This window comes from Paenibacillus sp. FSL H7-0737 (genome assembly GCF_000758545.1).
Taxonomy (GTDB): Bacteria; Bacillota; Bacilli; order Paenibacillales; family Paenibacillaceae; genus Paenibacillus_AQ.
In genome coordinates, this window is sequence record NZ_CP009279.1 from 4,902,078 (window position 1) to 4,959,748 (window position 57,671).

The window sequence follows — 57,671 nt, forward strand, 5'->3', positions numbered from 1 at the left end:
CAGCTCCTTTTTATTCCATATATCTATAATCAGTACACAAAAACGTATTCTCTTCATCACAGTCAATTACGATTTCCCTACACTGTAATAATTTCCAATTGATTATCACTATTTCTGAAGATTTATAAATTTATAAATCTTCACAACAAAAAACCGACCCCAAAGGGGCCGGTTTTTGCATTAGACTATTCCGCTTTAATCGTATCAAAGAATTTCTCTTGCACTGTTTTAGCTGCTGCTTCTAGCTGGCTCTTGGAATCCGTTCCTTTTTTGGAAAACAGCTCTTGAATAACATTGGACATGGTTGCGTAATAGTCCTGTGTGTTGTATTGAGCTTCAGGTTTACCATCCAAAAGTCCCATAATGTCAGGGCTATATTGGTATACATTTGTGTACTTGTCATAAACCGCTTTGGTCTTCTTACCAAACTCAGAATCAGCTGAGTAGTAGTCTAAGAGCGGCGGGATAAAGTATTTGCCATCGGTTGTACGTTGTTGAAGAATTGCATCCAGTGCTTCCAAACCTTTGTCAGAGAAATAATCAAAAGTAATGTAGCGGAATGCCATTTCTTGTTCATCTGGCGTAGCATTTGGATTAATTACTAGATAGTCACCACCAAGTACCCCTGTGTGTTTTCCGCCTTTTTCCATAGCTGGCATAGGATACGTAAGCACATCCTCAGGTTTCAGTCCACCTTGGTTCAACGCTTGCTCGATAACACCATCAGATCCGGCCATTACCATTGCTGTACGACTTTGTTGGAACGCACCTACAGCATCGCCCCAACCAAGTGCCCAGTCCTGTGGAATCGCGTTAGCTTCCCATCTAAGTTTCTTGTAGAAATCCAGTGCTTTAACGCCAGCATCGGAATTAAATGTAGCTATAACCTTACCGTCTTCAATTTTTTGAATCTCTCCGCCAGCTTCAAACAGGAAGTTGGTCCAGTTCCAACCTGATTCGTTCCCCTTACCCATTGGAGCAATACCGGAAATCCCTTTTTTGGCATCGGCTACACCTTTAGCCGTATTCAGCATATCATCCCAAGTCCAATCCATAGGTGGAATGGCTACGCCTTTTTCATCCAGCATTTTTTTGTTGATCATAGTGGTTGTTACATAACCTTTTTGTGTTACTCCGAAAACTTTGCCGTCGATAATAAATTGATTTTGAAGCACGGTGTTAATTTGATCTTTAAATTCATATTTGTTCCACAGATCTGTGATGTCAGCAACCCAGCCCTTTTCAACCAGGAATTTAGCTTCTGTAGCAAAAGTATTAAAGAAGGTTGGTGCTTCATTCGCAGCCATTTTGATTCCTATTTCACTTACATTGTACTGCCAGTCGTCTTTAACGATTTCTACGTTCGGATATACCTCTTGGAAACGTTTGATTTTGTCGTCTTCCTGTGCTCTTATTTCAGTCAGGTCAGGTGTTGGATAGTGAATCTTGATCGTCACTTTTCTTTGAGTAATGTCATCCACTGGCGCATCCGTAGCGGTTGCTGTATTATCCGTTACCGCATTTGTTGGCGCAGCAGATGCTTCCCCGCCTTTGTTCCCCGCTGTGTTTCCGTTATTGTTGCCGCTGCAAGCAGATAGCAACGATCCGGCTACAAGTACGCTTAGTAGAACGCTAGAGTACTTACGCATTGAAACTCCCCTTTTCAATTCATAATTATCTTACATATCGATCATAAATTAGAAACCGTTTACAAACGAGGTGCATTTATATTCCTTTCATGTGCATGTTTACGATCCGTGGATAAATCCGTCGATAATTGCTTATCCTTTCACTGCCGACAAAGCAACCCCACGCATAATGAATTTCTGGAAAATCAAGAAGACAATGATTGGAGGCAAGGATACTATAAACAGGATTGCAAATTTAATATTAGTATTGAGTGCCTTCACATTAATAACGTATTTATAAATGGCTGTCGCAAGCGTATATTTCTCTTCACTGTGCATAACCAGAGATGGCCAGAACCAGTCATTCCATGCAGTAGAAAAGATAAAGATCGCTAATGTAGCAAAAATCGGAATGGATAGTGGCACGGCAATGGAGAAAAAGCTTCTCGGCTCAGAGGCCCCATCAATTCGTGCTGCTTCAAAGATTTCTGGATGAATCCCGTCAAAAAAGTTCTTTAACAATAGAAAGTAGAACGTGTTCGCTCCCGCTGGCAACCAGAAGGCCGCGTACTGATTTAGCAATCCAAGCTCCTTCAAATTGACAAAGTTCGGGATCATGTAACTGGTCGCCGGAATAAACAATGTCATCAGGAAGAAGAAGTAAATAGCTCTTTTGTAAGGAACATTCATACGAGAAATACTAAAAGCTGACATTCCCAAAACTACAAGAGTCACGACCATATTCCCTAAAAAGATATAAATGGTGTTTCTAAGGAACATGGGTAGATCAATATAGTTCATCGCGTCTTTAAGATTACTGAAGTGCCATTCCTGAGGGAAAAAATGAGGCGGGAATGAATTCACCTCTTGATTCGACTTCAACCCGTTGAATAACGTCATACAAATCGGGTACAACATGCTAAAAACCATAACCAAAATAACTACGCACATCAAACCATAAACGATTTTATTACTTGTTTTTTTCAAATCGTGTTCTGAAAGAATTCCTCTATCTGCGCTCTTCATCTTAGTAGTCCTCCTTGTTAAGCTTGAACTGTAAAATGCCCAAACCACCTAGGACAATGAACATTAACATGCCAAGCGCAGTAGCTGTTCCATAATCGAGTCTTGTAAATGCATATTTCACGATCAACAGCGCATAGGTAAGCGTAGTATTATTTGGACCGCCATCAAGCAGCGCCATCTGTGACTGATACCCTTGTGAAGTACCAATAATTTGCAGGATCAGCATCAAAAAGATTAAATTACGCAGTGAAGGCAATGTGATGTACTTTATACGTGCCCATATACCTGCTCCATCAATCTCAGCGGCTTCATACCAATCTCTTGGAATGCTGAGTACAGCAGCTAAGTATATTAGCATCCCTGATCCGAACTGCTGCCATGTTTCCATAAACACAAGGGAAATCATCGACCATCTTGTATCTGTTAAGAAGGCAACCTGATCCACACCCATTGTGCCTAGTAACGCATTAATCGGGCCCACCGGATCATAAAGCCATCTCCACAGTCCATAGAGAACCACACCAGGCATTACGAAAGGAAGGTAAGCCGCTACACGTACAAAGCCCCCAAACTTTCTCAGCTCCGAGATCATGATGGCAAAAGCAATCGGAACCCAAAAACCGATAATAAGACATAGAAACATGTAATACCCAGTGTTCTTTAATGCGGTCAAAACATCTGGATCACTAAGTGCTCTACTGTAGTTCTCAAAGCCTACAAAGCTATTACCTTTCACAAAATCAACATGGTAGAAGCTGTACAGTAAGCCTTTAAAAATTGGAACCCACAAGAACATAATAAAAATAATTACGGCAGGTACGAGGAACATATATCCCCAAAAGTTTTTCTTCCAGCGGTTTTGCTTGTACGGTGTCCCCTTCAGCGTCGCCGGGTTTTCGGTTACTACTGCGGTTTGATTCATCAGGCTCCCTCATTCCATTGTTCTATCAGCATTTTTCGCAAAATGCTTCCTACCTTAAATTGTAGGAAATGAGGGTTGTACTGAACATGTCTATATCTACCGAAGTCATGAGTGTTTTTACTTCTTCAATTCACTGGGGCTAATCCCATAATATTTTTTGAAAATTTTACTAAAATGCTCGGGCGATTCATAACCCACACGTTCCGCAATTTCGTATCTGCGAAGATCGGTATTCAAAATCATCTCCCGACTTTCTTCCATCCGGAGCTTAATTACATATTCCCACAGGTTATAACCTGTATTTTTCTTAAATAGGTAGCTCAAATAATTGGGGCTAACATGATTCTTCTTAGCCACATCGTGAATAGTAAGTCCTTTTTGCGCATAGTTCTCGTCAATATATTCTTTTGCTTTTTGTACGATCAGATTGCTATGCGTATGAAGTTCTTCTACAGAAGGATCACTCGTGTAACTGTTCCAGTTGAAATCCCCATAATAGAACACGTAATGGTCACTATGCTCATTATTCCAGAGAATTGCATTAGAGGCCTGACGGTTCAACACGGCCATAAACGAAAGCCCCTTTAAAATCTGGCTAATGCCAATGACCACATTCAGATGTAAATATTTATGGATATTAAAATGTAGACTACGACCAAGTATATCTAGCCTGTTGATTTGGCCGGCAGAAGAATCCTCATAGCTTTTTTCATCCCATTGAATAATGATCGTAATTTCTCCATCTGGCGCATAAAAGGCTATCGAGTTCCATTCCTGATCCATTAATTCTTTGGCAATGTTCAGCGCAGCATAACAAAGAAGCCGTCTGTCCCGAATAGTATACTGCTTCTCCTGGTTTACTCCAGTCAGTGGTACCTTAAGTTTTAAGACGGAAAAATACGGCCCTTGTAGCTTCAGGTTATCCAGCTTCAGCAGGTTATCTCCTTCAGCTAGTACAACTCCAGGGTCAATGAGCAATTCGTTCAAGAGCTTGCTATATTCCGGCAGCGGCTCTTCCAGTCGAAAGCTTTCGTTAATTCCAGACATGAAGACATCTAGTTCTGGTGAGGGCTTCCCCATCTTAAGGAGTACATTTCGGACCGAATCCAAAAACTGCTCACTATTCAAAGGCTTGATTAAATAATCCTTTGCCCCGAGCCTAACAGCCATTTGAGCATATTGAAACGTCTCATGAGCAGAAATCACGATGGTCTGTACCCATGGTTTGGCTAGTTTGGCATGCTGCATCAAATCAATTCCACTCATCGCACCCATCTGTATGTCCGTAACGAGCAGATCAATTTCCTCCATACGTATACAGTCTAGTGCTTCAAATCCGCTATTAGCTGTATAGATATTAGAAATATCCAGCCCGGATGAAGCTAATAAATTGCTCAATCCTTTACAAATCAATGGTTCGTCATCCACAACCAATATATTGAACATATCTGCATGCTCCCCTTCCTTAGTCCTGATTCTCCGATTTCGGAAGCTTAACTGTTACTAGCGTTCCGCCTTCTGTACGAGGGGTATAGCTGATGCCATAATCAGAGCCAAAATGTAAATGAATACGCTGGTTAATATTGCGGATACCATAACCGCTAGTGGGATTGGGGCTTTCATCATTCAATACAGCTTCTATGGCTTCATAGTCAACAGACTTATAGCCGTTATCTTCAATAGAGATCCTAACGGTTTCATCCTCACACACTGCTGTGATGGTGATCTCACCATCCTCGCCCATATTTTTAACCCCATGAATAATAGCATTTTCTATTAATGGCTGCAGCGTGATTTTTGGAATTAGGTTGCTTTTCGTATCCGGGTGAATATTCATCACAACTTGAAATACATAATCATAACGGTGCTGCTGTAGCTTGATATAGGCCGTTGCATGCTCCAGCTCTTCTTCAAGGCTGATCAGCTCCCTTCCCCGACTAAGACTGATCTTCATTAGTTTGGACAATTCCTTGATCATCTCGGCGGATTCGACATTTCCTTCTAAAGAGCTTTTCCAATAAATGCTCTCTAGGGTGTTGTAAAGCAAATGAGGGTTGATTTGTTGATATAGAAGTTGAAGCTGGGATTCCTTCTGTTTAAGCTCCATCTGATATTTGTATGTGATTAATCCGTTCAGCCTTCGGGCCATATCATAAGTAGAAGCAATCAGCACACTGACCTCATCGTTACTCCCCCTCCGTGGTGTCTCTGGAACTCGATTACCCGGCTCGTATTTTCGCACGAAAAAAGCCAGCTTTTGCAAAGGAGTCATTAATGAACGCCAGAAGTACGTAATCATAATTAGTCCAAATACTGCATAAGCCACGGTGATATATTGAATAACACTTTTCATTTCGTTCTGTTGCTGCAGTAGCGCCTTCACCGGAACTTTGTAGACCAGTTTTTGTCCAAGCGCATGGTTATTGTTAACCACATAGATAAAATCGGAGGTAATCACATCCACTGTACCTTCCAGATCCTCGGCAACAACCGTCTCCGGCAGCTCAATCACTTCTCCAGTATTATTCGTAGTGGAGGCGAGAACACGATTGTTTAAATCTGTTAAATAAATTTCGCCGTCAGGCAAAGAGATGGATTTGAGAGATTCTCCAATTTTAGAGTCCATTTTGGTGATGACCAAAACCCCTATAGTCTCCGCTTTTCTGGAAATGTTGTTTACAGCTCTCATGTAAGTAAGTGTCTTTAAATTCTCCGCTTGAGCGCTTAGCCTCTCCGTGAACTTCAGTGAGCCGCGTCCTTTCTTCTGAACAACCTCCTCAAACCAGTAAGGCTCTTCGGCTTTAGAAAAGAAATAAACTCCCGCCTTCTTAACCTGTGGAAAATTGGGAGCGAAAAAGTAATAATCATTCGGATCGTATATATAAAGGGAGTAATAGATGCCATCACCACGTTCAGCCCCCTGAGAGTAACTGACCAACAGCTTCTCTATTGTCTCATATCGTTTGACCCGCTCCAGTATGGTATCCGAGCCAGTCATATTCATTTGCTGAATCAGAGGATTTTGAATCACGGTGGTAGTGATTTTATTAACTGTATCGATATCCCGATTAATGATCGTAAAGTTCTGCTTGTTCAATTCCACATATGCATTCGTAACATGGCGCTTCAGTATTTGCTCTGCCTTCAAATTCCCATATATGTTCAAAAAGAAGATCGGAGAAATCATAATCAGAAATAGCAGGATGAGCTGCTGCTTGACGTTCAGCTTTCGAATCAATCTAATCAGCCTAGACAACACTATAGTCACACCTCCGGGTTCAATAACTATATCAAAGGGACAAACGCTTACATATGTTCATTTTAAAGTTTTTTATGGTCATTTGTATGTAGTTTTTTTCTGTTGTGCGGATTTAAATGAGAGGGAATCATGGTGTCATTACGAGGAAACTTTGGACTTACGGCCGCTGTTGTCTCCAGATTTTCTGATTTATACCGCTACTGGCTGATAAAATCCGGAGACAAAGGCGGACGCTTTCGCTCCTCCAGTTCCAAAATTCCTCTCCATGACCTTCTTCCCTCTCAAAAAACCGAAAACAGAAAAAAGGGAGGGCGGGCAGGGACCACTGCGTGGGGCTTTGGGGGACACTTATAACTGGTCATTTCTAGGAAGGATTATGAGGGTACGGTGATATGTACGTCACTACGTGGAGCTTTTAGGCTTACGATCGCTGTTATCCACGAATTTCCTGATTTTATACCGCTTGGCGGTAGAAATCCGAGGATAAAGGCGACCACTTCGTTTCTCCAGCTCCAAACCTCCACTCCATGACTGCATCCTACTAAAATTCCCAACGTCTTTTGAAAGAGTACAATTCGAATAGTCCAGCCTCTTGATACGAATAATTAATGCAGTATTTTCAAATCCTAGGTTTTACCGACCCTGGTATTTAATAAGAACACTGAGGTACGGTTTACCAATAAGGAGGGCTTGAATTGCAACTAATATCAGACGTTTCTTTTGCAAATGGAGTTCAAACACGGTGTGATTGTAATCCCCAAAATGGTTTTATCAAAATCTTAGCAACAGGGGAATTGGCTGCTCAAGGACAAGATAGACGTTTGCTCATTCGAATAAACGGTGCGAATACTTCGTACAAAAGCTTCGTTCTTATGAACGGCGATTCAAGCGCGGGAGAATGGGATGAAACTGGGATTTACGTTGGTCGAAATGGTTGGGGACTAGATGCAACATTCTCATTAGATTTTACACTCGGCATTTTTTCTAATGCTCAGAAAATCACTGGTACGGGCTCTGCCGTTTTCGCTCACGGTGATAATAGAATTTTAGGTTATGAATGCCATGGATTTTTCGTTTCAAATGATTCCGTAAGGTCAATTGATGTAATATTTACAGGTGGTACTGTCAACGGACATACTCGCATTTACCAATTATAATTGCGAATTCATTTTAAAGGGGTATCAAGAGGTCATTTCTGTCCTTTTGATACCCCCTTTTTTTGCGATAGAATATTGGCTAGGTCGCTTTTTGCAATCAAAGATTTTATTTAATTTCTGTAAGTTAGTTTCAAGTCGCATCTATTTATATTGGCATGTTTTTTTGTTTATCAAAGTTTCCTTACGCTGTAAGGCTGGAATTAAATAAAGACCGGCTTATAAGTAGTATCTACTTTTAAGCCAGTCTCATCTCAATCTAGAATTGTTTTCATCTATAGTTAATTAGTTAAATCTATTGGCTTCATTACACTAGCTCAGAGCCTTAGTCTGTCAATAACTCATACAATCCTTTTACAACCATATCGGCTTCCTTCAGCACTTCCGGCTTACCTATGCCTACTACCTTCATACCTGCAGCCTTACCTGCTTGAACGCCCGCTTCCGCATCCTCAAACACGACACATTCGTCCGGCTGTAAGCCTAGCTCCTGACCAGCGATCAAGAATACCTCCGGGTCCGGTTTGGCAAGTGACACTTTGTTACCGTCAACTACGGCATCGAACAGATCCGTAATGTTCAGCTTATTCAAAATAAACTCTGCATTCTTACTAGCTGAACCTAACGCAATTCCAATCCCGCGCGTTCTCAGTCCTGTTAAGTATTCTTTGACCCCAGGAAGCAGTTCCGACTCCTCAAGCTTAGAGATGTACTCTACATATAGGCGATTCTTCTTCTCCGCCATCGCAAGCTTCTCCGCTTCTTCAAATTGTAGGCCACCAACTTCCAGAAGAATATCGAGCGATCTCATCCGGCTCACGCCCTTAAGACGTTCGTTATCCTCCTCTGTAAATGTAAAGCCTAGCTCGTCAGCAAGACTCGCCCAAGCCAAATAATGATATTTGGCCGTATCTACAATAACACCGTCCAGATCGAAAATGGCGCCTTTCATATTTTGCAACATGGATTTACTTCCTCTCCGTTGTTAGTTAATGACTATACTGTTGTTTCGGCCAAGGTTAGACGCAAGCTCTCACCTGCACCACAGGACTTTCCTTCTCCCCCTTGTACCGAGAACACCAGAGTCCCGCTGTAGTCGGCTGCTGTGGTAACTGTAACTTCATCCTTGCTGATCCGCAACTTAAAGGTATTCCCCCGAAGCGTAACCGGAAGCTCAACAGACTGCCAATGTTTAGGCAGTGAAGGTTTGATATGGACAGTTCCCCCATCATAATCCAACCCTGCAAAACCAAGCACCGCAGCCATCCAAGCACCACCGTTAGCGGCTGGGTGGGTACCACCGATATAAAGATCGCCTACGTACTGCTTAGATTCTCCCGTGAGATCAACAGTAGCCGTGCGCATAAAATATGGATATCCCCAATCCGGCGAACCAATATCGGCAGCTACCAAAGCGTAGATACAAGGACTAAGACTTGACCCATGCTCGGTGCGCGGTTCGTAGAATTCCCAGTTCGCTTGTTTCACTTCCTTGGTGAAGGAATGTTTGAATAGATTTAACATCAATACGACATCCGCTTGCTTCAGTATTGTTGTGATTGTGGCTAATCCATTACCGCCACCCAAATACTCATTTTTGTTAAGTACACGGGATTTCAAATCTGGCAGCCTAACATCTTCTAAGGTGAAGTAACGGTCGAATTGTTCGATGACAAGACTGGCAGGGTCTGGCTGCGGAACATAGAAGCTATCCAGCATAGCTTTGAACTCTGTCAGAAACGGACCTTCACTAAACTCTGTAGACAGTTGGTTGTACACTTCCGGATACTTATCTTGCAGCAATTCTGCTGTGCGCAAGGCAATCTCCAGTGTCTCCTTAACCAAAGCATTCGTAAAAGCATTATTGTTCACACGCTCATGATATTCGTCTGGACCTGTTACATCTAGAATCTCGAAGCGTTCTTTTACTGAATTATAGTAAGCATAAGAGTAGAAGAACCGGGCACATTCCCAGATCACTTCCGCCCCTCCGCTAGTCAGCAGACTCTCGTCACCTGTAAATTGAACGTATTTCCAGATCCCATGTACAACATCCCCACTGATATGAACCTGCTTATCACGGAAATAAGTCCGCATTGGTCGACCGGTAAATACATCATTCACATTAAACAGTGTACAAGCATCGTCTCCTGTATCCTGACTTTCCCAAGCATAGAATGCTCCCAAAAAACCATATTCCGCGGCCTTCCGGCGAGCTCCGTCCAAGGTATGAATCCGGTACATCATCAGGTTGCGAGCAACCGTTGGATCAGTATGCAGGAAGAAAGGCAGCATAAACATCTCCGTATCCCAGAATACGGCCCCTTTATAGACCTGACCCGATAAACCTCGAGCCGGGATAGAAACCTTTTCCGAAACTGTAGGTGCAATAATTAACAGCTGATAAATACTGTATCTTAGAGCAAACTGAGCATCCTCATCGCCTTCGATAATGACATCGCTAAGCGACCATCTTTCTTCCCATTGCTGGCGATGAGCCTGTAATAACTCGTCATAACCGAGCGTTTCAGCAGCTAGAACAGACTTTACTGCTTCTGACTCCGGTACACTAACATCAAGTCCAGTATATACCGCAACGTACTTAAACCATTCATAGGTCTCACCCGCACGCGCTTCAAAAGAAATCCGGCGAATACTAGCGCCCTCATCCAGTTGCTGATCTCCGAAATTAAATACGGCTCTCTCCGCCACAACTACCGGAATGTTCAATTCTCCACTAGTGGAGGAAGAGACTAGTACCTCACCCTGTGACTGTACTTTTTGACCATAGAGGTGGGGACCATTGATATCCCATACATCTACGTCAATCCCGGTCTCAATCACAATTTGGCAGTCCTGTGTACTATGGATAGAGTATTTACTAACGAGCAGGTGAAGATTGTCCTGGCTTACGAAACGATCTGCTGTAAATGTCAACATCCCACCATCAGATAGACTATAGCCAGTGCTCCGATGATGAATGGCACTACGAATATTCAGCTCCTGAACATGAGAGCTCGGTTCTTGCTCTAGCACACTTAAAGGTTGACCGTTGCAGACAATCTTGGTCCATAATCCATTAGGAGCATTGACAGGTTCTCTCCACTTATCTCCCGCTTTGTCATATAGACCAGCTAAAGTTACGGCAACTAACTCAGTTTTACCGAATTCCTCAAGTGTCCCGCGATATCCCATATAGCCATTGCCTAACATATATTTGTTCCCGTTCGTCGTCACAAGTTGCTTGTCAAAACAGCTATCCCTAACCGCCCAGCTCATCGAGCCAACATCCCTTCACCTAGCGGAAGCGTCGTCCCGGATGCGTCCACCGTAATTGACTGCCCATACACTGTAATATCAGTACTACCCCCATTAATTGCGGTGAGCGTTACTGAAGTCTTGTTGACCAAAATACGTAGTAATACCCCTTCATACATCACTTGGAAGCTATACTCGTTCCAGCGCTCCGGCAATGAAGGCTGGAAGGACAAACGATCCCCATCTGAACGCATACCTCCAAAGCCATACACAATATTCATCCAAGCGGCTGCAATCGAAGTCGTGTGCAATCCTTCGCGTGTGTTACGGTTGTAATTGTCTAAATCCAGTCTTGTCGCAAATTCAAAGAACGAATAGGCTTCTTCTGGCTTACCGATTTCGCTTGCCAGTATGGAATGGATCGAAGGTGAAAGTGAAGACTCATGAATACATCTAGACTCGTAATATTCATAGTTAGCAAGCTTCGCTTCTTTAGAGAATTGTCCATTATATAAGAACATAAACATGAGAACATCCGGTTGCTTAATCATGTCATAACGATACAATCGATCATACGACCAGTTCGAGTAGAGCGGAAACTCTGTTACAGGAATGGAATGAATATCAATATGTGGCATATCGAAGAATCCATCATGCTCCTCAAATACTCCTGTCACTTCGTCAACCGGAATCTTCATATTGTCTGCTTTATTTTTCCAATCGGTAAGCTCTTCGTCACGGAGTCCCGTCTTTTCCGCAACCATTGCAAAAGCCTCTGGTGCCTGTTCTTTCATTTCACTCAGGGTGTCTAAGGTGTATTCAAATGATTTTTGGGCCATCAAATTAATATAGCAGTTATTATTCACCATCAATTGGAACTCATCAGGACCCATTACGCCAAAATATCCATATTTCCCACTCTGTTGACCCCATTGACCGCGTGTAGCATAGAATCTACTGATCTGGATCAGCATTTCAGCGCCTTTACTGTGCAAGAATTCTTTATCCCCAGTATTTTTGACATAATGCCAGATACCATAGGAAATAGCAGTCCCTACATGAAGCTGAAGATTCGAATGCTGCCAGAGATCACAGCTTTCTGTTCCGTCTATTGTAGCAATAGGGTAGCAAGCGCCATCGCAATCAACATCTTTAGCACGTTGCATAGCCTGAGGTAATGTCTTATATCTAAAGTCCAGTAAACTCCGTGCAGCCTTAGGATTATTAAACATATAGAATGGTAAGCAATACGACTCTGTATCCCAGAACGCCAAACCACGATACACTTCTCCAGTCAATCCTTTAGCGCCGATGTTGAACCCTGGATGATCACCATGATAAGTCTGATAAAGCTGGAAAATGCAAAAACGAATGCCCTGCTGATTCTCAGGATCGCCCTCAATCCGAATATCACTTGTCTCCCAGATACCATTCCAATATGCCGTCTGATCCGCGAATATTTGAGTATCGCTCAGTTGATTTGCACTTTCAGCAAGAGCTAGCCCTTTGCTCCACAGCTCTTCAGCTGTATGGGCAGATTCACTATCCGAATAGTTGATAACCAGCTTTGTAAAATGGGTCGCTTTTCCCTGAGCAAGATCCATAGTAAAGCTTTGTCCAATAAATTTCTCATGTTCAACTCGCGTAAGCTGAAGCGGCTGTGAAGATTGTAAAGAAAAGCTAGAGAATAGCTTGTTAGCTGTATTCACTGTTCTCGCCATAATAGCTGTGGTAGATCCTTGTTCTCCACTGCGGAGACTACTCCACATACATTCACCGCGTTCCTCATGAATAATGCTGAAATCAAGACCTGCACAAATGTCCACGCTGCCCGAGAAATTAAGGGGCTCAAATTCCACCCGCTGTAGTCCCAGATGAGACATCGTCATACTTACCAAGCGTGTAAAGACAACTTTTAAGATTTTTCCATCATCTAGGTGCCAGATTAGCTCACGCCGATAGGTCCCACTACGAAGATCCAGTTTGCGCACATAATCCGATATTTTACTTTTTGCCAGATCAAGCTGTTCACCATTCACAGTGATCCGCGTATACAGCCAGTCCACCGCATTTACCATATATCTCAGCGAGCGAATAATCCCCTTATAATGATTGCCAATGTCCAATTGTTCATTTAGCCCGTTGAAATAACTGCCTTGCAGGGAATCCCCAGAGTAACCTTCCTCAGCATACCCCCGCACACCCATATACTCATTTCCTAGTGAAAAAATAGATTCCGAGGTCCGATTTCGTTCTGGATCAAAGCCCTCTTCAATAATTGCCCAAGGATCTACCTTAAGATATTTGTCCGCCACTTTAGCCATGTATGATTTCCCCTTCTCCTGGTTTTTGCTCCATTCTCAGGATATCGTTCCATACCCGTTGCGCCAATGTCTGACCTTAATGAAGATGTGTGCGTTTATACGGAGTTGAAATCGAACGGATTTCTATATCATGAATTTTTGCAGTATAATATGTAGAATCTAATAAGAACAAAAAAACAGCGACAGACCCATTATTTAAGAATAATGGATTGCCACTGCTGATATATAAAGAACATATACTTCTTACTCCTTTTTAGTTAAAAATCATATTACATCTAGCACTTTTGAAGTGAAAATAATCACAATGTTGAAAATTCGACACTTTTAAATGGTTTTTCTTACCCAAATTGAAGATTAAAGAGGTATAATTAATTTAAAATTTACTGAAAAACTGAGGGAATAAAGGGGATGTCGATTATGCTAAAAGAACATTACAATGTCATCGAAGCCCACGGAAATACAAACTGTTTCTCCGAACAGAATTTCAACAGACTTCTTGTTACTATGAAAGAGCGCGTTGTTCCAGAGGGTTCACATCTTTTCTGGGAAGGCGACTACTCGGATAAATTGTTTTATATCAAACGTGGACGTGTGAAATTAACTAAATCAACGGATGAAGGTAAAGAACTTATTCTTTATATGTACCAAGCTGGCGATATGGTAGGTCAAGCGGACCCATTCTTCAGCACCAAGCACAGCTTTACTGCAGAAGTGATTGAAGAAAGTGAAGTTGGCGTCATCGAGCAAAAGGATTTAGAAATTCTCATTTGCCAACATTGTGATTTTGCCATCGACTTTATGAAATGGATGGGCATTCATCACCGTCTAACTCAAACGAAATTCCGTGATCTGATGATGTATGGCAAACCAGGCGCACTTTGCTCCACTCTCATTCGACTTGGTAATACTTATGGTGAGAAGAGCAGCGATGGTGAGAACATCCTCATCAACAAAAAAATTACGCATACAGATCTGTCCAACATGATCGGCGCTACTCGTGAGAGTGTGAACCGGATGTTGAGCGACTTGCGTAAAAAAGACGCGGTTGAGTACGAGAACGGTATGATTGTCATCAAGGATCTTGGCATGCTGCAGGAAATTTGCCACTGCGAAATGTGTCCAAACGAGATCTGCCGCATCTAATTTCCGTTTATAATATACCCTCTATTCTCCTCAATGAAACACATATGACCCAATTATTCTGCACATTATAAAATAGAGTGGTCAAAGGCGCCTAACATAGGCGTCTTTTTTTATACCACAAGAAGAAAAAGAGCTGAACCCGAAATTGGGTCAGCCCTATAACTATATATACTCTTAACGCTTGGTCTGAGTACCCCGCACGGGAGAGATCATCCAGTAGGCCATACCGACGAATACGCCACCGCCAATTATATTTCCTAAGGTAACAGGAATCATATTGTGGATCCATCCGGCAATTGTAACGGTGTCAGGGTGATTCGGGAGCAACACAGCAACACTCAGCAGCGTCATATTAGCCACACTGTGCTCATATCCACTCGCAATAAAGGCAAATAAACACCACCAGATTAGAACCAGCTTGGCAGTTTCACTTTTGGCGCGTGAGGCCATCCATAGCGCTAGACAGACCAGCCAGTTACATAGAATCCCACGGAAAAATAGCTCTGAAAACGGAAGGCTCATTTTCTTGGCTGCAGCCGCAAAGATCAGATGCTCTGGGGGAGCCGCACTGAATAGCCCAGTTCCTCGAATCAAAAGTGCTAAAATCACTGCCCCTATCACATTCCCTACAAACACAAGCACCCAGTTCTTGACAGTATCCCAGATACTTGTTCTACCAGCAAGTGTACTAACCGTAAAGAACATATTATTTCCGGTAAACAGCTCTGAGCCTGCAAACACAACAAGAGTCAAGGCAATACCGAAGGATGCACCCATAATGAGGGGTTGGAAAGGCGATTTGGCAGCCGCTAGAGGCGCTCCCAGCGAGAAAATAAGGATAATCCCAATGCCTACATATGCCCCTGCCAAAAGGGCTGCTAGAAAATATCTTGGTAAACTTTCATTCATTTGGTCTCGCTTGCTGACTGCCGCCTCGACAATGTTCTCCACACTTTGAGTAAACATAATACTCCACCCCACCGTTTTCTATTTCATCCTTTACTACAAGCTTCGGTGTCTACAAGCTCACTGTCACAATGTCTCCGACAAGGGAGACTGGATAAGTCATAACGATACCTTGATCCGGTGCCTGAACTTCACCCGTGCGAAGATCTATTTTCCAATCATACAGTGGATCATAAAGAAAGTGACCCGAAACGATCCCTTCCGCAAGCGGCCCCCCTTTTGGATGAGGGCTCCGATTCTCAAGTGCATAGATCGCTCCGTCAGAGGTACGAAATACAGCCAGCTCCACATTTCCAGCAATCACCACACGGCCAATCTGCAGCAGGAAATCCTGTACTGATCCTATTGGATACGTTTGTGTTGTCTTATTCATTGGTCTCTCCCCTTCTGTGTGCGTTATATCCGCTAGACTCTTGTTTCTTCAAAAAGCGCAGCACGAGTGCTGCTGTCATTGAGCATTTTTTTCCAAGGATCCGTAACCTGAGTCAGAGCAAAGTCAATCCGTGCGGCCAGCTCTTTGCGATTATCTTCATTATTCAAAATAACCATTTGAATCCGCTCAAGTCCCATACGCTCAACCCACTCGGATGTTCGCTCCAAATAATTGCCGGTCTCACGGTAATATTGCATCACAGCGGAGCACACTTCGATTAACTCTTCATCGGTCTTAATTTTGCAGAAGGAGTCTGCGATCCGTGGCTTGATCCCACCGTTACCACCGATAAACACTTCCCAACCACCATCATTTCCAACGATGCCAATATCCTTCGTGCAGGATTCCGCACAGTTACGTGGACAGCCGTTGACAGCTATTTTAAACTTGGCAGGAAAATCAAGACGTTCATACTTACGTTCTATGAGCGCGCCCATTCCCAGCGAATCTTGTGTGCCAAAGCGGCAGAACTGGGAGCCCACACAAGTCTTAACCGTACGCAGGGATTTGGCATAACCGTAGCCTGAAGGCATATCCAGCTCTTCCCATACCTTAGGCAAATCTTCCTTCTTCACACCGATTAGATCCAGGCGTTGCCCTCCAGTTACCTTCACAACTTTCACGTCATATTTAAGGGAGACGTCGGCGATTTTCTTCAAATCCTCCGGCGTAGTTACCCCACCATACATGCGTGGTATCACGGTGTAGGTTCCATCTTTTTGAATATTGGCACCCATTCTTTCATTTACAAATCGGGATTCTTTCTCATCTTGATAGGTATCAGGGTTCATCATCCCTAGATAATAGTTAATCGCCGGACGACACTTGGAGCAGCCTTCCTCTTGTTTCCAACCGAGTACATTCATGACCTCTTTTGTTGTTTTAAGACCTTTAGCTGTAATTTCAGCAACAATTTCATCACGGCTAAGCGTTGTGCACCCACAAATACCTTGCTTAGCAGCTTGCTGGAAACTGTCACCTAAGACAAATTGCAGGATTTGTTCTACTACGGGTTTACAACCACCACAAGAGCGAGTAGCGCCAGTGCATGCTTTGATCTCATCCACAGTAGTAAAACCATGTTCAGTGACAGCATCTACGATCGCTTTTTTAGTTACACCATTACAGCCGCAGACAATTTCTTCGTCCGCCATAGCTTCTACGGATGTGCTCTTCTTAGCTCCGCCACCGCAGCAGCCTGTTCCCATAACCTCCGTATAAATCTCATCGGTCATTACCGCGCCTTGTTTTACTAGCTTTTGCAAATTCGCGGACTCCGTTACATCACCGAACAAAACCGCACCGACAATCACATTATTTTTGAGCAAAATTTTCTTATAAGTTCTCTTCCATTCATCTTTGCTTGAAATCACAGTGTGTTCAGGAGAATCCAAAAACTCACCTGCAGAAAATACATCCACCCCAGAAATTTTAAGCTTCGTGGAAACAATCGAACCTTCATAAGGCTTGGTATCGCTACCACATAAATGTTTAGCTAGAACCATGCCTTGTTCAAATAGTGGAGCCACCAGTCCGTAACACATACCGCGATGCTCAGCACATTCGCCGATGGAATATATATTCTGCATGGAAGTTTGCAAATAATCATCCACCACGATCCCACGATTTACGGAGATTCCGCTATCTTTTGCCAATGTCACGTTCGGTTTGATTCCAACAGCCATTACCACAAAATCTGCAGCAAGCGTACTGCCATCACTAAAACACAATCCACTTACTCTCTGTTCCCCGCTCAATTCTACCGTTTGTTTGCCCATAGAAAATTTCACGCCTTGACGCTCCAGCTCAGCTTGCAGCATCGAGGAGGCATTCCGATCAAGCTGACGCTCCATCAGATCTTCCATCAAATGAACTACGGTAACATCCATGCCAAGGTTCACAAGACCTTTTGCCGCTTCCAACCCAAGCAAACCCCCGCCGATGACAGCTGCTTTGTTGTATTGTTTGGCCGCTGCCAGCATCGCATCACAGTCTGAAATATCCCGGAATCCTACAACGCCCTCTTTATCACTGCCAGGTACAGGTAAAATAAACGAATTCGAGCCTGTCGCAATAATTACCTTGTCGTAGGGGACTAGCATCCCACTATCCGTAACAACTTGCTTCGAGCCTTCATCAATTCGTGTCACCATTGTTCCCGTGTGTAGAGTTATATTATTGTCTTCATACCAATTCCAGTCGTTTAGGATGATATCATTAAGGGTCTTACTTCCTTCAAGAACATAAGACAACATGATCCGATTGTAATTGGGATGAGGTTCACTTCCAAAAACCGTGATGTCATAAGCTCCACCCAGCTTCAATATCTGCTCAATCGTACCTATGCCTGCCATACCGTTGCCGACTAATACTAGTTTTTCTCTTATCGTTGTCATGGTTAGGTGCCTCCTCAAGCTTATGAATACCTGATCAATTTCTCTTCTACATATTGGAATTATACGGTTCAAATTCAAGTCGTCATTGTGATTGCAGTCACTTCAATTGTGAATATTTTCACACTTTAGTGTACTGATAATTGTTAGATATCTTTTCCACATAAAAAGCCAGATTAACGATTCTGAACAACCGTTTCTCTGGCTTAATGTACGATTTTTTAGCGTAAAGTCAATAAAATCTCCAATTCATCTTGAGCCCTGAGCTTCATATCCATTCCATCATCGAGTAGTTGTTTTCCGTTCACCTTCAGCTTCCATTCTTCATTACTAAGAGGAGTATAATCGTCGACGGAAAGCACCTTTTTATTGTCATCGGCCAACTGTACGCTACTACAGCTTTTAAGCAAATCTCTTACAGTTAAATCCTCTTCAAATAACATAATATACGTATGATGCAAGTCTACTTCAACACTTCCACCGTTCAAGGTCAGCCTTACAGTTTGAAGTGGTGCTTGATGGTCCTTCGACTTCGCGGTGAAGACTAGCTGTGAATCATACCCTACAGTATTATTCCAATCCGCATTCCCAATGATTTGACCGCCCATCTGAAGCTCCCAAACCATTCCCGCCTCTAGCGAAAAATCCTTTACCGAAACAATGCTTGAGTTATCCTCAGCAAATGTGGCAACATTACTACCTTTCAGTAGCTCCATGATCGATATTCCATTTCTATAACTCCCACTAAGTAACCTATCCGATGGTTTAGTAAGCAGTTCATTATCTCCAACCCTTATTGATATTGTCGGTCCCTCTGATCCTGCCACACCATTATTAGCATTACTATTGCCGTCATTGTTAGTAGAGCATCCACCTATTATGAATACAATGACTAATCCTAGCATCAATTTCCACAAAGATCGCATGGGCATCCTGGCACCGCCTTGTCCCGCCTAATGACCATATAGCGTCTCAGGCTTGTAAAGTTATGTATTCTGTCTTTTTAAGGATAACTTAAACAAGCCATGTTCTCAAATAAGTAATAACAAGCTTACTTCTAAAATTGACAAAAACTTTTTAAAAAGCTAACCTCTATCCCCCTCTTTCTGCTCATCCGGCGCCATTTCACATATTCTGGGGGATTTATCCCCCTCTTTCTGCTCATCCGGCTTCATTTCGCATATACTGGGGGATTTATCCCCTTCTTTCTGCTCATTCGGCGTCATTTCGCATATTCTGGGGGATTTATCCCCCTCTTTTTGCTCGTTCAGCCCTATCTCGTAGTCCGCTTTTAAGCAATCCTTCCACCTGCCTGCCTGCCTGCCATCCATCTATCCATCAATCGATCTTACCCATATTTTTTACGATCATTTCTTCTACCTTTTTCAACGGAGTTATCCGCATTTCTTTACATTCTATAATTTCCTATAAAAAAAGCCCCCTAAGGGACTCTTTAGAACACTATTCATCTTCACTGAAACCTAGGGAACAATATATTATTCTCCAAATGAACGTGTTCAAAAGTCATACTCTCCAGCTCTTCCAGCCGGGCATATGTCAATCGATAGGTAGTGCAAGCATGCGCCGGTGGAGTGAAATCATCTGTTATACTACGTATTTTTCTCAAAATATCGCCCGCACCATCATGCTCACTCTCCAGCTCAGACAATGACTCACGAAGCGATGTCAGGCCTTCTTGACTAGGATTAGCAGCGTATGTCAACAGCTTAGGAAACTCATCTTCTTCTTCTTTAGCCGTATGCTCAAGTAAATCTTCCTTAAGTGTGTTGAACAAGTTATATAACTCCACCAAATGGGGAGAATCCCCGCCATGCACTCGATACACCTTAGTTACATTTTGGCTAATGAGGGGTAGCTCTTCACGAAGATAACGGTGGTGTTTGTTAATAATATGGTCAATTAACTCTTCTGAAGGTGCAGTATTCCAAGCGATTTCCTCTTGGGGTACTGGATACTCTTCGAACAGCTTGTTTAGATCGCCGATGATTATCTCGTGATCCAGACCACGCTCAGCAGCTGCTTCAGCAAGAGGTTTAGCTCCACCGCAACAAAAATCAATCCGGTTTGCTTTGAAATAATCTACCGCTTTAGGGAACTGCAATACAATATCCCTCACTAGTGCATCTGGGGTAAACCCAGCCTGTATCGGTTGTGCTTGCTTCGAATCCGAAATACTATCATTAAGTTGTTTAGTTTCCATTATAGCTCCTCCTTGGGTTATGGGATTAGGTTCTGAATAAATCTTATCCACTTGTTCACCTTAACCCTGAAAGGAACTTTGACTTGTGATTGTACGCACGGAAATTGTATCTTATTTTTGAACGAAATTGGAGATTGTTGTACATGCAACGTAAACGCAAAAAAGCACCTTTGCCTACAAAGGTGCTTTTTCAACTCAATTTATTGCACATAAGCCTGCATATACGTCCGCTGTCCCTTTGAATCCTTCAAATAAGGTCCTAATCCGGCAAAACGGGAGTGATCCATATAAACACCGGTCATCCATCTGCCTTCCGTCAAGCCACCATTCCATTTAAGGACAAGATCAGGTGCGGAAATCCATTCCTGAAAGACTCGTATATCCTGATCTTTGTATTCTTTACATGGCTTAGACCGCTCAATAAGGTGGAATTCATTAAGATAAGTTGGAACGAAATAAGAGGATATCGTATGCAAATCATCATCGTCAAAAAAAGGCTCGTCGCCTAAAAAGGGTTTGAATAATACGGTATTCTCGTACATGGACCAAATTAAGGCTTGAAGCACCATACTCTGGCGAATGCCGTTATGAAACTTATATTGTCGCCCATGATTCGCCACATTTACATCTTGTGGAGGTTCCGTGGACTCCAGACAGTGCCGTTCACAACCAATACACTTCCAACCTGTCGGACTTTGAATCCATTTTTGAAAAATAGTCCCACTATCATTATTTCCTTTGTAGAGTGAAGAGATAATGCTGTAAGGCACGCCAATCCACGCATCCCATAAGGAATCAGGAAGATGGCTATGCAGCATGAACAACGTCTTGTCATAGATGAGCTGTACTTTGATAGAAGCGTTCTCTAGCTCAGCAACATCCTTTTTTCCATACGTTATTTCCCGGGAAAACAGGGTCGTCTTCGTCTTCATCTCCCTCGCCTCCTAATAGTTTTGCTATGCCTGTACTCCAGCTGAGTAGATTTGAGCAAAAACCAATACGCGAGCGCTTCCATTCAAGGATCATACAATGTTTTTCTATTATATTACAATTATTTTTAAACTGTGCAAGTTTTTTTCAAGCATAAAGGATTGGAACAAAACTGTCACTGTCTAATATTTAGAAATTGAAAAGCCCCTTTTCCACCATTCCGGAAAAAGGGCCACAACATCACTGTGAATTTTAGTCTACCCAGCTCTCAGCCCAAGACTGAATCTGCTGCATAACAGGCTGCAATGCACGGCCTTTGTCTGTTAATTCGTACTCAATACGTACGGGTGTTTCTGGGTATACATGCCTAACCAGGATACCCTCACCTTCCAAATCCTTCATCCGCTCGGACAGCATCTTATCGCTCATTGAAGGAATGAGGCCGGAGATATCTTTAAACCGCTTCGGTCCACTCATCAATGTCTGAATAATAAGTCCATTCCAACGTTTGCCTAAGAAAGAGAAGGCTGTCTCAAATCTGGGACACATCGCAAATTGATGTTCTTCCATTGTTCTCACCTCTCACTAGCGAAACTTACTATTAGTTAGTATATATAATATTAACACATTTTAACCATGATGAACATCGTTTACCGAAAAAAGTTCATCTGACTCTATTATTATATCCCCAATGTCAATCCCCCATTGGTCCTTTAGATCCCCTTAGAGCAATCGCTTCAGTTACGATTTGTGCCAAGTCATCATTTCCAAAAAGCGAAAGTACACCCAAAACGGTGTCATCAGAAATGTCCCCCGCTTCCTCTGCGGAAACCGTGAGGGCAAGTGCCTGACGCAAGGCTTCATTCCCTTCCTGCTGCGGATAAGCCTGCAAGTATAGAGCATGTGGATCGAGTCCATTATTTACACACCACTGAGCGAATACAAGAATCATCATCTCTTCTTCGCGCTTATAACTTTCGATGATCTGTTCCTCCACTAATTTACGGTTATCCTCCATATATTCTTCTCCTTTCTCAGAGACCTCATTCAGCAAGCTGTGCCGCCAGCATATGACTAGGCAGTACCGCTGAAGCAGCAATGCTGCAAAGCTCTGGTGTATTTATGTTGCTAAGAAAATTATTGACCACTCCACTAAAACCTCTTCTATCGAGTATAGTATCCCAGCTTCCAAAGCCTTGAATATGCGGTAAGGCATCCTTTTCATAAAGAATGGCCTTGTCCAGATCCATTACTTCCACCGATCTGCCATTTCCGTGCAGCTCAAGCTTCTCCAGATTCACTCCAGCTTGACGAACCATGCTGTACATCCCTACTGCGCTATGATTCCAGCCCAACATTCCAGATGCCTGCAGCAGACGACCTTCTCCACTAGAGTGAAGATGACTACGAAGCAGTTCATAATGATCTCCGCACAACCACAACAGCAGGTCAAGCAGATGGATCAGATCATCATGCACGGTTTCGCGGCTGCTGCCTGTTTGTAGCTTCGTTCGATGTTTAATCGCATTGCAATGACTAATTCCGCCAACTTCTTCAAGCCATTGCTTGGCGGTGACATACATTGGGGCAAAACGGCGATTAAAGCCCACTCCTAGCAAAAGCCCCTTATCTTGTGCTAGCTCTGCCATCCTTCTGGACTCTTCTAGATCATAGGAAAGTGGTTTATCTACATATACCGAAATCCCACGTTCGAGACATTTTGTTACTATATCATAATGAGTAGTTGTTGGGCTATGTACAAATACTGCATCCAGATCCCAAGATAACAGCTCTTCCAGATTAGTCGTCCCTTTAGGAAAACGGTAGGTATGAACGGCCTGCTCCACCGTTGTCGGTGAATGACTAAGAACACCAACTACCTCGGCATAATCATGCTGAGAGAGCAGTGGTAAATATACTTTGCCGGCTATATTGCCGATTCCTATTATGGCGACTCTTTTACGTTCAGGTACAATCACTGATCCATCCCCCTCTTAACACTTCAATATATCGTTCTTTTCTCTTTGTTCTCTACAAATGCTATTATACCTGCTTCTCATTCTCTGACAATTGATCTTTGCTTCAATATTTACTTCATATCCCGTATGATGAGATGAATGAGTGGAAGAAGGGGCATATTATCTATGAAGAAATGGTTCTCGATTGTTCTTTATGTTTCGGGTACAATCCTTGCGTTTATCTACAGATATGACATCCTAATCTGGATGAAAGAGGATCATAATCTTTTCAGTTCTATAGGGATTGCAACTTTACTGGCCCTGTTTCCAGTTGTCCCTTATAAAGCTGTCATCGGATTCTTCGGTTATGCATACGGAGGTTTAGTGGGAGCCTTGATTTGCTGGCTAGCTACTAATTTGGCTGCCGCAATCCTTTTTGGTGTTGTGAAGTACTTGTTTCAAAGCCAAGCGAGAGCTTATTTAGCCTCCATTCCCGCACTCGAAAAGTTCACAGTAGGCATTGAGCGGCGACCTTTCGCTTCGATTGTCCTAGCACGACTCATGCCAATCATTCCCCAAACAGCGGTTAACATCTACGCTGGAGCTGCCGGTCTACCTTTTTGGAGCTATATTGCTGCTTCCGGCATAGGAAAAATACCGGGAATTGCATTATACGCTTTCCTTGGGGATCATCTGTTTCAGGACCTTGTAAGTGCGGTTATTGCCATCATCGCCTATGCCGCTGTGCTAATTATCGCTGGACTGAGCTTGCGCCCGCGCTCTCAAGAAGCGAAGAACAGCCGATAGCGAAAGAACTTATCGGTTACAAACTGGCAGGCAGTTAGTATTTGCTTTATAATTAAATTGTGATCTATTTAATTGCATTATGTGAATGGAGGGATATCAATGAGTGAACATCAGACTAACCATATAAATACCAAGACAGAAAAAGCAACCTTTGCAGGTGGATGCTTCTGGTGCATGGTCTCGCCGTTCGAAGAATTGCCAGGTATCATTAGTGTCGTCTCTGGCTATACCGGCGGTCATACAGTGAACCCAACCTATGAAGAAGTTTGTTCTGAAACGACAGGACATGTTGAAGCTGTACAAATTACGTTCAATCCAGATATTTTCCCTTATAGCAAGTTACTTGAGCTGTTCTGGCAGCAAATTGACCCTACCGACGCAGGTGGACAATTCCATGATCGCGGGACTTCTTACGGAACAGCAATCTTTACCCATTCGGAGGAACAAAAAGAACAAGCAGAAGCTTCCAAGGCAGCTCTGCAAGCAAGCGGTCGGTTCTCTAGTCCGATCGTAACCCCGATTCTCCCGGCAGCCACCTTCTATCCTGCCGAAGAATATCATCAAGGTTACCATCATAAGAATCCAGGCCACTACAAACGTTATCGCAAAGGTTCTGGCCGAGAGGATTTTATCGAAACCCACTGGACACATAAAGAGGACAAACAAAGTTTGAAAGAACGTTTAACCCCTCTTCAATATGAAGTCACTCAGAACAGTGCAACAGAATCTCCTTTCCGGAATGATTTTTGGGATCACCATGGAGATGGTATTTATGTAGACATCGTATCTGGCGAACCGTTATTCAGCTCGCAGGATAAATACGATTCCGGTTGCGGCTGGCCAAGCTTCACTCGTCCGATCCGGGACTACGCTGTGAAGGAAAAGACGGATCTCAGCCATTTGATGGTCCGCACTGAGGTGCGCAGCAAAGTAGCGGATTCCCATCTAGGCCATGTCTTTGACGATGGTCCCGGAGAAAACGGTTTACGCTACTGCATAAATTCGGCGGCGCTACGATTTGTACCGAAAGAGGATTTGGAGAAGGAAGGATACGGGGAGTATCGCATACTCTTCCAGCCTGCCTAAACATCAATCCTCAGCACATAAAAAACGGTTGTCGTCCTTTTAGGATGACAACCGTTTTTTTCTCTTAAAATATAAGAATAATGTATAAGTTTCACATTATACATTATTCTTATATTTCTCGCATAAACGCTTACCGTCTTTATAAAGACGGTAAGCGTTTATGCTTGTAGGGCTATTCTTTCTTTGAGTCCTCTGAGTCCTTATTAGCCTTCGAATTATCCTCTGAAACCGCCTCCTTAGGCTCTGTTGCCGCAGGGATGGCTTGCTCTCTGTTCAGCTCCTTATTTCGCTGACGAATTCTCTCGGTCTGCTGCTCCCGACGCTCGCGAATATTTTTACGGGAAACTAATACAATAGCTAAAATAATGGCAGCCCCGATAAGTATCGGTAACGCTCCTGCAAGGATAACGACAATCCACTGAAACATCACAGATAGTGCATTTAAGCTTCCGTTTAGAGCATCTGAAGCACGTTCCAGTAACGGCCCTTGCTCCTTCTTCTCTTTGACAGCAATACTTTCATCCGTCTGATACACTCTCAATTCTACCGTAGAAAAGGATACATTCTGATTGATATAACGCATTCTACCTTTAATCTGCTCAATGCTTTCTTGAATCGAACCAAGCTCGTTCGCGAAGGCGACCAGATCAGTGGATTTCGTCGCTTTTTTCATAAACTCTGTATATTGTGCTTCCATTAGCTGTTTTGCCTTCAAACGTGACTCCAGATCAACATACTCTTCTGAGACATCCTGACCTTGAATGCTGCGCTGTAGAGATTCGTGTTTTACTTGTTCTAATTTATTCAGAAAAGGTGAGAATCCGGAGGCAGGCACCTTAAGGATAAACGTCCCACCTTGCTCGTACTGCGACATATTTTCATTAAACTCAATAATATATCCATTGGCCATGGTTACTAAATTACGTATTTCAGTCTGTGCTTTTCCATAGTCTTCTACTTCCATGTTAAGATTCGCTTTATAGATCAGCTTCTTGTTCAAGCCCGCTACTACATCGCTACCAGTAAATCCTGCACTTGCTTGATCTGTATTTTCTGATGTGGAGCCCTTTACAGCCATATTCTCGCTGCCAGTTGCTTCTGCCTCAGGAGCTGCCGAAGTGCTTTGATCCGCTGTTGAGGCCATCGAGCTTTGCGATTGTACCTCTACTGCTGCGTCGTTACTCGTACTACCATTTTCTTTTGCCAAACTATCAGCCGCTGAATTTCTATCCGCTGAGCCACAACCCGCCAAGACTACCGTAAGAATTAATAAACATAAGTAATGCAGACCCCATTTGCGCATTCTCATTCCTCCAAAAATGTAATAGATACCGCTTGCACGGATCATAATATCGTTACGGAATGTCTTGTTCTAAGCAGATCTCTTCCGTCACTCTTTACTAAGACGTTCCAAAACTTGGAAGGTTGCACTGAAAAATGGAATTGTGTACAGTTTCTTATGAATTATGTTCTCTAAATAAAAAAAAGAGTCGCATTTCTGCAACTCTTTTAGTTTAAGCTGTTATTTTTCAAGCAAAAATCAACCTGGGTTAGAAGCGCTTTGTTTAATGGCATATACGCCATCTGGTAACGAACCGCTTAATAATCTCGCCATGTAAATATCAACATCATAACTAGTAGTGCCTACAAGAACTGAAGAACCCTGAACATTGGCATAGGTCTTCTCCGTAATCACACCAAATGAGTTATTCATAATCGGCGTGTATTCCATCCAAGCATAATTGTAAGGATTCACTGATGCAGTTGTCGTGTTACTGCCACCATAAGTATTAGACCATGATGAGCCACCAGTAATACCAGTACTTACAGCTGTTTGTTTTGCGGTTACACCAAAGCTTGTATTCGCGATATAGCCTTGAGATACTGAATAGCTAATGTTTAACAACGAATTTGCAGAAGCACTATTATATACAGGCTGAGAGATTCTTCTAGTTAAACCACTTCTAGTAACATATGAGACATAACCATTTTGTTGGTAGGAGTATATCGTTGTTTGATAAGCATCTCTAGGTGCAATTACAGAAGCGTCATCAAAGGAAGAGTCCGTTATGAACAGGGGTATACTTGGTATCAGCCCCTCTTTAGCAGCTTCTAAAGCTTGACCTTGTGCAAGAATTTCATTGTACTCCTCTACTGAAATTTCTGACAATCCCGTAGCTGAGGCTTTGTAGACTTTTATGATTTCTGATTCACTTATTTGAGGAGCTTGGTCATTATGTACACCTTCTGCACCTGCATAAATAGGTAAGCACAAGATGAGCATTAAGGCAAAAGGGAATAGTAATAACTTTTTCAACATCTTCATCCTCCAATATTTCAGATTAGGAGCGGCCGTTCCCTATCGAAAATATTACCATATAATTCTTGTAATAATATAGATATTTAGAATTATTTTCTATTTTTAGGCATGTAAGTAATAAGTATCTTTTGTGCTTTTTTATAATTTTTTGTATAACTTTGTCACATTTCTGTTATCGAATAACCCATTTGCTTACACACACTTTATTTGGTACAATTACCACGTCTAAACACGTAAAAAAATACCAAAAAACCCTCTATTCATAATGAATGAGGGCAGAACACGGTTCTGTTCGGACAAGCTCCACCTTGTTGAACAGAGAAGTTTTTTAATAATGCTGTCTATTACTAAAAGGGGAGGTGAACCCTCATGGCAAAAGACGTAATTTGCGAAGTTAACTCCTGCACCCACTGGGCAGAAGAGAACAAATGCAGTGCTGATTCTATCTTTGTAGCTTTCCACAGCTCCCAAGAACCTACACGTGCAGAAGAAACAGATTGCAAGACTTTCGAAAGCAAATAAGGTGATGATTTGAAGGGACCCTCCACGGTTCCTTCTTTTCTTTTCTCATTCTATCAAGAATGAGAATTATTATCAAGTGGCTGAAATAAAAAGCCAGGGAGAAATTCCCCGGCTATGTTTTATTGTATACCTCTTATGTTATTTGGAAGCACTAACTCCTGCATTTTCTCTTGCAATAGCGGCAGCCTTTACCATGTTACGAAGTGCATCTTCTGTCTCCTGCCAGCCACGTGTCTTAAGACCGCAATCCGGATTAATCCAGAACTGTTCAGGATCAAGCACCCGCAGCGCACGATCAATATTAGCTGTCATCTCTTCTACTGTAGGAACCCGTGGACTATGGATATCATATACACCAAGACCAATTCCTTTATCATACGCCTGCTCCTCAAAGCTAACGATCAGTTCCCCATGGCTACGTGAAGTCTCAATAGAGATAACATCTGCATCCATCGCTGAAATGGAGTCTATCATGTCATTAAATTCGCTATAGCACATGTGGGTATGAATTTGTGTCGTAGCCTTCACATGATTCGTCGCGATACGGAACGACTTCACCGCCCAATTCAAGTATGCCTCATGATCTTCAGCCTTCAAAGGGAGTCCTTCACGGATAGCCGGTTCATCTACTTGAATCATCTCTATGCCTGCATCCTCCAAAGCTTTAACTTCATGACGGAGCGCTAAGGCAATTTGATTCGCTACTGCTTCCCGACTAAGATCATCACGTACGAAAGACCAATTGAGAATCGTAACAGGACCAGTCAACATGCCTTTAACAGGAAGGGAAGTTAACGACTGAGCATAGACGCTTTCTTTTACAGTCATAGGCTGGATAAAAGCTATATCCGCATAAATAACTGGTGGCTTAACGCAGCGTGATCCGTAGGATTGAACCCAGCCATTACTAGTAAATAAGTAACCATCCAACTTCTCCCCGAAAAACTCCACCATATCGGTTCTTTCGAACTCACCATGCACGAGTACATCCAGACCCAGCTTTTCTTGGAAAGTGATTGCATCTGCAATCTGCTCACGAACGAACCCGTCGTAACGCTCTTGATTCCATACGCCTTTACGCCATTTCAACCTTGCCTGGCGCACTTCTACAGTCTGTGGAAAGCTTCCGATTGTTGTCGTTGGCAGAAGTGGCAGCTGCCACTTCTGCTGCTGCACCTTCAGGCGCTCAGCAAAAGGTAGGCTACGTTGGTCTGGTAAATCTGTAAGTCCCAGAACTTGCTCAGCCACATCCTTACGACCGCGTTCAGGAAGTGCACGGAAGGCAGTAAGGGCTTCGCGACTGGCTGTCAACGCAGCAGCAGCTTCTGCTGTACCCTCTAAGGCTGCAGCAAGCAGGCCAAGCTCTCTAAGCTTCTCATCAGCAAAAGCTAAAGCAGCCTTAACGGTGGCCTTCAGCTTCACCTCACCCTGAACAGTAACCGGAACATGCAGCAAACTGCAAGAAGGTTGTATAATAAGACGATCAAGTGATACATGTACACTCAGCTTCTCGATTAGCTGCAGTTTAGCATCCAGATCTGAGCGCCAGATGTTGCGTCCGTCAATAATACCCGCTCCCAGCCACTTATCCTCAGGCCAGCCAAGACGTTCAATCGATGCCAGGTTCGTCCCGCCATCATGGACAAAATCAAGACCTAAACCTTGTACCGGAAGCTTGAACAGTGCCTCCAGCGGTTCAGCAGCTTCAAAGTAAGTCTGCAGAATAATATTTAATCCAGGCACGGATTCAGCAATTTCTGTGTAAATCGAGTGAAGTAAGGATAATTCTGATTCATTAATTCCTGTAACAATCGCTGGTTCATCAATTTGTACCCAGCTTACTCCTTCTTGCTTCAGTTCCTGCAACAGCTGAACGTAAACCGGAAGAAACCGAGCAGCAATCTTCGAAATATCCGCAGATGCAAATCCTTTTGACAACTTAAGGAATGTATAAAGGCCTAAAACCACAGGTTTACCCTCAATTCCCGCTTGGGACTTGGCAAAACGATAAGCTGCCAGTGGTTTGTTCTCGGTCAGACGCGGCGTTTGTGCACCGATCTCTGGAACGATGTAATGATAGTTCGTATTGAACCATTTAGTCATCTCGCAAGCGGTAGCCTCAGCATTTCCTCTAGCCATCGCAAAATAAAGATCAAGCCCAATGTCGCCACCATCATACGCATAACGTGGAGGTACGATCCCGAACATCACAGCTGTATCTAGCACATGATCGTAGAACGTAAAATCATTTACCGGAATTAAATCAATTCCTGCCTCCTGCTGAGTCTTCAAATGCTGAAGCTGAATTCCTGTCATTTCAGTACGGAACGCTTCCTCATTTATTTTTCCCGCCCAGAAGGCTTCCAACGTTTTCTTCCACTCGCGGTTTTTTCCGATTCTTGGATAGCCAAGATTGCTTACTTTTACTTTGTTCGTCACTTTGCAGCTCCCCTTCTCCATCTTCTTATTTTGGACTCGATATCACTTGCATTCCTTTAAAAAAGAGCGCCCTTCCCTAAAAAAGTCAAAGGGAAAGACGCCCATAATATACCTATGGTTAACGTCTAACACCTTCCTATCCTCCGTAGGTGAAGCAGTGCTGTTGAAACAGGCAGGTCTCCTGGCTAGCGGTGTCAGCATCCTTAGCAGTCTTCCCAGCAGTAGTAAATTGCCAGTGACATATGTTGCTATGGACTCTTCCGTTACAGTGGCGGGACCGCATCGGCTTCAAACCGAATTTCCCTATTAAGCCTACCGAATTACTAATTTCCGGCAAGCACCTGTCTCCGATATTGTCAAGCCAAAACGCCTTCGGTGTCCTTATACGGACGGTAGGCGTTTATGCGAGAATTATAAGAAAGTATTTCGTGATACTTATACTTTCTTATCATCCATAAGCTAAAACGCCTTCAGCGTCCTTTTAAGGACGGTAAGCGTTTATGCGAGAATTATAAGGATAAAGTGAGTGTCTTAAATCTGATGTCATCATACGTGAAAGCCCCCGTCATCTGCAATAGATTACGGGGGCTTTTGTTATATCGATTCCTTATAACGGATTTAGAAAAACACGAAATATACTACTGCAGCAAGTACTATGCGATATATAGCAAATGGTAAAAGCTTAATCCGGTTGATCAATTTCAAGAAGAAACGCATCGATAATAGTGCAAATACAAAGGCACTGATAAAGCCTGCAATGAAGAACGGCAGGGCATCGATGGTGAAATATTGCCAGTTCTTCATCAGTGAGAGTAAACTGGCGCCTGCCATGATTGGAACAGCCATAATAAACGTGAAATCAGCAGCAGCGCGATGACTCATACCCAGAAGAACACCACCAGAAATCGTCGACCCGGAACGGGAAAATCCCGGCCACAAGGAGAAGCACTGGACCAGACCAACACCTAGCGCCTGCTTATATGTAATCTGATCGACACTCTCCGTTTGAATCTTCTTTGGTCCGAATAGATCCGCAATAATCATTAATACAGCACCGACTACTAGACCGATTAACACGGTGGATGTAGAGAATAAATGCTCGTCAATATAATCATTAAACAGAACCCCCAGCACGCCTGCTGGCACTAAACCTACAAGCACCTGTGTAAGCTTCAGGTGGCCGCCTTTTTCAAGCTGTGGTTGTTGCTCGGTTACAGGATCCAACTGCTTGCGGCTGAAGCGCTTTAAGCCCAGCAATTCAATGAACCTATTTCTAAAAATAACTACAACTGCTAATATTGACCCCAGCTGTATAACCACTTTGAACGTATTGGCCGTATATTGCCCAAATAACTCTGTCGATTTTAACCACATATCATCAACAATAATCATATGACCTGTGGAGGATACCGGAGCAAATTCAGTCAATCCTTCAACAATTCCCAAAATAATAGCTTTAATAATCGTTAATAGCTCCATTTGTTCTCCTCCTTTTAATCATAACTTTTATCTATAAGTCCTTCTCGGCTCAACCTTCGGTGTTCATTTTCCGGCTGCGCTTGCGGAAGAACAAATACCCAAGGATCACTACTCCACCTGCAAGAAGCACGTACACTACGTTGGAGTACATATCCATATACATGGCGATGTCTTCCCACGACTCACCCAATGCCGCACCAATAAGCACCAGCAATAGGTTCCATCCCAGCGTACCAATCGTTGTGAAGATCATAAACACTCCAAATTTCATGCCCGACATCCCTGCAGGGATCGAAATCAAACTACGCACTAGTGGAACCATCCGACAAAATAATACGGTCCAATAGCCATATTTGTCAAACCAAGCGTCAGCCTTGTGGATGTCCTTTTTGCTAATCCGGAGTAGGCCGCCCCAGCGTTCAACGATCTTTTCCAAGCGATTTACATCCAACAAACGACCGATATAATAGAGAATTACTGCACCCAGCAGTGAGCCAAGCGTAGCAGCAATAATTACACCAGGAATGGTCAAATTCGTTGTGGTTGTCATGAATCCGCCAAAAGGAAGGATCACTTCGGAAGGAATCGGTGGAAATATATTTTCAAAAGCGAGCATCAGGAAAATACCAAAGTAACCAAACTGCTCCATAAAATCTGTAATCCATGCTTGCATTTCGTAACCCCCATTATTCAGATCAAGTTCTTCTTCAAGTTGCGTAAATAACGGCTGCGAATAAAAAAGAAGTAAAGTCCCTGGACAGCCAAATATCCCAATAACACCGCCCCGGTCTCCACAGCAATAGATAAGTAAAACAACCGCTGAAGCGCAATAAAGGCAAACACACTATGCAAAATGGCTACCCCAACCGGAACAAAAAACAACAACGACAATTGTATCGTTACAATTCGGTTTAGCTCTTGATCTGTAAGTCCCATTTTGGACAATGTAGAATATTGATGACGATCATGATCTAGATCTGTATACAGCCGGAAGTAAAGGAAGCTGCCTGCTGCAATGAAAAAGACAGTACCCACCAGTAAAGAAGCGAATAGCATCGTGTTGTACAATGTTCTTTGTATTTCAAACAGCGTGCCGCTAACAACAATCGCGTATGGCGAGTTACTTTCATAGGACCGTTTCCCTTTATGAGCAAGATCCGCCGCTATACCTACTGTTCGCGGGAAGTCATCCATGTAAAATCCTGTATACAAATCGGTCTGTACGGGATGAATAGCCTTGTAAAGCTCATCGCTAATCACAACACCACTGAAATCTCCCCCATCCCTTCCATCCAGCTCCGGCAATAGATATTCAGCAATCGGAACATTTTGGGTATAACCCATTTCTCGAATGGACAGACCTTGCTTCAAGGTATATACCGGCTTTACTCTACCCGCTTGCAGACTTCGGTCTCGTTGCGAACCGATCATCACCAGTCCTTCATCTCCACTTAGAGGCTGCTCATCCGTCGTAAACCCTGCACGAAGCAGAGCAAGCTTATAATCACTGTAAGCAATCAAGGGAAGCCTTAACGTGCGATCTGGCCCGGTCTGAGATTCCACCTCTGCGTATTTAATCGGAATACTAAGTGTCTCATAGGGTAAACCGAGCGTTGTAAGCTCTTCCTGAATTTCGTCCAAATGCTGATCAAAAGGATCCTGCAATTGATTGCCTTTGGCTACATAACCAACTGCTGCGGGATAGTCCAATTTCAACTCTCTGGAAAGCGTATGGATCGATGCGAATACTCCAACTGAAGTAAAAGATACTGCGGAAACAATCGTCACCATAAAGAACATTCGGGCATTCTCTTTCCAGCGGTAAGACAAGCCCGATAAAGTAATGATATTCGTGTGGTTCCAATACAGGCGCCGGATCGTCTTAAGTAGTTTAACAGTGTAAATACTGAGCTGAGTATAAAAGAGATAGGTACCCGCAACCGTAATTATAACGACCGGGAACATCACCTTTTCAACCGAAGCCGCTTGTGCTGTAGCTGCCATAAAATAGCCCGTCAACAGCAATAAAGCAGACAGTAAAGATAACACCAAGGAAACTTTAGGTTCCTCTTCTGCTTTTCGTTCTCCCTGAAACAGCCGCATCAGTGATTCATTCCCAATAAAGAAGAACGTGCTTAGCGAGATTAGAATAAATAACAGCGCAAAGCTACATATCGTTAGTACAAGCGCCTGCCATGGAAGATGAAACGTTAAAAGAGGTATCCCTAGAAAAGTAGATCCGATCATCAAAAACAACTTACCTAGAATTAACCCAAGTAAAGTACCTGTCAGGATGGCAGAGGTGCCGATCATCATATTTTCCAAAAATACCATCATGTTCAGCTGTCGCTTCGTCATTCCATGCATCAATAAAATCCCAAACTCCATCTTACGTGACTGCAGGAACGATCCGACCGATACAAGAACGAACAAGGAGCAAAACACATAAATAATGGCTTCTGCCGCCATCATTGTATGAGCAGCTGTACTATAAACCAAGCTCTTAGAAATATCCGGATGGTAAATAAACAATGCGCACACAAAAAAGATCATCACTGAAAAAGCACTGACGACAAAATAAGCCGCATATTTACGCTTGTTACGTGTAACATTCCTATAAGCGAATTGCCGAAAGGTCATGGCTAGTTCCCCCAAGCAGAGACAACATATCAATGATACTTTGGAAGAATGCGCCTCTGCTGCTCCCCCTGTACATTTCACTATAGAAACGTCCGTCTTTAATAAAGATGACTCGGTTACAAAAGCTCGCGGCCACTGCGTCATGTGTGACCATCAGCACGGTTGCCCCTTCTTCCTGATTCACCTCTGTCAGCATATTCATGACTTCACCTGAAGCTTTGGAATCCAGATTCCCTGTAGGCTCATCTGCTAAAATCAATGAAGGACGATGAATCATCGCCCGGGCGATGGCGGTCCGCTGCATCTGTCCACCCGAAATCTCGTATGTCCGTTTTTGCAGCAAATGCTCAATGTCCAGCATACTTGCTACTTCTTTCAGTCTGCTCTCCATTTCCGGTACACGGACACCAGCAAGCGTGAGAGGCAGCACAATATTCTCCTCTACAGTGAGCGTATCCAGCAGATTGAAATGCTGAAAGACGAAACCAAGCTCATGGCGGCGAAAGAGTGCCTTTTCTTGTCTGCTAAGCAAATTGGGATCTCGGCCGTTGATCAGAATCTGACCGGAGGTCGGCTGGTCGATGGTGGCGATCGTGTTGAGCAGTGTTGTTTTTCCACTCCCCGAAGGTCCCATAATGCCAACAAACTCCCCTTTTTCAACAGAAAAACGGATATGATTCAATGCCTGAGTGGACACTTTACCCTCATATATTTTTGATAAATTATGAACATCTAGAATGGGCAAGTGTTACCTCTCCTTCTTTCGACTGGATTGCCTTCATTATACAAAGTGTATACACAGGCTGCCATTTCTCTAACTTACAATGACCTTACATTTTTGTAAGGTAGGACTCCCTAAACACTATCCGCACGGTCGTGCCCTTACCTTCTTCTGAGCAAATGCTCACCTCGTGACCAAGTTTTCCGCAGATCTGTTTCACAAGATATAGACCCATCCCCGTGGATTCTTGAAAGGTTCGTCCATTCACACCTGTAAAATAAGGATCAAACACACGCGGCAGATCACCTGCTGGAATGCCAACCCCTTCATCTCGTATCTCCAGTACTGCTCTCTTTTCTTCTTGTATGTACCCATGGAAATATACATGTTTGCCGACTTCCGTCGTATACCGTATTGCATTCGTAATAATTTGCGTAAGCACAAAACTTAGCCATTTCTCATCTGTGGTTACGGCGATTCGTTCATCTATTTTAATAGTAGGAAATATACGGTTACGTATGAACAGACGCTTCTGCTCTGAGGTCACGCTACGTACGAGGGTTTCCAAATCCAAACGTTCCACGTAAAAATCATGCTCAAAAGTATCTAGCCGAGCCGTATAAAGTACAGTGTCCAGTCCTTTTTTCAGACGGTCCAGTTCATCACCTATCGCCGTAAAAGGCGGTCCGTCTTTATCTTGAATCATCAAATGGATGACAGACAATGGCGTCTTCATCCCATGCACCCACTGATTAATAAAGTGAATATGTTCCTCCAGCTTGTGGCGGTAGCTGTGTAAATCATTTTTGTAGAGGCGGAATTGTGACCCTAGTAGTCCTCGTAAACTCACGGCAAGCGGAGAATCCTGTGATGGACCGCCAGCTTCATCTAGAGAGGTGGGTACAGTCTCCAGTCGTTCATAGAACGTACGATTGCTGATATACCGATAAGCGAGGTAGCCAAGCAGCAGACAAGTGCTGAGAAGAGCAGCGTACAGACTAACACTCACCCCACTGCCCCCATCCAGCCGATATACTAGTGTGATCAAGATGAGCTGTGCTAGATAGACAACAATTAAAGGGATCTGCTCCCTTAAAAATAGCTTCAATCCTCATCCCCCCAATTCGGAATCAAGCGGTAGCCTTGACCTCGAACGGTTTGTAGACCGTCCGTAATCTCAAGAGCGGCAAGCTTTTTACGTACACGGGTGACATAGACATTAAGCGTATTCTCATCCACAAAGGCTTGATCATCCCAGATTTTTTCGAGCAGTCTGTCGCGGGTAACGATAGTTCCCGACTTTTGCATCAGCTCATCTAGTATCTTGGCTTCCGTGTGACTTAAATCCACTTTGGCTTCTCCTCGGGTAAGGACTAGTCGCTCCACATCCAGTGCCATTCCGGCAACGGTTAGGGTACGCTCATTGTTGCTTCCCGCATAGGTACCGTAGGCGCGTCGCAGCTGGCTTTTGATTTTGGCCATCGCAATTTCGTAATCAAAGGGCTTCGTAATATAATCGTCGGCTCCGTTCTCCAACGCCATCACCTGATCCATTTTGCCATCGCGGGCAGATATAAAAAGGATAGGGCAGGTGGAAATCCCACGAATCTGGCGGCACCAATAATACCCATCGTATTTTGGCAAATTAACATCTAAAAGAACCAGGTGCGGAGCGAACATTTCAAACTGAGTACGAACACGCTCGAAATCATTCACAGCCTGTGTTTCATATCCAAACTTATGTAAATAATCCTGCAGCAGAGCCACCAGTCCACGGTCATCTTCTATAATAAATATTTTGAACATATCATGCCTCCGGTCACAGCCTTAACATTATAGTACGTGTTCAAAAAGTACGGTTTTCAGCACCGAGAAGATTGGATGAAGGTAGAAACTGAGGAGCGGAGCGTAGTGGAAGCTACGTGAGCACCGGAAGTTTCGCCTGAATTCAATATTCGATGTCGAATAATCTTCTTGGAATACTTCGTGATCAAAAGCGGACTTTTTGAACAACCTCTTATAAGGGCTTTGCCAAATAATATATACATCGCGGACAGGGTTAGTCAAATTGTTAAGGGGATTGAGCGATAGATCATCAGCGTAAAGCTAGGCAGATCGTCATGCCTAATGCGAGGCAGATCGCCAAGCGTAACGTGAGGCAGATATATAATGGTTATGAATTAAACTATCCCAAGCCCAACCTCTAAAAAAAGACCCGTGAATGAGCATAATCATTCACGGGTCTCACTATATAGTTAGTTGCAGATACAGTAGCGGTGAACATCACAGAGTCGATAATACAAACGTCGAATGGTGATATCACATCGAACATAAGTAACCAATGTTTTGCTGAAGCAATTAGAATTGGATCCAGCTATTTCTACGGGATTTATACCGTTTTTTTGGCTGGATTCGCTCAATCCGTGCAAATCAAGGGTATTTTTACCCTTCTTTCACTCCATTTGGGCTAATTCCCAGAAATCTAGGGCATTTTTACCCCTCTTTCGCCCCATTTGGGCCAATTCCCAGAAATCTAGGGTATTTTTGCCCCTCTTTCGCCCCATTTGGGCCAATTCCCACAAATCCAGGGCATTTTTGCCCCTCTTTCGCTCTATTCGGGCCAACACGCACAAGACAAGGGTACTTCTGCCCTTGTCTCCCCCTAATAAGCCCACTCGCTAAAACCGCTCATTCTCTGCCTCGAAAGTTCTACCCTCAACCTCGCCCAAGCCTATCTGCCATCCAGCAGATTGCCGAGTCCCCCAAGTACGCTGCCTTCTTCTTTGCGTCCGCTGTTACCAGCTGCGGACAGAATGCGGTCAGCCATACGGCTGAATGGCAGTGACTGCACCCACACCTTACCGGGTCCGCGCAGTGTGGCGAAGAACAGGCCCTCTCCGCCGAATAGCGCGGTTTTGACACCTTTTACAAACTCAATATTGTAATCCACGGAAGACGTCATAGCGACAAGACAACCTGTGTCCAACTTGAGCGTCTCTCCCGGCTGCAGTGTGCGTTCCATAACATAGCCGCCAGAGTGTACGAATGCAAGACCGTCGCCCTCCAGCTTTTGCATAATAAAGCCTTCTCCTCCAAAAAAGCCTGTGCCCAGCTTGCGCTGAAATTCAATACCGATCGAGACGCCCTTCGCCGCACAGAGGAATGAATCCTTTTGACAGATCACTTTTCCAGCATATTGCTGAAGATCGAGCGGGATGATTTTCCCTGGATATGGGGCAGCAAAGGTGACACTTTTTCGTCCATAAGAACCGCTGTGTGTGAATACGGTCATGAACAAGCTTTCCCCTGTCAACAGACGCTTGCCCGCACCCATCAGCTTACCCATCAGTCCGCTTCCGCGCGTCCCCCCACTACCATCACCAAAGATCGTCTCCATCGTAATTTCCTGATCCATCATCATGAAGCTTCCAGCTTCGGCAATTACACTCTCTCCTGGGTCAAGCTGCACCTCCACACACTGAATTTCCTCGCCCATAATGACATAATCAATCTCGTGAGCACTCATCCCGCAGTTCCTCCTTATTATTAAAGTCACCATGTGACTCTTCGAATGAAAATTAATACGCGCGTTGTGATTCACGGTTTCGCCAATCATAACTATCCATGTTATTCGCCTATATCCAGCAAAAAAAGTCAACCAACATTCTGGCTGACCTTAATCGTAGTATCCCCGAAAAATGCAGGTTATCCCAGCCGACAAAACGACTACATCCAACAGGATGAATACAGTACCTACTTTGACTCCTACATCCACTGATCAGCAGCGACAAAATACCGTCTTATCCACTCGCGCCGCCACTTCGCAGACTAATCCCCCATAGGTATGATGATTCAGACATATTCATTGCGCTGTTTTTCTTACTAATATCCAAGTTTCAACCATTACCCAATCAAGAGTATCTTTTTCAAGTCTTGATAATATGTTACAATACTTTTTATACTTAAACGTTTATTTAGTAGTCTAATTCTAATGATAAAGGTGAAAAGAATGAAACCACAATCGGAATATGCAATTCTGCTATACTATAAATTTGTAAAAGTGCCGGATGCCGAACAATTCGCTCAGGAGCATTTGGCTTACTGCAAAGAGCTTGACGTAAAGGGACGAATTCTCATCTCAGATGAGGGCATTAACGGGACACTGTCCGGTACGATTGCCCAAACCGAGCAATACATGAAGGATTTGCGCGCAAATCCGCTGTTTAGCGATATCGTCTTCAAGATCGATGAGGCTGATGGTCATGCCTTCAAAAAGATCTTCGTTCGTTATAAAAAGGAACTCGTGACGTTCCGGGTCGAGGATGAACTGGACCCTAACGTGATCACCGGAGAGCATCTGGCGCCTAAAGATTTCTATGAAATGATGCAGCGCGATGATGTGGTAATTCTGGATGGTCGTACCGGCTACGAATTCGATCTTGGTCATTTCCGCGGGTCCATCCGCCCTGAAGTAGACAGCTTCAAAGAATTCCCGGACTGGATTCGCGAGAATATGAGCGAGCTAAAAGATAAACCAATCCTAACCTACTGTACAGGTGGAATCCGCTGCGAGAAATTAAGCGGGTTTATGATGAAGGAAGGCTTCCAGCAGGTGTACCAGCTGGATGGCGGCATTGTGACTTATGGTAAAGACCCTGAGGTACAGGGCGAACTGTTCGATGGAAAATGTTATGTCTTCGATGAGCGGATCTCCGTACAGATTAATCATACCGACGGGGATATCATTGTCGGACGTTGCCATCACTGCGGTCAGCCAGCTGACCAATTCATCAACTGCGCCAACGATGCTTGCCATCTTCAGCATATTTGCTGTGAGGACTGTGAAGCACAGCACAGTGGTCATTGCTCGGACGAATGCGAAGCTATCACGAATGCCGTGGGCTAAATAAAAGGGCAAGCTGGTCGCAAATCTCTCTACACGATTCAAAGACGAGCACAAGAGAGTCTTAAATTAACTAAAAGGTGGCGCACAGGATTTTCACTGTACGCCACCTTTTGTTATGAGTGAAACGTTCAAGCAACGCCTGAGCTCTGCAACCCTTTTAATTACGTCACTTATCCAACAAAAAAAAGTCAACCAGAAATTCTGGCTGACCTTAAATATAGTATATCCCCGAAATAAGCTGTTTATACAGCCTTATTCACATTACCGTACCATCATGCGGTTTACGCAGCGTAGACTGAATCTTTGGCGCCTTCACTAACTTTGGTTTGCCTAAAGAGGTTGTAAAGGTGATCACATAACCTGCGACAACTACCGCCATCACCGTATACATCGTTTCTCTAACAGGCATATAAAAGAGTGATAATGCCAGAACGACTACGTCCAACATGATGAATACTGTACCTACTTTAATTCCCTTCCATTCACTGATCAGCAGCGACAAAATATCGTCTCCACCACTTGCGCCGCCGCTTCGCAGAATAATTCCCGCGCCTAAACCTGTCAGTACGCCAGACAAAAGGGCTGCTAATGCCAAGTTGCCCTGCAAGTTGATGACCAAACCGGAATAACGTTCCATGAGTCCGTAAAAGATTGTAAAAGCTCCTACAGAAACAAAGGTGTTACACACGAACGCTTTCCCTTTGAACATCCATGCAATCAAGAGTACTGGAACGTCTAGAAGCAGAGTTGAAATTGAAGGTGAAATTCCTAATACATATTTGCCGAGTAGCGATAATCCTACGAATCCGCCCTCAGACAAATGGTTCTGAAAATTGATGTGATAATAAGCAAATGCAAGCAAAAATGTTCCAAACAAAATGACTGTCAACCGGAGCAGTACATTCACTCCGTAATTGTGGTTCCTCATACAGGTCTCCCCTTATCGTATATGGCGGCTAAACGTCCCACCAACCTCTACGACGGGTAAAACCGGAGGTATTGCTCCTTCGCATATATATACTCCTTCCCCTCGCAGAGGCGGTTCGTCGAGTAACAACGGTTCACGCACCTTCTACAGGGAAGCTAAGTATAAGACAGATCATAACGTTTCCAAATCGTCCTTTGGGGAATCGTCCTTCGGGGACACATGGTATCCTGATCCTTTCTGTAATTTAATAAGTTCTGAATACATTATACCACGGAGATCCCCTACTCTAAACACTTCGTTATAAAAATAGGCAGGAATCACTCCACGGTACGCAACAAACGATTGACTGTTTCGCGTCTCACACCGATCAATTGTCCAATTTCTTCCTGTGTCAAAAGCTCTGTTAGCGCTGCGCCATGAGAGTAGTCATTGAACCAACGGGTTAAGAGCTCCATCCGTTCTGCGGGTGTTCCAACAGTAAGGTGATCTAGCCGAGTCTGCATAAACCTTACCTTCTCCTGAAGAAGGATAGCGATCTCCATCGCTCGACCTGGCTCATCCCGTACCTGTTGATACCATTCCGCTGAAGGAACTGCCTCCACCTCGCTCTTCATCATCGCAACCGCTGTTCCATGCGCCTCCTTTGGCGAAATGAGTGAATGATGGGGAACCATCTCACCAGGATACAAGATGTTGAACAACACCATGTTCCCATTTTCATGAAGCCTTGTTACCTTGAACAGCCCATTTTTCACCTTATATAAGAATTCGCAGCTGTCCCCTTGACGGAACAAGACTTCCCCCTTGTGCAGTATCATCTCGCTCGCTCCTTTGCCCTCTTGTTATATATATTTTCAATTATACAAAAATAAACCTCAATGAAGGAGATTATTCTCGCAAGGGTTGAGGGGCATACGTGGTCAAAGTTTAGGTAAGAAGAACGCCTTCGGCTTCCTCTTAGGGACGATGATCTTTTCTGCGAAAAATAGAAGAATAGTTTTTAGCGTAAGTATAAAAATTCTTATATTTCAAAAAAACTGCCGAGCACCAGAAGAAGCGACTGGCACCCAGCAGTTCAAATTATTTATTTTATTACTTTGCCTCAAGAGGTTTCTTCCATAATCCGAGCATTAATCCGGAAATAACAGATCCGATCAGAACGGCCAATAGGAACAACAACGCATGACTCGAAAGCGCGGCTACAAAGATCCCACCATGCGGTGCTGGAACGTTGATATTCCAAAACTGAGTGAGACCACCAGCTACGGCTGAACCTAGGATACAAGAAGTCAGGACACGCAGTGGATCGGCAGCGGCGAATGGAATCGCCCCTTCTGTAATGAACGATAAGCCCAATACATAGTTTGTTAACCCTGATTTACGTTCTGATTCTGTAAATTTGTTCTTGAAGAAGGTAGTAGCCAGCGCTATTGCAAGTGGAGGAACCATACCTCCTGCCATTACAGCCGCCATCATGAATCCGTTAGTATTTCCACTGGTAGTGAATACCCCGATGGCAAAAGTGTAGGCCGCTTTATTGAAAGGACCTCCCATATCAATAGCCATCATTCCACCGAGAACGAGACCCAGAATTACTGCATTAACGGTTCCAAGATCGTTAAGCCAATTAATGAGTCCTACGTTCATCCAGCTAAAGATCGGATCGAACAGGTAATACATCAATCCACCGGTTATCAATAGACCAAATACCGGATATAACAGAATCGGCTTTAATCCGTCGAGCGTTTTTGGCAGACCTGCAAACAGTTTGCGCAGACCGATAACAACATAACCAGCCAAGAAACCTGCAGCCAGACCGCCGAGGAATCCAGCGTTGGAATTCAAGGCCATGTAACCGCCAACCATACCTGGCATCAGGGCTGGACGGTCACCAATACTAATCGCAATAAATCCAGCAAGAACCGGAATTAGGAAATGGAAGGCACCATCACCGCCACCAATCGTCTGCAGCAGTTGGAATAGAGGGTGATTCTCTCCACCGACTTGTTCAATCAGGAAGGAGATCGCCAGCAGAATACCACCGCCGACTACAAACGGCAGCATGTGGGAGATACCGTTCATTAAGTCCTTGTATATTTTACTCCCGATACTGCCGGACTTCTCTTTCGACTCTCCTTCATTACCACTACGACCTTCATTATGGTAAATCGGTGCATCGCCGTTCATTGCTTTGCGAATGAGCTCTTCCGATTTGCGAATACCGTCACTAACCGGTCTTTGCAGTACTGGCTTACCATCAAAACGGGCCATTTCCACTTGTTTATCTGCTGCCACAATTACACCACTTGCACGCCGAATCTCATCGGGTGTTAAGACATTTTTGGCACCTTCTGAACCATTTGTCTCTACACGGATATTAACTCCCATTTCCAGAGCCTTCTTCTTGAGCGCATCTTCAGCCATAAAGGTATGCGCAATTCCAGTAGGACAAGCAGTAACAGCTACGACGAATGCTTGGGAATCCGGGTTGCCGACGATTAGCTTTTCAGGTTCGGACTTCTTGACAGCTTCAGCAGCTTCGCTCTCTTTCTCCTTGGCTTCTCCTTCTGCCTGCTTCGCATCGAACAAGGCGGATACCTCATCTGGCGTTCGGGTATTCATCAGCTGTTCAATGAATTCGCTATCGATCAACAGTCTGGACAGCGAGGCCAATGTACGAAGATGCATGTTGCCCGCTCCTTCTGGGGCGGCAATCATAAAGAAGATCCGAGCCGGCTCATCATCAAGCGATTCGAATTCGACGCCCGTCGCACTCTTGGCAAACACAACGGTCGCTTCATTCACCGCTTTAGTCTTGGCATGTGGCATTGCGATACCGCCACCAATCCCAGTACTGGACTGCTCTTCACGCTTGAGGATCATCTCTTTAAATAGAACAGGATCATTGATACGACCACTTGCGGCAAGACTGGCAATCAATTCATCAATTGCACCTTCCTTAGTGGTTGCTTTTAAATCCATAATCATTGTATCTTTTATCATCAAATCCGTAATTCTCATATCTTCCAACTCCCTTGAGTACTTTGAATGCTGTTAGCTTACACTTCTGAGATGTTGATCAGCGGTCTCAGCTGCTCAATGAATGCTCTATCTGCCAGGTCATCAGAGAAAGCTGTTGCGCTACCTGAGGCAACACCTGCACGGAAAGCTTCCATTAAATCTCCAGTCAAAGAAAATGTGCCAACGAATCCAGCGATCATAGAATCGCCTGCGCCTACAGAATTTTTCACTGCTCCTTTTGGAGCATTGGCGTGATATACCCCCTGTTCCGTAATGAACAAGGCACCTTCACCAGCCATTGAAACTAACACATGCTTCGCGCCAGCTTCGAGCAGCTTGCGGCCATAAGTAATAATCTCTTCCTTAGTCTGTATCGTAACGCCGAATAGCTCTGCAAGCTCATGATGATTAGGCTTAACGAGCAACGGCTGATAAGGGAGTGCCTTTTTCAGCGCTGAACCTGTAGTATCAATGACAAACTCGGCCCCTCTTTGCTTGCATACAGATATCAACTTGTCATAGAAATCAGCACCCAGTGAAGGAGAAACACTTCCGGACAATATCACAACATCGCCTGCATTCAGAACAGCCATCTTCTGTAATAATGCCTCTGCCTCCGTATCTCGTATGACGGGCCCTGCACCATTAATCTCCGTTTCCTCTCCATGCTTAAGCTTGATATTAATTCGGGTATCATCAGAAACAAATACGAAATCACTTGAAATCGACTCTTTCCGCAACCATTCCTCAATATATCGTCCAGTGAATCCACCAAGGAAGCCTATAGCTTTATTCTGAACCTCAAGCTGATTTAACACGCGTGATACGTTGATCCCTTTACCTCCAGGAAGCTTCAAATCACGTTTCATCCGATTTAAGCCACCTAGTCTCAAATCTTCAACTTCCACGATGTAATCGATGGAAGGATTAAGCGTTACTGTATAGATCATAATTATCCCTCAATTATTTTGGTTTTCTAAGCCATAGATTACCGGCTAAACATGCGGCAAATGTAATTTCTCCAAACGATCTTACAATGATTCCATACCACTCAAATTAAGACATTTTCTAACCGTAGAACATCCTCCACCTAAAGGTCATACCAGCGAGAAATCTACGCCCATTTGCGTAATCTCACGGATGAACTTATCTGACGCACCAGAATCAATAATGCAGTGATCCATTTCCGTCACGTCGGCAACCTTACAGAAGGATACTTGACCGAGCTTGCTATGATCAGCCAGAAGAATTACTTGCTTCGCAACCGAGATCATCTTACGTTTGGTCGCTGCTTCAAGCATATTAGGTGTAGTGATTCCTTCTCGTAAGTCTAATCCGTTGGTTGCAAGAAAGGTTTTATCAACTCTTACCATCTCTAAAGAGCGCTCTGTCATCGGTCCTACAAAAGCCAATGTATCCGGCCGCAACATTCCGCCTGTAATCGAGACTTCTATATTGCGACAATCCCGCAGTTCATTAAGCGCCATAATCGAATTCGTAATGACTTTGATATTAGAAAAAGCCCTCAGCTCTTTGGCAATCTGTAGCGTTGTGGTTCCAGCATCCAGCAGAATAGCATCGCCTTCCTGAATCATCTCTACAGCCTTGCGTGCTATCCTCTGCTTCTCATCCAACAATCGATCTTCCTTATCTGGATAAGTCGCCTCAAAGTTAACGCTCTGCAGGGAAACTGCCCCGCCGTGCGTTCGTTTCAGCAACTTGGCTTCTTCAAGCTCTTTCAGGTCACGGCGCACAGTAGACTCAGACACGCCCAGTTCCTGACTTAGCTCCTGTACCGAAGCTCTTGAATTCTTTTCCAAAAAAAGCACGATTCTTTGTTTTCTCTCTTCCTCAAACAACATCGTGGTTCGCTCCTTTAAGTTACAGTGCTATCCCATTTATTAAATGCGCTTATCTTTGGAAATCCATGACCATTATTTGATTATATCTGACTGTTATTGATCATTTGTGCTCGTTTATGATTTTAACAGCGTTTTCATCATCTGTAAAGCGCTTTAACATTAAAAATCATACTCCGGCAAAATGTAATAAATGGAATGATTTCATGCTTCGCTCAAGGTGAAACAGGCCCATAAGAAAATTACATACCAATTGCCTATCTCCTCACTGGTGTTTAAAACATATTAATACTACATATAGGAAAAAGCGGGTGATCAGAAATGGCCAACGGAAGAAACAACAAAAAAATGGGCGGTAACAGCAACGCTAAGAGTAATGGAAATAGTAATGGAAAAAACAACGGGAACGGTAATAGTGAGGAAACAGCAGAATTAAGTGCTGAAGATTATGAAATCATTGCTGCCGCACTGGCCACTTTAGGGGAATTTTTCGCTTTTTTATCTCTCGTCAAGGCAAGACAAGTTACGAAGGAAACCGGAGGCGAGATTGAAGTACCAGAAATATTCACCCTTTCCACGAAGAAGAAACCTTATAGACGGAAGTTAAGATGATTCACAAAGCCCCCGAGTGATTTATATGATGATGTACAGTTATGTGTTGTGAACAACTTACTTGGCGTAACCTCAGTCATTGGGTCATCCTCCACGGATATGCCAAGAACTACCTATAGGAGAGTAATCCATTCTTTTGAATCAAGTCATGTGAATTAGGGTTATTAAACTACATAGATTATATTTTGAACTTGGGGGATGTTCCTATTGCAACAACAGAAGTATTTTCGGACAAGTCTTGCTATTATCGCTTTTTTACTTATTTTGTACTTGGGCTCCAAAGTAATGTTTCTATTCGCACCACTGGCTGCCATTATCAGATTATTACTCGTTCCCATGGTACTATCAGGTTTCATGTACTACTTATTACGACCGTTAGTAAGAGTTCTTGAGAAAAGAAAATTAAACCGGGCATTCTCCATCCTGCTCATTTATTTCTTGTTTGCCGGTTTGTTTATTCTCTTCTGGGTTCTAGTCTGGCCGACACTGCAAGAACAAATTCAGAACTTTATTGATAATACGCCTTACCTTGTTCAGGGATTACAGGATCAGTTCAATGCATTAAGGGATAATCCGACACTCTCACGCTTTTTCCAAGGGGACTCCGACATAGCTGCCCGTATATCAGAATATCTTAGCGAGGCTATTACTTGGGTAACCAATTCGATGTCCAATTTGATCGGCGTAGTTTCCAGCATTGTTATTCTAATCGCTACCTTGCCCATCATTTTGTATTACATGCTAAAAGATGACTATAAGCTGTCACCAAAACTACAAAGCTTAATCCCTAGAAAGTACCGTAAAGAAGGCAAAGAAATGTTCGGGGATATCGACAGCGCACTGAGCAGTTTCATCGTCACACGTGTGGTGCTAAACGTCGTACTCGGTATTATGTTGTATATCGGTTTCCTTATCATCGGATTGCCTTATTCACTGCTGCTTGCAGTAATTTCAGTACCGCTCAATTTCATTCCTTATGTGGGTTCTTTCCTTGCGGGAGTACCGGTAGTTATTGTTGGATTCATTGAATCACCCACGATGGCAATATGGTCGCTGGTCGTCATATTCATTGCACAGCAAATCCAAGATAATGTACTCTCACCGATCATTTACGGCAAATCATTAGATGTGCATCCTCTGACCACGGTCCTTCTTGTTCTTATAGGTGGGGATTTCTACGGTATTATTGGTGTGCTTATTGCGCTGCCCGTCTATATGATTGCCAAAATTATTTTTCTGCGAGTATATGAGATTATTGTTGCAGATCGAGAGGAAGAGGCTGAGCCTCTCAAGCATGAGAATCTATAGCACTTACGAACTGAATGAGGTTCCATAAATAAAAAAAGGTACGTCTCCAATTGGAGATGTACCTTTTCGTGCTTCTTTATAGGATTACTGAAATTAACCTCGCAAAGAACGAACTACAAATATATGATTGCCTTTCATAAGGTTCTGTCCATCCTGAAGTGTAACTGAACCTTTGGTATGCGAAATGATGGTCGTATTCAGAGCAATCAGCCGATCTTCTTTCCAAACACTTACAGCCGATTTAAAATATACTGCATTATCAAATTGCTGCCGTTCCCTCATCACATAACCCACAGAATGCAAGACTGGAGGCAGTGCTCTTTCTCTAGGAGCCAAAGCTTTAATGACCACAATATCCCGAAATGGCACAGCAATTTCCTGATGACCGATGACCGCTACAGAAGCGGAAAGATCCCATTTGCGAAGAATGCCTTTCATGATCGTGTAAGGTTCGTCCCCGCAGTACATGATAACCGGTTTACCAACCCAATGCTTCATTGCTCCCTCCCCCTTCCCAACATCCCATTAGTTATATGTCCGAAATGAACCAATCGATTCCTTTCATTCCCTTCGACTCCAAAAACTGATTGACCTTCGAAAAAGGACGGCTACCAAAGAATCCACGATACGACGAGAGCGGACTCGGATGTGGAGACTGAATAACCTCATGACGACTTTGGTCTATGAAGGCACCTTTTTTCTGTGAATGACTTCCCCATAAAATAAACACCATCGGCGTAGTTCTTTCATTTAACTTCTTCATTATGGTGTCTGTGAATGTCTCCCACCCTAGACCTTTATGAGAATTCGGCTCTCCCTCACGTACCGTTAGTACCGAGTTGAGCATAAGCACTCCCTGTTCTGCCCATCGCAGTAAGGATCCGTGATTTGGAATTGGTACACCGATATCATCCGATAACTCCGTATAAATATTACGCAGTGAAGGCGGTATACGCACCCCCGGATTTACCGAGAAGCTTAAACCATGTGCTTGTCCCGCTCCATGGTAGGGGTCCTGTCCCAAAATAACAACCCTTGTCTCACTATAAGGTGTATGCTTTAACGCCGTGAACAGTAATTCTTTTGGCGGATAGACTGTATGTTCCTTATATTCACTTTCCAGATTAGCCATTAGCTCCAGAAAATAGGGCTTTTGCATTTCATCCTGTAATATCTCATCCCAATCGTTGCCGAACATCCCCAATTCTCCTCCTCTAGCCGAAACCCAGAACCTTACTCTAACTATTTCCGACCATAATCTGCTTTAATTTCGCCCCACTCTTTAGTCTGCCACTTAAGCACTTTATTGTCATATGTATTGGTTTGCAACCAACGTTCTGCCCGATCAATAAGTACCCATATTTCCTCTGTTGAAGCATCACGTGGCAAGGTTGTAGCAACCTTTTTCTGCTTTACCCACTTCATTGCATTCACAGAGTCACTGTAGACCGTTTTAGTGCTTCCTTCTTTCTTCAGGAGCGCCAAGGCATGCACAATCGCTAAAAACTCACCTAGATTATTAGTGCCCTTCTTAATCGGACCGCAAGAGAAAATGATATCGCCCGTTTGTGTATCCACGCCTTTGTATTCGACTGGACCCGGATTTCCACGCGTACCTACATCCACAGAAATGCTGTTGTAATCGATCTCCGCTGAGGTCTCCACTGTAGCGCTTCGTTTAAAAGAACTTGTCCCCTTAGACTTAGCCGCACCGGATGCTGATGACCCTGTTCCCCAATTACCTTTCCAACCCGCTGTGTATGCCGCATCTGCCGCCGCTTTAGATTCATACGATTTATATTTGGCTCCGGTATAGTGATCGGTCTGCGCCTGGCATTCCGCCCAAGTGCTATAGACTCCCGGCTGCTTGCCTTCCCATACTACATAATATTTCTGTTTAGCCATTGGTACAGCTCCTTTTTTCACCTTAACTTATTGTAATCCAAAATGCTTCTTCATCAAAAGAAGAATGTTATTTTTCGTGAATTCCTTCGAATAATTCATATTTTCCAGGTCATACTATACGCCAGAGATGTCCAGGCCTATATTACCATTTGTAGAATGATCGGTAAATATTATTGTGTACTCAAGCAGAAAAGCCTTCAGCTTCCCTCAAGGACGGTAAGCGTTTGTGCTTACACCACATTAATACTAACTAATCAGTCTATATTAAGCTCGTAGGATATCAGTACAATTACTCAGGGAGGTTATACAGATGAGAAAGATAGCAAGCGTAGCCGCAGTATTTGCAATTGTGCTGTTGGTCGGATGCGGAAACTCAACCAATAACAATGCCAACGTTACCCCTACCGCCACTACTACACCTGGTAACACAAATAACGCTGGCAACACTAATAACACCACTGATGCTGTAACCTCAGCGTCGGTAGTGGATAATGAAGAGGCCTTTAAAAAGGCAATCAGTGCGGACGGTACTTGGATTGCTGCTACGCTGAAAGACTTAACCTTCACCGAAGATCTCGTACTGGACGGGCAATTCACGAATAAAGATGAACCTGCTCGAAAAATCGCTCTCTACACACAAGATGCAGAGCACAATATCACTAACTCCTATAAACTAACTGCACCAAAACTTACGATCAAAAGTAAAAACGCCCGTATTCAAGGCGGCACATTTATCGGTGATGTATACGTCGAAGCAGATGGCTTCAGTTTAGTAAATGCAACGGTTGAAGGGAATGTTTACTTCGCAGATGCTAAGTATCAATCCACCTTCGATACCTCGGATCAAGGAAAAGTAACGGGTGTTACAGAAGTGAAAAAATAAGTAAAAAGGTGCTCTCAAGTCGATAAGACCTGAGAACACCTTTTTTTCATGACTTCATTATTCTTGATAAAACCCATTTTTGAAAAAGGTATACCATCCATCGATTTGTTCTAATGGCATAACCTTTAACTTCTTCAAGACTTCCCTTGTAAATTCCAAAGAAGCCGTACCATTAGCAGTAATGATATTGTCACTCGAAACGGTCTGTTTTTCTAAAAAATTTGCGTGTCCTTTATAATTAGGAGCGAACTCTTTTAAATAATCTAATGAATTTCCAGTGTGAGGAATCTCATCTAAATAGCCATGTTCTGCCAAAAAGGTTGATGCGTCACATATAGCCGCTATAGGAGTTCTATTCTGTATACAACTTTCAATCACTGGAGTAATCGCTGAATTATCTTTCCAACTCGTACCTCCAATTAAAATTAACATTTCAAACTGGGCGGGTAAACTATCTATAGTATAGTCTGGAATAACAGTAAATCCGCCCATAGATTGTACATTGTCGCTATTTAAAGAAACTGTCTTAACTTTGTATTCACTTTCTGGCTTGTTTAGTTCGGCACTTATATAGCCAGCTTCCCAATCTGCATATCCATTAGAAATAAAAATCAATACTTCTTTTTTCATTTACTGTTCCCCTCAAGTTTCAACAACGTATCTGCAACTTCCCGCCCGTTAACCAACAGGACAATCCGATGTTCCCCGGGATAATGACGACGAGTGGTTAAATCCGCCCAGCGATGTGTCCGTTTGCCTGACAGAATTGTACCCCCAGGTACTGTTTTATCCGATAGTAAGAAAGATTTACGAGAGGTTCGACCTGTAGCCTTCACGAAATAGATGCCATATTCTATTCGTACACGGGCAGGAGTTCCTTCACAAACTTGAAGTTCGTATTGTAATTCAGAGTTTTCTCCAATTCGCAATTGGGTAGGATCAATCGTTATAGAAGCACTCGTTATGAGTGGTGTTGCTTCGTCTGCTTGCTCCGCATATCCGAATAAAGCCATAATCTCCGGATTAGCTTTACGGATTAAAGAACGACAACCATGCCGCACAATCCAGTCTGTGAGGGGATCTATACCTATCCAGCGGCGAGCTGTCTCAAGTACCACCTCCGGGTGATCCTTCGCAATATCGTTCAAATGGTTAGCCACGCTCTTGCGCACATATAGGGAAGAATCCGCCTTAAGCTGCTCAAGCACAGGCAGCACAGGGGCTGGATCTAGCTTAAACATGGGGAGCGCCTGTCCCCATGGTAGACGAGGGCGACAACCCTCACTTGCTAATCGTCGCACATGCTCATCGGGGTGCTTCGACCATACTAGCATTTGCGCCATCATCCGCTCCGGTTCACGCAAGAGAAACGGTCTAACCGCAAATTCTGCTGATGATTTCGGTGTGAACCTTTCCAGCGCCTGCATAGACAGCTCCCAATGCTCAGCCCCTTGACCAAATACCTCTACAAAATCTGGAAAGATCAAGTATGGAAATCCCACACAATCCTCAGTAATAGCGAACAGAATCGCCAGTGCTTCCTCATAAGGAAGCTGTAAATGACTTCCCAGTGTCTCCGTAATCCGCCGCATCCTTGCCTTCAGTTCGAGCGTATCCCAAGGTTCAGCCATTGCCGAAATTACAAATGCATCAGTGTCGAAAACACTATGTACACTGCGAATCTTTTCGCCAAAACCATGCAGAAATTGTTCATTGTACATCGCTTTTAAAGGTTCAGCCATTGTGTATCCCTCATTTTCTTCTATAAATCATCAGAAGTTAATCTGTTATGAAATCGTAGCACACCCAATTTGACAACAGTGTGTCAACTTCGGCTATTCCCTAATCTAGAACATAAACCTGCCTAGTATCGAGATTAATCATTCGACTTCTCGTATCATTACGCGAAATATAAATAGGTTGTCCGGTAGAGTCGATCCAATATGAGATGGGAATCGAAATTCCACAATTTCGGTAAGATCCGTCAGCATGGCTCGTCCCAATAATCATCGTGTTATATTTCACAGCAATCCTAGTGGCTTCCTCGATCCATAATTCAAATTGTTCTTCGCTGAACATGCCTACCCCAATCGGATGTGCGATGAAATCTAACGACTTAGCCTGTCCTTCCAAACCAGCGTATCCTTGCAGAAGCTCAACACACAGCAAATAACCAATACTGAGGCCATCCGCTTCCGCAACTGACGGGCGATACAGCTGTTCATCCATCGGCGATTTGGCTCGTTCCAAAATGATGTCCCCAGAAGGATGAATCATTAGCGCTCTATCCTTGTTATTGCTGTTCCTATATCCTGTAATGATCAGCTTTTTATATGTTTTGGCAACTTCACATAAGGTCTTTACACTGGCTTCATCTGCTACATAACCTTCTGGATACAACACCGCGTCAAAAGAATCCTGTCTGCTCATTTCTTTGAGCAAATGCTCCAAATGGGGTTCGTGATTAGGTTGCGCTACGAGTAATCTCATATTTCCCCTCCAACGGTTAATTAATTAGCACCTTCACCTGTTCTAAGCTTTGCTCTGCACGACTGTTCAAAGCTCTCTTATCTTTAAGGCCAAGCTCCTTAAGCTCATGTCCAGGGTCAATGACCAGCGGCTGTGAGATTACATTTTCGAGAATTTGCACAGCAACTTTACAGGCCTCAAATAATAGTTCTTTTGGGATCACTTGTTTATGAGAGCCAATAATTCCTACCAGTTTCTCTGCGTAGATCAATCTAACCAGACTATCCGCACTCATCATATTCCGCGAGGCAAAAGAAGATACCTTCTCCACAATCCAGCTGTCTTGATAGTTTCTCGATAAGGCATCTAGTGCAGTAATTGCATCCCAATCTCGGATCGACAACTGCTCAGCGTACGCCAAGGCCATTTCATTGAGCCATTCTATCTCTTGTTCTCTAGGAATTTCAAAACTCTTATACTCTTTCAGCAAACCTGCCTTATGCATATCTAAAATATGACCCAGAAATCGTGTGTATAACTCCTTGGCTCTTTGTAGCTGTTCTGTCATTTGGCGATCATCCTTTCACTACACAAATCATATCCGTCCGCAGGTTTCTTTTCAAACCAGAAAGTAAAAAAAAGACAGACAGCGAAACAACTTCGCTACCTGCCCTCGGATGATCTTCGGATTTTAATACAATTACAACCAAATTTCGCATATTTTTGACCGAAATCAAGTAATTCCTCCTCAAATTCATCCGCAAATCGTGGTAAAATAGTTCCTTAGGATTATTTATATTCATACATGTTGAAGATATCACCGGAGGGAATACCATGCCACATACACTTAATAAAAATATTGATTTTTTCATAGCTGCTTTATCCCAAACTTATATCACTGCCCTACAGCTTGATCCTGATGGAATGTATTCTGAGGTTGCCTCAGGAATCGTTGAAGAGTTCTCCGATGTACAGGTACGCCTTAGAAGATATGACGGCTCCGTATCACACTATGCTAGGGACAATACAAAATTCCAGCGCAATAAAGGTTAGCTGAGAATGCATGCCAAAAAGACGTGACTGGAGAAATCATCTACAATGATCTTTCCTCCCGTCACGCCTTTGCATCCTCTATATCCTGCTAGTTAAGTACAATCCATTCCCCTTCGGCATTCGCTGACTGTACTTCCGCCTCTATGATTTCCAAAGAATCTGCTGCACTCTCAGGCGTACAAATGATAATAGGCTTATCTTGAATAATCGCATCCAAGAAATAGACCAGCTCCCTGTAGTAGCCCGCATCCGGGGAAAGCTCTACCGTGAAGCCTGCTCCATCATTAGGATTCACCTTGACTCCACTACCATCAAATACAACATTTCCTCGCTCGAAGTTAACCCTGTACCCCATGTAGAATCCAAAGTCGCCCTCCAGCGTCCAGTCCACCTGAGCATTGATCACCTTTGCATCCTTATAAAAATAGTGTGTAGAAGCAATATCATATCCGCTTCCCGGTAGAACATTTCGTCCCAAGGTCGATACTTTATCCGGTCTGCCGAACAGATAGTTAATCATATCCGTATCGTGAATATGCATATCCACAATGCATCCACCGCTTAGCTTCTCATCCAGAAACCAATCTTTAGGAGCCCCTGAACCACGGTAGAAATATCCTTCTGTCACTTTACCAAATTGCTCAGTTTCCACAACTTCTTTCAAATATTCATACCCTGGCCAAAAACGCAGGCACTGCCCGATCATCAATTTCTTTCCACTGCGCTCTGCTGCTTCTACCATTTTCTGCGCTTCTACTGAAGTTCTAGCCATCGGCTTCTCACAAAAGACATGATATCCTCGTTCCAGCAGCGAACAAGCCATTTCAGCATGCAGGTAAGTAGGAACTGCAATATCGATCATATCCAGTTCCTCATTCGCTATCATTTTCTCCAGATCATCATAGAGACTGTAAGCTGTTAAATCATACACTTCTCGAGCGGTACTCATATTGCCGTCCGCTTTACCGTCTTTCAATTCTTCAATTCGCAAGTCACAGATGGCTTTAAGGGCGATGGGATGCCCCTCTTCCGTTAAGCGAACATAATTATCAAAATGCATCCGGCCCATAAATCCAAAGCCAATCAAACCTATTTTCAACATAGTGAAGCCTCCCCAGCTAAATGATTAATAATTAAACGAGCTCTAAGCTCTATCCAAGCACCTTCCAGCCCAGCGGATTGTATCTCAGCCTCAATGATTGCTATAGACTGAGCATCACCTTCCCCCTTACTTTAAGCTTTGAAAGTGGTACGTCCGAGAATGGCATCCATAGCTGCAGAAGTATTAAAAATAATTTGCTCCGTATAATGTGTGTATGACGGTATCATTTCACCGGTAACATAATTGTTGTATCCAATGTCTTCAAGCGCTTTCATAACTGCTGGATAATCGACATCTCCGGCAAGCAGATCAACAAATCCATGAAGCCCACCAGCCGTCCGACGGTAATCCTTGAAATGCACTTTTTTAATTCTATGGCCTAGAATCCGTATCCACTGCTCTGGATAACCGGAATGCACGATATTTCCAACATCAAGATAGGAACCTACATAACTGGAACCGACCGTATCAATAAAAGTACGTAATTCAAGCGGAGACAGCAAGAATTTATTCCACACATTTTCAAGACCAATAGAAACGCCTGCTTGCTCAGCATCCTTGGCTAAATGACTAATCGCTTCCAGCGCTCTATCATAAGCTTTTTCATAATCAACAACCTCACAGCCCTCGATGAAATCCACACCAACAGCGCCAGGGATGACAAGAATTGTATCTACACCTAGCGCAGCCGCCAGCTCCAGTTGCTTTTTGCATACGTCGATTGCCTTGGTTCGATTCGCTTCAGATTCACTAGTCATCGCATAAGACCAATATAGACCTGTTGCCAGCCCCGCGATCTCCAGACCCGTTTCATTAATAGAATCACGAAGGATACGCGCTTCTTTCTCAGTGGTTTGCAGGCCAAGTTCACCTGACTCATTTAATGACAGCTCGATCCCCTCAAATCCAGCCGCTTTGGCTAGACGTACGCATTCTTTAATTTCAGTTCCTTCGCGAAACGACCAGATGTTTATTCCCTTTTTCATTTAAATTCTCCTCCTATTTGTTCTTTTCCGTTTTCCACTCCCTAGGCTTAGATGCACTTTGTATCCTTTAATTATTTATATTATACTAGATTTAAAATTCGATTTATTTAGGCGAAGAAGAGACTTTTTGCATTATTCCGGTCTATTCTATTAAAGATTCAGGAGGCAGTGACATGTCTGACAAAGATCCCTCTTACCCACTGAGAAAGCAGGTACCCTCTCGTGATTGGGCACCCGGAATTCACTATGCACAATTGCAGACACTTCCACCTTGCACCTTCCAAAGAAGAAGGCTATATGACTTCGAGCTACTATATGTTCGCCAGGGCAAATTATTAACAAAGATGGATACGGAAGAATATATACTGAACGCTGGGCAGCTAATTTTCCTCTCATCTGGGGTATATCATCAGAATATTATCCTGTCAGATTCAGATACTAAGCTTATTGGAATCCATTTTGATTTCTTTGGGGAATCAATTATTACACATGATGAAGATATGGTAGTTAATGAGGATGAAGTCATACACGATAAATTCGCCTTTGAAGCCGTAACTGTCCCCTTCATGCCATTGTCACAAGAACCGATCTACTCCCCGCCACCCGAATGTGTTCATGCCATGGAACAGCTCGTTCATGAATTCACTATGCGGCCTGCCGGCTATGAGTGGGTCTGTCGAGGGCTACTACTTGGTATTCTGACTTCGCTGCTTCGAACGCAAAGCTCCCGAGATGCAGCTAAGTCTTCAGTTCACACCGAACGGATCAGGGCATTAATAGACGAGATAGAAGAGCGGTTAGCAGAACGCTGGACCAATAAATCCATGGCCACATCCATGAATATGCATGAGGACCACTTTGCCAAGCTCTTTCGTGAGGTCGCAGGTATGCCCCCCGGAGAATACCTCCGCTCGATCCGGCATAGGGAAGCGCGTAAGCTGCTGCGAGAAACGGATTGGCCGATTGAGAGGGTGGGCGATCAGGTCGGCTATTCCGATATCCATTATTTC

52 protein-coding genes, 1 pseudogene and 1 riboswitch (1 of these 54 only partly in view) are annotated in these 57,671 nt (G+C 43.6%); of the genes and pseudogenes, 11 read left to right on the plus strand and 42 right to left on the minus strand.

Annotation, left to right across the window (positions count from 1 at the left end):
• Nucleotides 1-185 precede the first annotated feature (185 nt).
• The 5 genes from H70737_RS21540 to H70737_RS21560 all read right to left on the minus strand — a co-directional run bounded on the left by H70737_RS21540 (nucleotide 186) and on the right by H70737_RS21560 (nucleotide 6,835).
• The gene (locus H70737_RS21540) at nucleotides 186-1,649 is read right to left on the minus strand and encodes an ABC transporter substrate-binding protein (RefSeq protein WP_042190528.1); all 1,464 of its coding nucleotides are present in this window, start codon (nucleotides 1,647-1,649) and stop codon (nucleotides 186-188) included.
• Nucleotides 1,650-1,781: 132 nt separating this feature from the next.
• Nucleotides 1,782-2,654, minus strand: a complete 873-nt coding sequence (locus H70737_RS21545; protein WP_042190530.1) for a carbohydrate ABC transporter permease — start codon at nucleotides 2,652-2,654, stop codon at nucleotides 1,782-1,784.
• A gap of 1 nt (nucleotide 2,655) precedes the next feature.
• Complete coding sequence (locus tag H70737_RS21550; RefSeq protein ID WP_042129891.1) at nucleotides 2,656-3,576, minus strand: carbohydrate ABC transporter permease; 921 nt, start codon at nucleotides 3,574-3,576, stop codon at nucleotides 2,656-2,658.
• Nucleotides 3,577-3,693: 117 nt separating this feature from the next.
• The gene (locus H70737_RS21555) at nucleotides 3,694-5,022 is read right to left on the minus strand and encodes a response regulator (protein WP_042190532.1); all 1,329 of its coding nucleotides are present in this window, start codon (nucleotides 5,020-5,022) and stop codon (nucleotides 3,694-3,696) included.
• 19 nt (nucleotides 5,023-5,041) lie between these two features.
• Nucleotides 5,042-6,835 (minus strand): cache domain-containing sensor histidine kinase, encoded by a 1,794-nt coding sequence (locus H70737_RS21560; RefSeq protein WP_042190535.1) that lies wholly within the window; start codon nucleotides 6,833-6,835, stop codon nucleotides 5,042-5,044.
• A gap of 695 nt (nucleotides 6,836-7,530) precedes the next feature.
• On the opposite strand from H70737_RS21560, the gene H70737_RS21565 reads away from it, so the two are divergent.
• Nucleotides 7,531-7,992, plus strand: coding sequence for a hypothetical protein (locus H70737_RS21565; RefSeq protein ID WP_042190537.1), 462 nt, complete (start codon nucleotides 7,531-7,533; stop codon nucleotides 7,990-7,992).
• 322 nt (nucleotides 7,993-8,314) lie between these two features.
• Here the strand turns inward: H70737_RS21565 and pgmB are convergent, their stop codons facing one another.
• The 3 genes from pgmB to H70737_RS21580 are packed head-to-tail and all read right to left on the minus strand — an operon-like array spanning nucleotide 8,315 to nucleotide 13,571.
• Nucleotides 8,315-8,953, minus strand: a complete 639-nt coding sequence (gene pgmB, locus H70737_RS21570) for a beta-phosphoglucomutase (RefSeq protein ID WP_042190540.1) — start codon at nucleotides 8,951-8,953, stop codon at nucleotides 8,315-8,317.
• 32 nt (nucleotides 8,954-8,985) lie between these two features.
• Entirely contained in the window at nucleotides 8,986-11,268 is a 2,283-nt protein-coding gene (locus tag H70737_RS21575; RefSeq protein WP_042190543.1) for a glycosyl hydrolase family 65 domain-containing protein, read from the minus strand.
• On the minus strand, nucleotides 11,265-13,571 hold the full coding sequence (locus tag H70737_RS21580; protein WP_042190545.1) for a glycoside hydrolase family 65 protein: 2,307 nt from the start codon (nucleotides 13,569-13,571) through the stop codon (nucleotides 11,265-11,267). The genes H70737_RS21575 and H70737_RS21580 overlap by 4 nt, the downstream gene beginning before the upstream one ends.
• A gap of 417 nt (nucleotides 13,572-13,988) precedes the next feature.
• Between H70737_RS21580 and H70737_RS21585 the strand changes: the two genes are divergently transcribed.
• Nucleotides 13,989-14,714, plus strand: coding sequence for a Crp/Fnr family transcriptional regulator (locus tag H70737_RS21585; protein ID WP_042129903.1), 726 nt, complete (start codon nucleotides 13,989-13,991; stop codon nucleotides 14,712-14,714).
• 174 nt (nucleotides 14,715-14,888) lie between these two features.
• Here H70737_RS21585 and H70737_RS21590 read toward each other — a convergent pair whose 3' ends face one another.
• From H70737_RS21590 to H70737_RS21635, 9 genes are all read right to left on the minus strand, one after another.
• On the minus strand, nucleotides 14,889-15,680 hold the full coding sequence (locus H70737_RS21590; RefSeq protein ID WP_042190547.1) for a formate/nitrite transporter family protein: 792 nt from the start codon (nucleotides 15,678-15,680) through the stop codon (nucleotides 14,889-14,891).
• 52 nt (nucleotides 15,681-15,732) lie between these two features.
• Nucleotides 15,733-16,053 (minus strand): nitrite reductase (NAD(P)H) small subunit, encoded by a 321-nt coding sequence (locus H70737_RS21595; protein WP_042190549.1) that lies wholly within the window; start codon nucleotides 16,051-16,053, stop codon nucleotides 15,733-15,735.
• A gap of 32 nt (nucleotides 16,054-16,085) precedes the next feature.
• A complete protein-coding gene (gene nirB / locus H70737_RS21600) occupies nucleotides 16,086-18,509 on the minus strand; it encodes a nitrite reductase large subunit NirB (RefSeq protein WP_042190550.1) in 2,424 nt (807 codons plus the stop codon).
• Between the two features lie 218 nt (nucleotides 18,510-18,727).
• Nucleotides 18,728-19,438, minus strand: a complete 711-nt coding sequence (locus tag H70737_RS21605) for a hypothetical protein (RefSeq protein WP_042190553.1) — start codon at nucleotides 19,436-19,438, stop codon at nucleotides 18,728-18,730.
• Nucleotides 19,439-19,977: 539 nt separating this feature from the next.
• Nucleotides 19,978-20,673 (minus strand): iron-sulfur cluster repair di-iron protein, encoded by a 696-nt coding sequence (ric, locus tag H70737_RS21615; protein WP_042194315.1) that lies wholly within the window; start codon nucleotides 20,671-20,673, stop codon nucleotides 19,978-19,980.
• Nucleotides 20,674-20,927: 254 nt separating this feature from the next.
• On the minus strand, nucleotides 20,928-21,659 hold the full coding sequence (locus tag H70737_RS21620; RefSeq protein ID WP_042190559.1) for a hypothetical protein: 732 nt from the start codon (nucleotides 21,657-21,659) through the stop codon (nucleotides 20,928-20,930).
• Between the two features lie 250 nt (nucleotides 21,660-21,909).
• Entirely contained in the window at nucleotides 21,910-22,227 is a 318-nt protein-coding gene (locus tag H70737_RS21625) for a winged helix-turn-helix transcriptional regulator (RefSeq protein WP_042129916.1), read from the minus strand.
• A 124-nt stretch (nucleotides 22,228-22,351) separates the two neighbouring features.
• Nucleotides 22,352-22,675, minus strand: coding sequence for a protein YxiS (locus H70737_RS21630; RefSeq protein ID WP_042190561.1), 324 nt, complete (start codon nucleotides 22,673-22,675; stop codon nucleotides 22,352-22,354).
• 25 nt (nucleotides 22,676-22,700) lie between these two features.
• On the minus strand, nucleotides 22,701-23,636 hold the full coding sequence (locus H70737_RS21635) for a Gfo/Idh/MocA family protein (RefSeq protein WP_042190564.1): 936 nt from the start codon (nucleotides 23,634-23,636) through the stop codon (nucleotides 22,701-22,703).
• A 165-nt stretch (nucleotides 23,637-23,801) separates the two neighbouring features.
• Here H70737_RS21635 and H70737_RS21640 point away from each other — a divergent pair, with 165 nt between their 5' ends.
• Both H70737_RS21640 and msrA read left to right on the plus strand, forming a co-directional pair.
• The gene (locus tag H70737_RS21640; protein WP_042190566.1) at nucleotides 23,802-24,422 is read left to right on the plus strand and encodes a TVP38/TMEM64 family protein; all 621 of its coding nucleotides are present in this window, start codon (nucleotides 23,802-23,804) and stop codon (nucleotides 24,420-24,422) included.
• 99 nt (nucleotides 24,423-24,521) lie between these two features.
• Nucleotides 24,522-25,508: a peptide-methionine (S)-S-oxide reductase MsrA gene (msrA, locus tag H70737_RS21645; protein WP_042190568.1), complete on the plus strand. Its 987-nt coding sequence runs from the start codon at nucleotides 24,522-24,524 to the stop codon at nucleotides 25,506-25,508.
• A 172-nt stretch (nucleotides 25,509-25,680) separates the two neighbouring features.
• Here the strand turns inward: msrA and H70737_RS21650 are convergent, their stop codons facing one another.
• Entirely contained in the window at nucleotides 25,681-26,811 is a 1,131-nt protein-coding gene (locus tag H70737_RS21650; RefSeq protein WP_052404385.1) for a DUF4349 domain-containing protein, read from the minus strand.
• Between the two features lie 237 nt (nucleotides 26,812-27,048).
• Nucleotides 27,049-27,828, minus strand: coding sequence for a hypothetical protein (locus tag H70737_RS21655; protein ID WP_042190570.1), 780 nt, complete (start codon nucleotides 27,826-27,828; stop codon nucleotides 27,049-27,051).
• A gap of 369 nt (nucleotides 27,829-28,197) precedes the next feature.
• On the opposite strand from H70737_RS21655, the gene H70737_RS30450 reads away from it, so the two are divergent.
• Nucleotides 28,198-28,350, plus strand: a complete 153-nt coding sequence (locus H70737_RS30450) for a DUF1540 domain-containing protein (protein ID WP_076120659.1) — start codon at nucleotides 28,198-28,200, stop codon at nucleotides 28,348-28,350.
• 138 nt (nucleotides 28,351-28,488) lie between these two features.
• Here the strand turns inward: H70737_RS30450 and metE are convergent, their stop codons facing one another.
• The 8 genes from metE to H70737_RS21695 all read right to left on the minus strand — a co-directional run bounded on the left by metE (nucleotide 28,489) and on the right by H70737_RS21695 (nucleotide 39,155).
• Complete coding sequence (metE, locus tag H70737_RS21660; RefSeq protein WP_231573327.1) at nucleotides 28,489-30,789, minus strand: 5-methyltetrahydropteroyltriglutamate--homocysteine S-methyltransferase; 2,301 nt, start codon at nucleotides 30,787-30,789, stop codon at nucleotides 28,489-28,491.
• A gap of 154 nt (nucleotides 30,790-30,943) precedes the next feature.
• Nucleotides 30,944-31,149: riboswitch (cobalamin riboswitch) on the minus strand.
• A 258-nt stretch (nucleotides 31,150-31,407) separates the two neighbouring features.
• A complete protein-coding gene (locus H70737_RS21665; RefSeq protein WP_042190575.1) occupies nucleotides 31,408-32,268 on the minus strand; it encodes an undecaprenyl-diphosphate phosphatase in 861 nt (286 codons plus the stop codon).
• Between the two features lie 49 nt (nucleotides 32,269-32,317).
• Complete coding sequence (locus tag H70737_RS21670; RefSeq protein WP_042190577.1) at nucleotides 32,318-32,941, minus strand: DedA family protein; 624 nt, start codon at nucleotides 32,939-32,941, stop codon at nucleotides 32,318-32,320.
• 17 nt (nucleotides 32,942-32,958) lie between these two features.
• Nucleotides 32,959-34,908 carry an ABC transporter permease gene (locus H70737_RS21675; RefSeq protein WP_042190579.1) on the minus strand — a complete coding sequence of 650 codons (1,950 nt, stop codon included), beginning with the start codon at nucleotides 34,906-34,908 and terminating at the stop codon, nucleotides 32,959-32,961.
• Nucleotides 34,883-35,653: an ABC transporter ATP-binding protein gene (locus tag H70737_RS21680; protein WP_042190581.1), complete on the minus strand. Its 771-nt coding sequence runs from the start codon at nucleotides 35,651-35,653 to the stop codon at nucleotides 34,883-34,885. Before H70737_RS21680 ends, H70737_RS21675 begins: the two co-directional genes overlap by 26 nt.
• Nucleotides 35,654-35,738: 85 nt before the next feature.
• Nucleotides 35,739-36,737: a sensor histidine kinase gene (locus H70737_RS21685; RefSeq protein WP_042190583.1), complete on the minus strand. Its 999-nt coding sequence runs from the start codon at nucleotides 36,735-36,737 to the stop codon at nucleotides 35,739-35,741.
• Nucleotides 36,734-37,435: a response regulator transcription factor gene (locus tag H70737_RS21690; RefSeq protein ID WP_042190586.1), complete on the minus strand. Its 702-nt coding sequence runs from the start codon at nucleotides 37,433-37,435 to the stop codon at nucleotides 36,734-36,736. Before H70737_RS21690 ends, H70737_RS21685 begins: the two co-directional genes overlap by 4 nt.
• 925 nt (nucleotides 37,436-38,360) lie before the next feature.
• A complete protein-coding gene (locus H70737_RS21695) occupies nucleotides 38,361-39,155 on the minus strand; it encodes a TIGR00266 family protein (protein ID WP_042190589.1) in 795 nt (264 codons plus the stop codon).
• A 483-nt stretch (nucleotides 39,156-39,638) separates the two neighbouring features.
• On the opposite strand from H70737_RS21695, the gene trhO reads away from it, so the two are divergent.
• Nucleotides 39,639-40,535 carry an oxygen-dependent tRNA uridine(34) hydroxylase TrhO gene (gene trhO / locus H70737_RS21700; protein WP_042190591.1) on the plus strand — a complete coding sequence of 299 codons (897 nt, stop codon included), beginning with the start codon at nucleotides 39,639-39,641 and terminating at the stop codon, nucleotides 40,533-40,535.
• Nucleotides 40,536-40,791: 256 nt separating this feature from the next.
• Here the strand turns inward: trhO and H70737_RS21705 are convergent, their stop codons facing one another.
• The 6 genes and pseudogenes from H70737_RS21705 to H70737_RS31595 all read right to left on the minus strand — a co-directional run.
• The gene (locus H70737_RS21705) at nucleotides 40,792-41,463 is read right to left on the minus strand and encodes a YitT family protein (RefSeq protein WP_042190593.1); all 672 of its coding nucleotides are present in this window, start codon (nucleotides 41,461-41,463) and stop codon (nucleotides 40,792-40,794) included.
• Between the two features lie 317 nt (nucleotides 41,464-41,780).
• Nucleotides 41,781-42,281 (minus strand): Crp/Fnr family transcriptional regulator, encoded by a 501-nt coding sequence (locus H70737_RS21710; RefSeq protein ID WP_042190595.1) that lies wholly within the window; start codon nucleotides 42,279-42,281, stop codon nucleotides 41,781-41,783.
• A gap of 274 nt (nucleotides 42,282-42,555) precedes the next feature.
• Nucleotides 42,556-44,484 (minus strand): PTS fructose transporter subunit IIABC, encoded by a 1,929-nt coding sequence (locus tag H70737_RS21715; protein WP_042190597.1) that lies wholly within the window; start codon nucleotides 44,482-44,484, stop codon nucleotides 42,556-42,558.
• A gap of 38 nt (nucleotides 44,485-44,522) precedes the next feature.
• On the minus strand, nucleotides 44,523-45,434 hold the full coding sequence (gene pfkB, locus H70737_RS21720; protein WP_042190599.1) for a 1-phosphofructokinase: 912 nt from the start codon (nucleotides 45,432-45,434) through the stop codon (nucleotides 44,523-44,525).
• Between the two features lie 147 nt (nucleotides 45,435-45,581).
• A complete protein-coding gene (locus tag H70737_RS21725; protein WP_331281445.1) occupies nucleotides 45,582-46,121 on the minus strand; it encodes a DeoR/GlpR family DNA-binding transcription regulator in 540 nt (179 codons plus the stop codon).
• A gap of 51 nt (nucleotides 46,122-46,172) precedes the next feature.
• Nucleotides 46,173-46,355, minus strand: a pseudogene (locus H70737_RS31595) (DeoR family transcriptional regulator); the annotation flags it as partial.
• A gap of 309 nt (nucleotides 46,356-46,664) precedes the next feature.
• Here H70737_RS31595 and H70737_RS21730 point away from each other — a divergent pair.
• On the plus strand, nucleotides 46,665-46,955 hold the full coding sequence (locus H70737_RS21730; protein WP_042190603.1) for a hypothetical protein: 291 nt from the start codon (nucleotides 46,665-46,667) through the stop codon (nucleotides 46,953-46,955).
• Between the two features lie 198 nt (nucleotides 46,956-47,153).
• Nucleotides 47,154-48,263, plus strand: a complete 1,110-nt coding sequence (locus H70737_RS21735; RefSeq protein WP_042190607.1) for an AI-2E family transporter — start codon at nucleotides 47,154-47,156, stop codon at nucleotides 48,261-48,263.
• Nucleotides 48,264-48,356: 93 nt separating this feature from the next.
• Here the strand turns inward: H70737_RS21735 and H70737_RS21740 are convergent, their stop codons facing one another.
• From H70737_RS21740 to rnhA, 3 genes are read right to left on the minus strand one after another with little or no spacing between them, the layout of a single operon-like run.
• Nucleotides 48,357-48,761, minus strand: a complete 405-nt coding sequence (locus H70737_RS21740) for a hypothetical protein (RefSeq protein ID WP_042190609.1) — start codon at nucleotides 48,759-48,761, stop codon at nucleotides 48,357-48,359.
• Nucleotides 48,762-48,792: 31 nt separating this feature from the next.
• The gene (locus tag H70737_RS21745) at nucleotides 48,793-49,461 is read right to left on the minus strand and encodes a uracil-DNA glycosylase (protein ID WP_042190610.1); all 669 of its coding nucleotides are present in this window, start codon (nucleotides 49,459-49,461) and stop codon (nucleotides 48,793-48,795) included.
• Nucleotides 49,462-49,505: 44 nt separating this feature from the next.
• Nucleotides 49,506-50,168, minus strand: a complete 663-nt coding sequence (gene rnhA / locus H70737_RS21750) for a ribonuclease H (RefSeq protein WP_042190614.1) — start codon at nucleotides 50,166-50,168, stop codon at nucleotides 49,506-49,508.
• Between the two features lie 310 nt (nucleotides 50,169-50,478).
• Between rnhA and H70737_RS21755 the strand changes: the two genes are divergently transcribed.
• Nucleotides 50,479-51,051 (plus strand): hypothetical protein, encoded by a 573-nt coding sequence (locus H70737_RS21755; RefSeq protein WP_042190616.1) that lies wholly within the window; start codon nucleotides 50,479-50,481, stop codon nucleotides 51,049-51,051.
• A 57-nt stretch (nucleotides 51,052-51,108) separates the two neighbouring features.
• On the opposite strand, the gene H70737_RS21760 is transcribed toward H70737_RS21755, so the two are convergent.
• From H70737_RS21760 to H70737_RS21775, 4 genes are all read right to left on the minus strand, one after another.
• Nucleotides 51,109-51,681, minus strand: coding sequence for a type 1 glutamine amidotransferase family protein (locus H70737_RS21760; RefSeq protein WP_042190618.1), 573 nt, complete (start codon nucleotides 51,679-51,681; stop codon nucleotides 51,109-51,111).
• Nucleotides 51,678-52,793, minus strand: a complete 1,116-nt coding sequence (locus tag H70737_RS21765; protein WP_042190621.1) for a DNA alkylation repair protein — start codon at nucleotides 52,791-52,793, stop codon at nucleotides 51,678-51,680. Before H70737_RS21765 ends, H70737_RS21760 begins: the two co-directional genes overlap by 4 nt.
• Before the next feature lie 100 nt (nucleotides 52,794-52,893).
• On the minus strand, nucleotides 52,894-53,541 hold the full coding sequence (locus H70737_RS21770) for a hypothetical protein (protein ID WP_042190623.1): 648 nt from the start codon (nucleotides 53,539-53,541) through the stop codon (nucleotides 52,894-52,896).
• Nucleotides 53,542-53,557: 16 nt separating this feature from the next.
• Complete coding sequence (locus H70737_RS21775) at nucleotides 53,558-54,088, minus strand: hypothetical protein (RefSeq protein WP_042190625.1); 531 nt, start codon at nucleotides 54,086-54,088, stop codon at nucleotides 53,558-53,560.
• Between the two features lie 266 nt (nucleotides 54,089-54,354).
• On the opposite strand from H70737_RS21775, the gene H70737_RS21780 reads away from it, so the two are divergent.
• Nucleotides 54,355-54,573, plus strand: coding sequence for a hypothetical protein (locus H70737_RS21780; protein WP_042190628.1), 219 nt, complete (start codon nucleotides 54,355-54,357; stop codon nucleotides 54,571-54,573).
• Nucleotides 54,574-54,661: 88 nt separating this feature from the next.
• Here the strand turns inward: H70737_RS21780 and H70737_RS21785 are convergent, their stop codons facing one another.
• Nucleotides 54,662-55,675, minus strand: a complete 1,014-nt coding sequence (locus H70737_RS21785) for a Gfo/Idh/MocA family protein (RefSeq protein ID WP_042190630.1) — start codon at nucleotides 55,673-55,675, stop codon at nucleotides 54,662-54,664.
• Between the two features lie 131 nt (nucleotides 55,676-55,806).
• On the minus strand, nucleotides 55,807-56,661 hold the full coding sequence (locus tag H70737_RS21790) for a sugar phosphate isomerase/epimerase family protein (RefSeq protein WP_042190633.1): 855 nt from the start codon (nucleotides 56,659-56,661) through the stop codon (nucleotides 55,807-55,809).
• Between the two features lie 173 nt (nucleotides 56,662-56,834).
• Between H70737_RS21790 and H70737_RS21795 the strand changes: the two genes are divergently transcribed.
• Nucleotides 56,835-57,671, plus strand: the 5' portion of a protein-coding gene (locus H70737_RS21795; protein WP_042190635.1) for an AraC family transcriptional regulator. The gene runs 69 nt beyond the window's last position; 837 of the gene's 906 nt are visible here — the first part of the coding sequence; its start codon is at nucleotides 56,835-56,837; the stop codon falls past the right edge of the window.

Excerpts from the sequence above, each read along its gene's own strand:
- H70737_RS21540 (WP_042190528.1), bottom strand. The coding sequence starts at position 1,649 with ATGCGTAAGTACTCTAGCGTTCTACTAAGCGTACTTGTAGCCGGATCG.
- H70737_RS21545 (WP_042190530.1), bottom strand. The coding sequence starts at position 2,654 with ATGAAGAGCGCAGATAGAGGAATTCTTTCAGAACACGATTTGAAAAAA.
- H70737_RS21550 (WP_042129891.1), bottom strand. The coding sequence starts at position 3,576 with ATGAATCAAACCGCAGTAGTAACCGAAAACCCGGCGACGCTGAAGGGG.
- H70737_RS21555 (WP_042190532.1), bottom strand. The coding sequence starts at position 5,022 with ATGTTCAATATATTGGTTGTGGATGACGAACCATTGATTTGTAAAGGA.
- pgmB (WP_042190540.1), bottom strand. The coding sequence starts at position 8,953 with ATGTTGCAAAATATGAAAGGCGCCATTTTCGATCTGGACGGTGTTATT.
- H70737_RS21575 (WP_042190543.1), bottom strand. The coding sequence starts at position 11,268 with ATGAGCTGGGCGGTTAGGGATAGCTGTTTTGACAAGCAACTTGTGACG.
- H70737_RS21580 (WP_042190545.1), bottom strand. The coding sequence starts at position 13,571 with ATGGCTAAAGTGGCGGACAAATATCTTAAGGTAGATCCTTGGGCAATT.
- H70737_RS21585 (WP_042129903.1), top strand. The coding sequence starts at position 13,989 with ATGCTAAAAGAACATTACAATGTCATCGAAGCCCACGGAAATACAAAC.
- H70737_RS21590 (WP_042190547.1), bottom strand. The coding sequence starts at position 15,680 with ATGTTTACTCAAAGTGTGGAGAACATTGTCGAGGCGGCAGTCAGCAAG.
- H70737_RS21595 (WP_042190549.1), bottom strand. The coding sequence starts at position 16,053 with ATGAATAAGACAACACAAACGTATCCAATAGGATCAGTACAGGATTTC.
- nirB (WP_042190550.1), bottom strand. The coding sequence starts at position 18,509 with ATGACAACGATAAGAGAAAAACTAGTATTAGTCGGCAACGGTATGGCA.
- H70737_RS21605 (WP_042190553.1), bottom strand. The coding sequence starts at position 19,438 with ATGCCCATGCGATCTTTGTGGAAATTGATGCTAGGATTAGTCATTGTA.
- H70737_RS21620 (WP_042190559.1), bottom strand. The coding sequence starts at position 21,659 with ATGAAGACGAAGACGACCCTGTTTTCCCGGGAAATAACGTATGGAAAA.
- H70737_RS21625 (WP_042129916.1), bottom strand. The coding sequence starts at position 22,227 with ATGGAAGAACATCAATTTGCGATGTGTCCCAGATTTGAGACAGCCTTC.
- H70737_RS21630 (WP_042190561.1), bottom strand. The coding sequence starts at position 22,675 with ATGGAGGATAACCGTAAATTAGTGGAGGAACAGATCATCGAAAGTTAT.
- H70737_RS21640 (WP_042190566.1), top strand. The coding sequence starts at position 23,802 with ATGAAGAAATGGTTCTCGATTGTTCTTTATGTTTCGGGTACAATCCTT.
- msrA (WP_042190568.1), top strand. The coding sequence starts at position 24,522 with ATGAGTGAACATCAGACTAACCATATAAATACCAAGACAGAAAAAGCA.
- H70737_RS21650 (WP_052404385.1), bottom strand. The coding sequence starts at position 26,811 with ATGCGCAAATGGGGTCTGCATTACTTATGTTTATTAATTCTTACGGTA.
- H70737_RS21655 (WP_042190570.1), bottom strand. The coding sequence starts at position 27,828 with ATGTTGAAAAAGTTATTACTATTCCCTTTTGCCTTAATGCTCATCTTG.
- H70737_RS30450 (WP_076120659.1), top strand. The coding sequence starts at position 28,198 with ATGGCAAAAGACGTAATTTGCGAAGTTAACTCCTGCACCCACTGGGCA.
- H70737_RS21665 (WP_042190575.1), bottom strand. The coding sequence starts at position 32,268 with ATGGAGCTATTAACGATTATTAAAGCTATTATTTTGGGAATTGTTGAA.
- H70737_RS21670 (WP_042190577.1), bottom strand. The coding sequence starts at position 32,941 with ATGCAAGCATGGATTACAGATTTTATGGAGCAGTTTGGTTACTTTGGT.
- H70737_RS21675 (WP_042190579.1), bottom strand. The coding sequence starts at position 34,908 with ATGACCTTTCGGCAATTCGCTTATAGGAATGTTACACGTAACAAGCGT.
- H70737_RS21690 (WP_042190586.1), bottom strand. The coding sequence starts at position 37,435 with ATGTTCAAAATATTTATTATAGAAGATGACCGTGGACTGGTGGCTCTG.
- H70737_RS21695 (WP_042190589.1), bottom strand. The coding sequence starts at position 39,155 with ATGAGTGCTCACGAGATTGATTATGTCATTATGGGCGAGGAAATTCAG.
- trhO (WP_042190591.1), top strand. The coding sequence starts at position 39,639 with ATGAAACCACAATCGGAATATGCAATTCTGCTATACTATAAATTTGTA.
- H70737_RS21705 (WP_042190593.1), bottom strand. The coding sequence starts at position 41,463 with ATGAGGAACCACAATTACGGAGTGAATGTACTGCTCCGGTTGACAGTC.
- H70737_RS21710 (WP_042190595.1), bottom strand. The coding sequence starts at position 42,281 with ATGATACTGCACAAGGGGGAAGTCTTGTTCCGTCAAGGGGACAGCTGC.
- H70737_RS21715 (WP_042190597.1), bottom strand. The coding sequence starts at position 44,484 with ATGAGAATTACGGATTTGATGATAAAAGATACAATGATTATGGATTTA.
- pfkB (WP_042190599.1), bottom strand. The coding sequence starts at position 45,434 with ATGATCTATACAGTAACGCTTAATCCTTCCATCGATTACATCGTGGAA.
- H70737_RS21730 (WP_042190603.1), top strand. The coding sequence starts at position 46,665 with ATGGCCAACGGAAGAAACAACAAAAAAATGGGCGGTAACAGCAACGCT.
- H70737_RS21735 (WP_042190607.1), top strand. The coding sequence starts at position 47,154 with ATGTTCCTATTGCAACAACAGAAGTATTTTCGGACAAGTCTTGCTATT.
- H70737_RS21740 (WP_042190609.1), bottom strand. The coding sequence starts at position 48,761 with ATGAAGCATTGGGTTGGTAAACCGGTTATCATGTACTGCGGGGACGAA.
- H70737_RS21745 (WP_042190610.1), bottom strand. The coding sequence starts at position 49,461 with ATGTTCGGCAACGATTGGGATGAGATATTACAGGATGAAATGCAAAAG.
- rnhA (WP_042190614.1), bottom strand. The coding sequence starts at position 50,168 with ATGGCTAAACAGAAATATTATGTAGTATGGGAAGGCAAGCAGCCGGGA.
- H70737_RS21755 (WP_042190616.1), top strand. The coding sequence starts at position 50,479 with ATGAGAAAGATAGCAAGCGTAGCCGCAGTATTTGCAATTGTGCTGTTG.
- H70737_RS21760 (WP_042190618.1), bottom strand. The coding sequence starts at position 51,681 with ATGAAAAAAGAAGTATTGATTTTTATTTCTAATGGATATGCAGATTGG.
- H70737_RS21765 (WP_042190621.1), bottom strand. The coding sequence starts at position 52,793 with ATGGCTGAACCTTTAAAAGCGATGTACAATGAACAATTTCTGCATGGT.
- H70737_RS21770 (WP_042190623.1), bottom strand. The coding sequence starts at position 53,541 with ATGAGATTACTCGTAGCGCAACCTAATCACGAACCCCATTTGGAGCAT.
- H70737_RS21775 (WP_042190625.1), bottom strand. The coding sequence starts at position 54,088 with ATGACAGAACAGCTACAAAGAGCCAAGGAGTTATACACACGATTTCTG.
- H70737_RS21780 (WP_042190628.1), top strand. The coding sequence starts at position 54,355 with ATGCCACATACACTTAATAAAAATATTGATTTTTTCATAGCTGCTTTA.
- H70737_RS21785 (WP_042190630.1), bottom strand. The coding sequence starts at position 55,675 with ATGTTGAAAATAGGTTTGATTGGCTTTGGATTTATGGGCCGGATGCAT.
- H70737_RS21790 (WP_042190633.1), bottom strand. The coding sequence starts at position 56,661 with ATGAAAAAGGGAATAAACATCTGGTCGTTTCGCGAAGGAACTGAAATT.